The 57671-nt window shown below is 47.2% G+C and carries 69 protein-coding genes and 1 other annotated feature (1 of these 70 running past the window's edge); all 69 genes read left to right on the top strand.

Annotated features, from left to right (window positions below; genetic code table 11):
• A protein-coding gene (locus IEX62_RS21010) for a hypothetical protein (RefSeq protein WP_188777973.1) crosses the window boundary here: on the top strand, positions 1–86 show its final stretch. Its footprint begins 322 nt before the window's first position; only the last 86 of its 408 coding nucleotides appear in the window; its start codon lies off the left edge, out of view; it ends in the stop codon at positions 84–86.
• Positions 87–559: 473 nt separating this feature from the next.
• Positions 560–1018 (top strand): CtsR family transcriptional regulator, encoded by a 459-nt coding sequence (locus tag IEX62_RS21005; RefSeq protein WP_188777971.1) that lies wholly within the window; start codon positions 560–562, stop codon positions 1016–1018.
• Positions 1019–1044: 26 nt separating this feature from the next.
• The gene (gene mcsA, locus IEX62_RS21000; protein ID WP_188777969.1) at positions 1045–1569 is read left to right on the top strand and encodes a protein-arginine kinase activator protein McsA; all 525 of its coding nucleotides are present in this window, start codon (positions 1045–1047) and stop codon (positions 1567–1569) included.
• A 13-nt stretch (positions 1570–1582) separates the two neighbouring features.
• The gene (gene mcsB, locus IEX62_RS20995) at positions 1583–2656 is read left to right on the top strand and encodes a protein arginine kinase (protein WP_188777967.1); all 1074 of its coding nucleotides are present in this window, start codon (positions 1583–1585) and stop codon (positions 2654–2656) included.
• A gap of 19 nt (positions 2657–2675) precedes the next feature.
• Positions 2676–5147 carry an ATP-dependent protease ATP-binding subunit ClpC gene (gene clpC / locus IEX62_RS20990; RefSeq protein WP_188777965.1) on the top strand — a complete coding sequence of 824 codons (2472 nt, stop codon included), beginning with the start codon at positions 2676–2678 and terminating at the stop codon, positions 5145–5147.
• 212 nt (positions 5148–5359) lie between these two features.
• Positions 5360–6736, top strand: coding sequence for a DNA repair protein RadA (radA, locus tag IEX62_RS20985; protein ID WP_188777963.1), 1377 nt, complete (start codon positions 5360–5362; stop codon positions 6734–6736).
• Positions 6737–6748: 12 nt separating this feature from the next.
• Complete coding sequence (disA, locus tag IEX62_RS20980; protein WP_188777961.1) at positions 6749–7825, top strand: DNA integrity scanning diadenylate cyclase DisA; 1077 nt, start codon at positions 6749–6751, stop codon at positions 7823–7825.
• A 55-nt stretch (positions 7826–7880) separates the two neighbouring features.
• The gene (pssA, locus tag IEX62_RS20975; RefSeq protein ID WP_188777959.1) at positions 7881–8612 is read left to right on the top strand and encodes a CDP-diacylglycerol--serine O-phosphatidyltransferase; all 732 of its coding nucleotides are present in this window, start codon (positions 7881–7883) and stop codon (positions 8610–8612) included.
• Positions 8613–8726: 114 nt separating this feature from the next.
• Positions 8727–9797, top strand: coding sequence for a PIN/TRAM domain-containing protein (locus IEX62_RS20970; RefSeq protein ID WP_188777957.1), 1071 nt, complete (start codon positions 8727–8729; stop codon positions 9795–9797).
• A gap of 161 nt (positions 9798–9958) precedes the next feature.
• The gene (ispD, locus tag IEX62_RS20965) at positions 9959–10657 is read left to right on the top strand and encodes a 2-C-methyl-D-erythritol 4-phosphate cytidylyltransferase (protein ID WP_188777955.1); all 699 of its coding nucleotides are present in this window, start codon (positions 9959–9961) and stop codon (positions 10655–10657) included.
• Positions 10654–11136: a 2-C-methyl-D-erythritol 2,4-cyclodiphosphate synthase gene (gene ispF, locus IEX62_RS20960; RefSeq protein ID WP_188777953.1), complete on the top strand. Its 483-nt coding sequence runs from the start codon at positions 10654–10656 to the stop codon at positions 11134–11136. Before ispD ends, ispF begins: the two co-directional genes overlap by 4 nt.
• 50 nt (positions 11137–11186) lie before the next feature.
• Positions 11187–12650: a glutamate--tRNA ligase gene (gene gltX, locus IEX62_RS20955; RefSeq protein ID WP_188777951.1), complete on the top strand. Its 1464-nt coding sequence runs from the start codon at positions 11187–11189 to the stop codon at positions 12648–12650.
• Between the two features lie 488 nt (positions 12651–13138).
• Entirely contained in the window at positions 13139–13819 is a 681-nt protein-coding gene (gene cysE / locus IEX62_RS20950; protein ID WP_188777948.1) for a serine O-acetyltransferase, read from the top strand.
• Positions 13820–13949: 130 nt separating this feature from the next.
• Positions 13950–15347: a cysteine--tRNA ligase gene (gene cysS / locus IEX62_RS20945; protein WP_188777946.1), complete on the top strand. Its 1398-nt coding sequence runs from the start codon at positions 13950–13952 to the stop codon at positions 15345–15347.
• Between the two features lie 16 nt (positions 15348–15363).
• The gene (locus IEX62_RS20940) at positions 15364–15807 is read left to right on the top strand and encodes a Mini-ribonuclease 3 (protein ID WP_188777944.1); all 444 of its coding nucleotides are present in this window, start codon (positions 15364–15366) and stop codon (positions 15805–15807) included.
• A gap of 141 nt (positions 15808–15948) precedes the next feature.
• Complete coding sequence (gene rlmB, locus IEX62_RS20935; protein WP_188777942.1) at positions 15949–16695, top strand: 23S rRNA (guanosine(2251)-2'-O)-methyltransferase RlmB; 747 nt, start codon at positions 15949–15951, stop codon at positions 16693–16695.
• 5 nt (positions 16696–16700) lie between these two features.
• Positions 16701–17225 carry an NYN domain-containing protein gene (locus IEX62_RS20930; RefSeq protein WP_188777940.1) on the top strand — a complete coding sequence of 175 codons (525 nt, stop codon included), beginning with the start codon at positions 16701–16703 and terminating at the stop codon, positions 17223–17225.
• Between the two features lie 186 nt (positions 17226–17411).
• A complete protein-coding gene (sigH, locus tag IEX62_RS20925) occupies positions 17412–18059 on the top strand; it encodes an RNA polymerase sporulation sigma factor SigH (protein WP_188777938.1) in 648 nt (215 codons plus the stop codon).
• A 350-nt stretch (positions 18060–18409) separates the two neighbouring features.
• Positions 18410–18601, top strand: a complete 192-nt coding sequence (secE, locus tag IEX62_RS20920) for a preprotein translocase subunit SecE (protein WP_188777936.1) — start codon at positions 18410–18412, stop codon at positions 18599–18601.
• 22 nt (positions 18602–18623) lie between these two features.
• Complete coding sequence (nusG, locus tag IEX62_RS20915) at positions 18624–19157, top strand: transcription termination/antitermination protein NusG (protein ID WP_188777934.1); 534 nt, start codon at positions 18624–18626, stop codon at positions 19155–19157.
• Between the two features lie 167 nt (positions 19158–19324).
• Positions 19325–19750: a 50S ribosomal protein L11 gene (rplK, locus tag IEX62_RS20910; protein ID WP_188777932.1), complete on the top strand. Its 426-nt coding sequence runs from the start codon at positions 19325–19327 to the stop codon at positions 19748–19750.
• Between the two features lie 103 nt (positions 19751–19853).
• Entirely contained in the window at positions 19854–20546 is a 693-nt protein-coding gene (gene rplA, locus IEX62_RS20905) for a 50S ribosomal protein L1 (protein ID WP_188777930.1), read from the top strand.
• Positions 20547–20621: 75 nt separating this feature from the next.
• Positions 20622–20788: a sequence feature (ribosomal protein L10 leader region), on the top strand.
• Between the two features lie 65 nt (positions 20789–20853).
• Positions 20854–21357: a 50S ribosomal protein L10 gene (rplJ, locus tag IEX62_RS20900; RefSeq protein ID WP_188777928.1), complete on the top strand. Its 504-nt coding sequence runs from the start codon at positions 20854–20856 to the stop codon at positions 21355–21357.
• 87 nt (positions 21358–21444) lie between these two features.
• Complete coding sequence (gene rplL, locus IEX62_RS20895) at positions 21445–21804, top strand: 50S ribosomal protein L7/L12 (RefSeq protein ID WP_188777926.1); 360 nt, start codon at positions 21445–21447, stop codon at positions 21802–21804.
• Positions 21805–21892: 88 nt separating this feature from the next.
• Positions 21893–22489 (top strand): class I SAM-dependent methyltransferase, encoded by a 597-nt coding sequence (locus IEX62_RS20890; RefSeq protein WP_188777924.1) that lies wholly within the window; start codon positions 21893–21895, stop codon positions 22487–22489.
• Positions 22490–22918: 429 nt separating this feature from the next.
• The gene (gene rpoB / locus IEX62_RS20885; RefSeq protein ID WP_188777922.1) at positions 22919–26467 is read left to right on the top strand and encodes a DNA-directed RNA polymerase subunit beta; all 3549 of its coding nucleotides are present in this window, start codon (positions 22919–22921) and stop codon (positions 26465–26467) included.
• A gap of 146 nt (positions 26468–26613) precedes the next feature.
• Positions 26614–30228, top strand: coding sequence for a DNA-directed RNA polymerase subunit beta' (gene rpoC / locus IEX62_RS20880; protein ID WP_188777920.1), 3615 nt, complete (start codon positions 26614–26616; stop codon positions 30226–30228).
• Positions 30229–30499: 271 nt separating this feature from the next.
• Positions 30500–30748 carry a ribosomal L7Ae/L30e/S12e/Gadd45 family protein gene (locus IEX62_RS20875; RefSeq protein WP_188777918.1) on the top strand — a complete coding sequence of 83 codons (249 nt, stop codon included), beginning with the start codon at positions 30500–30502 and terminating at the stop codon, positions 30746–30748.
• A 137-nt stretch (positions 30749–30885) separates the two neighbouring features.
• On the top strand, positions 30886–31305 hold the full coding sequence (gene rpsL, locus IEX62_RS20870) for a 30S ribosomal protein S12 (protein ID WP_188777916.1): 420 nt from the start codon (positions 30886–30888) through the stop codon (positions 31303–31305).
• A 52-nt stretch (positions 31306–31357) separates the two neighbouring features.
• Positions 31358–31828, top strand: coding sequence for a 30S ribosomal protein S7 (gene rpsG / locus IEX62_RS20865; protein ID WP_017815359.1), 471 nt, complete (start codon positions 31358–31360; stop codon positions 31826–31828).
• 50 nt (positions 31829–31878) lie between these two features.
• Positions 31879–33951, top strand: a complete 2073-nt coding sequence (fusA, locus tag IEX62_RS20860; protein ID WP_188777914.1) for an elongation factor G — start codon at positions 31879–31881, stop codon at positions 33949–33951.
• A gap of 121 nt (positions 33952–34072) precedes the next feature.
• The gene (gene tuf, locus IEX62_RS20855; protein WP_188777913.1) at positions 34073–35263 is read left to right on the top strand and encodes an elongation factor Tu; all 1191 of its coding nucleotides are present in this window, start codon (positions 34073–34075) and stop codon (positions 35261–35263) included.
• Positions 35264–35593: 330 nt separating this feature from the next.
• The gene (rpsJ, locus tag IEX62_RS20850) at positions 35594–35902 is read left to right on the top strand and encodes a 30S ribosomal protein S10 (RefSeq protein ID WP_009226637.1); all 309 of its coding nucleotides are present in this window, start codon (positions 35594–35596) and stop codon (positions 35900–35902) included.
• A 45-nt stretch (positions 35903–35947) separates the two neighbouring features.
• On the top strand, positions 35948–36571 hold the full coding sequence (gene rplC, locus IEX62_RS20845; protein WP_188777911.1) for a 50S ribosomal protein L3: 624 nt from the start codon (positions 35948–35950) through the stop codon (positions 36569–36571).
• A 25-nt stretch (positions 36572–36596) separates the two neighbouring features.
• The gene (rplD, locus tag IEX62_RS20840) at positions 36597–37220 is read left to right on the top strand and encodes a 50S ribosomal protein L4 (RefSeq protein ID WP_188777909.1); all 624 of its coding nucleotides are present in this window, start codon (positions 36597–36599) and stop codon (positions 37218–37220) included.
• A complete protein-coding gene (rplW, locus tag IEX62_RS20835; RefSeq protein WP_188777907.1) occupies positions 37220–37513 on the top strand; it encodes a 50S ribosomal protein L23 in 294 nt (97 codons plus the stop codon). Before rplD ends, rplW begins: the two co-directional genes overlap by 1 nt.
• A 13-nt stretch (positions 37514–37526) precedes the next feature.
• Positions 37527–38357, top strand: coding sequence for a 50S ribosomal protein L2 (rplB, locus tag IEX62_RS20830; RefSeq protein ID WP_188777904.1), 831 nt, complete (start codon positions 37527–37529; stop codon positions 38355–38357).
• A 63-nt stretch (positions 38358–38420) separates the two neighbouring features.
• Positions 38421–38699 (top strand): 30S ribosomal protein S19, encoded by a 279-nt coding sequence (rpsS, locus tag IEX62_RS20825; protein WP_188777901.1) that lies wholly within the window; start codon positions 38421–38423, stop codon positions 38697–38699.
• A 35-nt stretch (positions 38700–38734) separates the two neighbouring features.
• Positions 38735–39082 (top strand): 50S ribosomal protein L22, encoded by a 348-nt coding sequence (rplV, locus tag IEX62_RS20820; RefSeq protein WP_188777899.1) that lies wholly within the window; start codon positions 38735–38737, stop codon positions 39080–39082.
• Positions 39083–39097: 15 nt separating this feature from the next.
• Complete coding sequence (gene rpsC, locus IEX62_RS20815; RefSeq protein WP_188777897.1) at positions 39098–39763, top strand: 30S ribosomal protein S3; 666 nt, start codon at positions 39098–39100, stop codon at positions 39761–39763.
• Positions 39764–39765: 2 nt separating this feature from the next.
• Positions 39766–40200, top strand: coding sequence for a 50S ribosomal protein L16 (gene rplP / locus IEX62_RS20810; RefSeq protein ID WP_188777895.1), 435 nt, complete (start codon positions 39766–39768; stop codon positions 40198–40200).
• Positions 40190–40390, top strand: a complete 201-nt coding sequence (gene rpmC, locus IEX62_RS20805) for a 50S ribosomal protein L29 (protein ID WP_017815370.1) — start codon at positions 40190–40192, stop codon at positions 40388–40390. The genes rplP and rpmC overlap by 11 nt, the downstream gene beginning before the upstream one ends.
• Before the next feature lie 51 nt (positions 40391–40441).
• A complete protein-coding gene (gene rpsQ, locus IEX62_RS20800; protein ID WP_188777893.1) occupies positions 40442–40705 on the top strand; it encodes a 30S ribosomal protein S17 in 264 nt (87 codons plus the stop codon).
• Positions 40706–40742: 37 nt separating this feature from the next.
• A complete protein-coding gene (gene rplN, locus IEX62_RS20795; protein WP_017815372.1) occupies positions 40743–41111 on the top strand; it encodes a 50S ribosomal protein L14 in 369 nt (122 codons plus the stop codon).
• Between the two features lie 53 nt (positions 41112–41164).
• The gene (rplX, locus tag IEX62_RS20790; protein ID WP_229685996.1) at positions 41165–41521 is read left to right on the top strand and encodes a 50S ribosomal protein L24; all 357 of its coding nucleotides are present in this window, start codon (positions 41165–41167) and stop codon (positions 41519–41521) included.
• A 33-nt stretch (positions 41522–41554) separates the two neighbouring features.
• Positions 41555–42097 carry a 50S ribosomal protein L5 gene (rplE, locus tag IEX62_RS20785; protein WP_188777891.1) on the top strand — a complete coding sequence of 181 codons (543 nt, stop codon included), beginning with the start codon at positions 41555–41557 and terminating at the stop codon, positions 42095–42097.
• Positions 42098–42167: 70 nt separating this feature from the next.
• A complete protein-coding gene (locus tag IEX62_RS20780; RefSeq protein WP_013312154.1) occupies positions 42168–42353 on the top strand; it encodes a type Z 30S ribosomal protein S14 in 186 nt (61 codons plus the stop codon).
• Positions 42354–42385: 32 nt separating this feature from the next.
• Positions 42386–42784, top strand: a complete 399-nt coding sequence (rpsH, locus tag IEX62_RS20775; protein ID WP_188777889.1) for a 30S ribosomal protein S8 — start codon at positions 42386–42388, stop codon at positions 42782–42784.
• A gap of 31 nt (positions 42785–42815) precedes the next feature.
• A complete protein-coding gene (gene rplF, locus IEX62_RS20770) occupies positions 42816–43358 on the top strand; it encodes a 50S ribosomal protein L6 (protein ID WP_188777887.1) in 543 nt (180 codons plus the stop codon).
• Between the two features lie 81 nt (positions 43359–43439).
• Complete coding sequence (gene rplR, locus IEX62_RS20765) at positions 43440–43805, top strand: 50S ribosomal protein L18 (protein WP_188777885.1); 366 nt, start codon at positions 43440–43442, stop codon at positions 43803–43805.
• Positions 43806–43831: 26 nt separating this feature from the next.
• A complete protein-coding gene (gene rpsE / locus IEX62_RS20760) occupies positions 43832–44329 on the top strand; it encodes a 30S ribosomal protein S5 (RefSeq protein ID WP_188777883.1) in 498 nt (165 codons plus the stop codon).
• Between the two features lie 12 nt (positions 44330–44341).
• Positions 44342–44527, top strand: a complete 186-nt coding sequence (gene rpmD / locus IEX62_RS20755) for a 50S ribosomal protein L30 (RefSeq protein ID WP_188777881.1) — start codon at positions 44342–44344, stop codon at positions 44525–44527.
• Positions 44528–44573: 46 nt separating this feature from the next.
• The gene (gene rplO, locus IEX62_RS20750; RefSeq protein ID WP_188777879.1) at positions 44574–45014 is read left to right on the top strand and encodes a 50S ribosomal protein L15; all 441 of its coding nucleotides are present in this window, start codon (positions 44574–44576) and stop codon (positions 45012–45014) included.
• Positions 45014–46312, top strand: coding sequence for a preprotein translocase subunit SecY (gene secY, locus IEX62_RS20745; RefSeq protein WP_188777877.1), 1299 nt, complete (start codon positions 45014–45016; stop codon positions 46310–46312). Before rplO ends, secY begins: the two co-directional genes overlap by 1 nt.
• A gap of 91 nt (positions 46313–46403) precedes the next feature.
• On the top strand, positions 46404–47048 hold the full coding sequence (locus IEX62_RS20740) for an adenylate kinase (RefSeq protein WP_188777875.1): 645 nt from the start codon (positions 46404–46406) through the stop codon (positions 47046–47048).
• Positions 47049–47053: 5 nt separating this feature from the next.
• Complete coding sequence (gene map, locus IEX62_RS20735; RefSeq protein WP_188777873.1) at positions 47054–47806, top strand: type I methionyl aminopeptidase; 753 nt, start codon at positions 47054–47056, stop codon at positions 47804–47806.
• A gap of 9 nt (positions 47807–47815) precedes the next feature.
• Entirely contained in the window at positions 47816–48112 is a 297-nt protein-coding gene (locus tag IEX62_RS20730) for a KOW domain-containing RNA-binding protein (protein ID WP_373289174.1), read from the top strand.
• A 13-nt stretch (positions 48113–48125) separates the two neighbouring features.
• Positions 48126–48341, top strand: coding sequence for a translation initiation factor IF-1 (infA, locus tag IEX62_RS20725; protein WP_017815385.1), 216 nt, complete (start codon positions 48126–48128; stop codon positions 48339–48341).
• A gap of 115 nt (positions 48342–48456) precedes the next feature.
• Positions 48457–48570, top strand: coding sequence for a 50S ribosomal protein L36 (gene rpmJ, locus IEX62_RS20720; RefSeq protein WP_003333770.1), 114 nt, complete (start codon positions 48457–48459; stop codon positions 48568–48570).
• A 22-nt stretch (positions 48571–48592) separates the two neighbouring features.
• Positions 48593–48958: a 30S ribosomal protein S13 gene (gene rpsM / locus IEX62_RS20715; RefSeq protein WP_188777868.1), complete on the top strand. Its 366-nt coding sequence runs from the start codon at positions 48593–48595 to the stop codon at positions 48956–48958.
• 16 nt (positions 48959–48974) lie between these two features.
• On the top strand, positions 48975–49370 hold the full coding sequence (gene rpsK / locus IEX62_RS20710; RefSeq protein WP_017815387.1) for a 30S ribosomal protein S11: 396 nt from the start codon (positions 48975–48977) through the stop codon (positions 49368–49370).
• Between the two features lie 133 nt (positions 49371–49503).
• Positions 49504–50448, top strand: coding sequence for a DNA-directed RNA polymerase subunit alpha (locus IEX62_RS20705; protein ID WP_188777866.1), 945 nt, complete (start codon positions 49504–49506; stop codon positions 50446–50448).
• 33 nt (positions 50449–50481) lie between these two features.
• Positions 50482–50847 (top strand): 50S ribosomal protein L17, encoded by a 366-nt coding sequence (gene rplQ / locus IEX62_RS20700; protein ID WP_188777864.1) that lies wholly within the window; start codon positions 50482–50484, stop codon positions 50845–50847.
• Positions 50848–50996: 149 nt separating this feature from the next.
• Positions 50997–51776: a tRNA pseudouridine(38-40) synthase TruA gene (gene truA, locus IEX62_RS20695; RefSeq protein ID WP_188777862.1), complete on the top strand. Its 780-nt coding sequence runs from the start codon at positions 50997–50999 to the stop codon at positions 51774–51776.
• Positions 51777–52099: 323 nt separating this feature from the next.
• Positions 52100–52537, top strand: a complete 438-nt coding sequence (gene rplM / locus IEX62_RS20690) for a 50S ribosomal protein L13 (protein WP_188777860.1) — start codon at positions 52100–52102, stop codon at positions 52535–52537.
• A gap of 19 nt (positions 52538–52556) precedes the next feature.
• The gene (gene rpsI, locus IEX62_RS20685) at positions 52557–52949 is read left to right on the top strand and encodes a 30S ribosomal protein S9 (RefSeq protein ID WP_017815392.1); all 393 of its coding nucleotides are present in this window, start codon (positions 52557–52559) and stop codon (positions 52947–52949) included.
• A 1178-nt stretch (positions 52950–54127) separates the two neighbouring features.
• On the top strand, positions 54128–54820 hold the full coding sequence (locus IEX62_RS20680; RefSeq protein ID WP_188777858.1) for a phosphoadenylyl-sulfate reductase: 693 nt from the start codon (positions 54128–54130) through the stop codon (positions 54818–54820).
• Positions 54821–54922: 102 nt separating this feature from the next.
• Entirely contained in the window at positions 54923–56098 is a 1176-nt protein-coding gene (gene sat / locus IEX62_RS20675) for a sulfate adenylyltransferase (protein WP_188777855.1), read from the top strand.
• 401 nt (positions 56099–56499) lie between these two features.
• Complete coding sequence (gene salA / locus IEX62_RS20670; RefSeq protein ID WP_188777853.1) at positions 56500–57609, top strand: iron-sulfur carrier protein/transcriptional regulator SalA; 1110 nt, start codon at positions 56500–56502, stop codon at positions 57607–57609.
• Positions 57610–57671 lie beyond the last annotated feature (62 nt).

Genomic DNA, 57671 nt, shown 5'->3' with positions numbered 1-57671 from the left:
AGCGGCAGTTTATTCTTCAATTTACAACATGGATTAGAACAAAGCTGGAGAATGCAGATATGATTATTATTGAAGGTACACTGTAATGGCGAGACATAAAATGTAAGCTGCGTTCTTAACATGGAGCATGGTAATGCATCGAAATACAGATCGTATGGAAATGAATGACCATGATATTAAAAGTAGATTATCTGGGGATATATCAAATAGCGTAGTGTTAGAACTATTCATAGATATGCAGTATTGGCAAACCGGAATTTTATGGTATAATATTATAAAGTCAAAGAAAGTCAAAGTCAGCGAGCAAACCTGTTCATTTACTGTGCTATCAGGGAATTATGTTTTGCTACGCGAATTCATTTTCATTGCACCTCGTGTTTGAAAATCATCAACACTTGAAATGGATGTGATGATGCCTGGAAATGGCGACCTAAATGTCACAATAACTGTGTTATGCATTCGTTTCTGACCATGAATGATATGGTTAAGTGTTATTTATGTAGACTTTGATATTATCATTGACGAATTCATGTTTTAACTATACATGGAGGAGGATACGATGCGTAATATCTCCGACATTATCGAACAATATTTGAAACGCATGCTTCAGGAGAGCGAAGGCGCGCTGGAAATTCAGCGTAACGATCTGGCTGACCAGTTTTCCTGTGTACCGTCGCAGATCAATTATGTGATCAGTACGAGATTCACATTGGAAAAAGGCTATCTGGTGGAAAGTAAGCGTGGGGGTGGCGGGTATATCCGCATTCGTCGTATTGAGCTACCTGCACAATCGACGATTCACACGCATATCCACGAAAGTATCGGTCAGAGTATGAGTCAGAGTGCTGCGGAGGGGCTGATCTATCAGCTTCTGGAGGCACGGCTGATCTCGAAGCGTGAGTCTGAGCTGATGCGTGCGGTTGTATGTAGAGATGTCATTTCAATCAATCTTCCCTACAGAGATGAAGTCCGTGCAAGAATGATGAAAGCGATGCTGATCGCCTTGCTCGGCTCTTGATCACTCGGGAGAAGGGGGTTATTTGAATGATTTGTCAGGAATGCCAGCAGCGGCCGGCTACCCTGCATTTCACCAAAATCGTAAATGGCGAAAAGACTGAATTTCACATTTGCGAGCATTGTGCGCGTGAAAAGGGGGAGCTGATCCCGGGCACTTCCGGAGGCTTTTCCATCCATAATCTATTGTCTGGATTGATGGATTTTGATGCAGGGAACAAGGCGAAGGTCGCTGGAACGCCAGCGCAGCAGCTGCAATGTCCAGAATGCGGAATGACCTATGTGCAATTCCGTAAGCTGGGACGATTTGGCTGTAGCTCCTGTTACCAGACCTTCGATCGCCAGCTTGATCCGATGCTCAAGCGTGTACATGGTAGCACTGCCCATTCGGGTAAGCTGCCAGCACGTGCAGGTGAGCAGATCAAGGTGAGACGACAGGTTAACGAGCTGCGCCAGCAGATGCAGCAGCGTATTGCCGAAGAGGAATTTGAACAGGCAGCGCAGCTGAGAGATCAGATTCGCGAGCTGGACAAGCAAATTTCACAGGAGTCGTAAGGAGGAATGACGTATGCCGAATCTCCGTTTTACCGAAAAGCCTTTGAGTGAATGGATGCAAAAGGGCGGAGATTACTCGGATGTTGTAATCAGCAGCAGGGTACGTATTGCCCGCAATCTGGTGCATCAGCCATTCCCGATTATCGCTTCCACCGAGCAAGCCCAGCAGGTACGCGAACGATTGACCGCTGCCTTGCAGGATGAAGGTGTGCAGGCGCAGGGACCATTTGAGCCGCTTGTGCTGGATGAGCTGGATGATGTCGATAAAGAAGTATTGATGGAGAAGCACCTGATCAGTCCGAATCTGATCAATGACTCACGCGCTGGAGCGGTATTACTGGCGGAAAATGAATCGGTGAGCATTATGATCAATGAGGAGGATCATCTGCGTATTCAGTGTCTGTATCCGGGCTTTCAGCTGGAAGAGGCATGGCAGCGCGCAACCGCGATTGATGATGCGTTTGAGCGTGTGGTCGATTATGCTTTTGATGATCGGCGTGGATATTTGACAAGCTGCCCGACTAATCTCGGTACAGGGCTGCGCGCTTCGGTTATGCTGCATCTACCAGCGCTTGCGATCATGAATCAGATTGGTCGTATTTTATCAGCGGTATCGCAGGTTGGTCTGGCAGTACGCGGATTGTACGGTGAGGGCAGTGAAGCACTCGGGAATATTTTTCAAATCTCCAATCAGATCACACTGGGTCTGTCTGAACAAGAGATTATTGATAATCTGCACAGTGTAGTCATGCAGATTATCGAATATGAACAGCATGCGCGCAGTCGGCTGCTGGACGAATCTCGTCTACGCATTACCGACCGTATTATGCGCTCGTATGGGATTTTGTCCTATGCGACCATGATGGATGCGAAGGAAGCCTTTCAACGTATCTCTGATGTACGACTCGGTGTGGATCTCGGTTTGATTGACCGAGCATCAGCAGGTCAAATGAACGAATTGCTGATTATGACACAACCGGGTTTCCTTCAGAAAACGTTCGGTGTTAAAATGGGATCAGGAGAACGCGATAAGTACAGGGCGCAGATGATCCGCGATACACTAAGTGATGTACACGTAGCAGACTAAACCGTGGAGGTGCTTGAATATGATGTTTGGCAGATTTACGGAGCGGGCGCAAAAAGTCCTGGCCCTGGCACAGGAAGAAGCGGTTCGTCTCGGTCATAATAACATCGGTACAGAGCATATTTTGCTTGGATTAATTCGTGAGGGCGAAGGCATTGCTGCCAAAGCGCTGATTGGTCTTGGTCTTGGACTTGAAAAAATTCAGGACGAGGTAGAATCGCTGATTGGCCGCGGTCAAGAGCAGCCTACCAACATTGCTTATACTCCGCGTGCGAAAAAGGTCATCGAGCTTTCGATGGACGAAGCGCGTAAGCTTGGTCATACGTATGTGGGCACAGAGCATATCCTGCTCGGTCTGATCCGCGAGGGTGAAGGCGTAGCAGCCCGTGTACTGAACAATCTGGGCATTAGCCTGAATAAGGCACGTCAGCAAGTATTGCAGCTGCTGGGTAGCAATGAGGCTGTATCCAGTCATCATGGTACACCTGCTAACGTAAGCACGCCAACACTGGATAGCCTGGCACGCGATCTGACAGCGATCGCTAAGGATAGCAACCTCGACCCAGTTATCGGACGTAGTAAAGAAATCGAGCGCGTGATTCAGGTACTGAGCCGTCGTACGAAAAACAATCCGGTATTGATCGGTGAGCCGGGCGTTGGTAAAACTGCCATCGCCGAAGGTCTTGCACAAAAGATCATCAACAACGAAATTCCAGAAACGCTGCGTGACAAACGTGTCATGACGCTGGATATGGGTTCGGTTGTTGCCGGTACGAAATACCGCGGTGAGTTTGAAGACCGCCTCAAAAAAATCATGGACGAAATTCGCCAGGCTGGCAACATCGTACTGTTCATTGATGAGCTACACACCTTGATCGGCGCAGGTGGAGCGGAAGGTGCGATTGACGCATCTAACATTCTGAAGCCTGCACTGGCACGTGGTGAGCTGCAATGTATCGGTGCCACTACACTGGACGAATATCGCAAATATATCGAAAAAGACGCAGCGCTGGAGCGTCGTTTCCAACCAATCACGGTGGATCAGCCATCTCCAGAAGAAGCGATTCAGATTCTGATGGGACTGCGCGATCGTTACGAAGCCCATCACCGTGTGAAAATTACCGATGAAGCGATCGAGCAGGCAGTCAAGCTGTCGGATCGTTACATCACAGACCGCTTCTTGCCGGATAAAGCGATCGACCTGATCGATGAAGCGGGCTCCAAAGTAAGGCTGAACTCGTACACTGTACCGCCAAATCTCAAGCAGCTGGAAAGCCGTCTCGAAGATATCCGTAAGGAAAAAGACGCGGCTGTACAAAGCCAGGAGTTTGAAAAAGCGGCAGCACTGCGTGATACCGAGCAAAAAATCCGTGAAGAGCTGGATACTACTCGTAATCAGTGGAAAGAAAAACAAGGTCGTACCGATTCCGAGGTAACACCTGAGGATATCGCGGATATCGTAGCTAACTGGACGGGTATCCCGGTAACGAAGCTGAAGGAAGAGGAAACCGATCGTTTACTCAACATGGAAAGCCTGCTGCATGAGCGTGTCATCGGACAGGAAGAAGCAGTTGTTGCTGTCAGCCGTGCGATCCGCCGTGCACGTGCAGGTCTGAAAGATCCGAAGCGTCCAATGGGTTCATTTATCTTCCTCGGTCCTACGGGTGTTGGTAAAACCGAGCTGGCTCGTGCGCTGGCCGAATCGATGTTCGGTGATGAAAATGCAATCATCCGTATCGATATGTCTGAGTACATGGAGAAGCATTCGACTTCCCGTCTCGTAGGTGCGCCTCCAGGATATGTAGGCTATGAAGAAGGCGGACAGCTGACAGAGAAAGTACGTCGTAAGCCATATTCTGTAGTCCTGCTGGATGAGATCGAGAAGGCTCACCCGGAAGTATTCAACATCCTGCTGCAAGTACTGGAAGACGGTCGTCTGACGGATTCCAAAGGCCGCGTTGTTGACTTCCGTAATACGCTGATCATTCTGACCTCCAACGTAGGTGCAGAAGCGATTCGCCGGAACACAACGCTCGGCTTCACTGCCACGATTGATTCCGGTGCAGAGTACAACAACATGAAGGGTAAAGTAACGGATGAGCTGAAACGCCACTTCCGTCCGGAGTTCCTGAACCGGATCGATGATGTGATCGTATTCCACTCGCTGGAAGAGAAGCATATCGCCGAGATCGTTACCCTCATGTCCGAAGAACTGCGTAAGCGTCTGCGTGAATACGCGGTCGACTTTACACTGACAGATACAGCCAAAGCATTCCTTGCGAAGGAAGGCTTCGATCCTGCCTATGGTGCGCGTCCACTGCGTCGTGCAATCCAGAAGCATATTGAAGATCGTCTGTCCGAAGAACTGTTGACCGGAAATGTCACCAAAGGTGATCACCTGATCATCAATGAGAAGGACGGCGCACTGACTGTAGAGAAGGCAGCGCCTTCCGAGCAGACAGATGAAGTATCTGCCAACCAGACGAAGTCCTAATCCACAGATTAGAATCACTTCGCTTTAACGAAAGCATCGTAAAAATAAAGGTTGGTTCCAAAGGCAAATCTGCCCGCGGAACCAACCTTTTTAATGTTATAATAGAATAGACTGCAAAATATTGTCTGCTATTGCCGGATAGTCTCCGGAATTAGCACTAAAATAAATGAAGTGTTAACATCAAGTTAACGTATAAATAGAAAGGGACGTCCATGGCAAAAGTAAAAACAAAATTTTTCTGTACCGATTGTGGATATGAATCACCGAAGTGGTATGGCAAATGCCCCGGTTGTCAGGCATGGAACACGATGGTCGAGGAAAAGGAAACCACTGCGGTTAAAACGCAGGGAATGAACTCCAGTCTGTTCCAGACCCAAACCACGCAAAAAGCACAGGCGATTACCGAGGTAGAAGCAGGTCAGGAACCGCGCATTCAAACCGGTATTCAAGAGCTAAATCGTGTGCTTGGCGGTGGTGTTGTGCCCGGCTCGCTCGTGCTGGTCGGTGGTGATCCAGGGATCGGGAAATCTACACTGTTGCTGCAAACTTCTCATGCGCTCACACAGGCAGGCTTGCGTGTGTTATATATTTCAGGCGAGGAATCGGTTCGTCAAACGAAGCTGCGTGCTGAGCGTCTAGGCGCATTGTCCAATGAGCTATTCGTACTGTGTGAAAGTAATATGGATCTGATCGAGGAAGCGATCGATAGCATCAATCCGGGCTTTCTCGTCATTGACTCGATCCAGACGGTATATCAGCCTGAGGTGACGAGTGCGCCAGGTAGTGTGTCACAGGTGCGTGAATGTACGTCACGCTTTATGCGTGTTGCCAAAATTCGCGGCATCGCGACCGTGCTCGTTGGGCATGTGACCAAGGAAGGTGCGATTGCTGGTCCACGGATGCTGGAGCATATGGTAGACTGCGTGCTGTACTTTGAAGGAGAGCGTCATCATACGTATCGATTGCTGCGTGCGGTCAAGAACCGTTTTGGCTCGACGAATGAAATGGGTATTTTCGAGATGCATGAAGAAGGCTTGACCGAGGTGTCGAATCCATCTGAGCTCTTCCTGTCGGAGCGTGCAATGGGAGCGGCAGGCTCGACGGTTATTGCCAGCATGGAAGGAACACGTCCGATGTTGGTAGAATTGCAGGCACTGGTTGCGGCAACGCATTTCCCATCACCACGGCGTATGGGGACAGGCATCGATAACAATCGCCTTGCGCTTATCATTGCGGTACTGGAGAAACGGATGGGCATGTTCCTGCAAAATCAGGATGCTTACCTGAACGTAGCTGGCGGTGTGCGACTGGATGAGCCGGCGGTCGATCTGGCAATTGCAGTCAGTCTCGCTTCCAGCTTCCGCGATGCACCAACCAAGCCAGATGATGTCGTATTTGGTGAGATCGGCTTGACCGGTGAAGTACGTGCTGTATCGAGAGCAGAGCAGCGTGTGAAGGAAGCTGCCAAGCTGGGCTTTAAACGGGTGATCATGCCGGAGAAGAGCATGAAGGGCTGGAAGCATCCTAAGGATATTCAATTAATAGGTGTAAATACGATAGCGGAAGCATTAAAGGCTGCGTTGGACTAGGGGGAACAGGGTATGAAGGAGCTCAGCCAGGCTGAGAAAATCAATCGTTTATTGAAAATGGTAGCGCCAGGCACTGCTTTTCGCGATGGACTGGAGAACGTGCTGCGCGCCAAAACGGGCGGACTGATCGTCGTCGGCTCCACCCCTCAGGTGATGGAGGTCGTAGATGGCGGCTTTTCGATCGATTGCGAGTTTTCGCCAAACTATTTGTATGAGCTGGCGAAGATGGATGGTGCGATTATTTTGAGTGATGATCTGAAACGAATTCTGTATGCTAATACACAGCTGATTCCAGATTCCTCGATCTCGTCGATCGAGACCGGGATTCGTCACCGTACAGCAGAACGCGTCGCCAAGCAGACGGGTGAGCTGGTGATCTCCATTTCGCAGCGTCGTAATATTATTACACTGTATAAAGGGAATTTGCGTTATGCGCTCAAGGAAATCGGTGTTATTTTGACCAAAGCGAATCAGGCGATTCAGACGCTGGAGCGTTATCAGGTTGTACTGGGTCAGGCACTGACGAACCTGACCGCATCCGAGTTTGAGCAAATGGTAACGATTGCTGAGGTCGCAGGCGTGATCCAGCGCGTCGAGATGGTGCTGCGTATTCAGACGGAGATTGATCGTTATATTACCGAGCTGGGTGCGGAAGGTCGTCTGATCTCGATGCAGATGGAGGAGCTGATTGGTACGATCGAAGAAGAGTTCCGTCTGCTGCTCAAGGATTACGGACGCGATATTAGCGAGGAACGTTTGAATGAGATCATTAATGGATTGAAGCGAATTACCGATAATGAGCTTATGGATGCGAATCAGATTGTCAAAATGCTCGGCTATCCGATGGCGGCAGCGCAATCCGAGGAAATCGTACCAACACGCGGCTATCGTGTGCTGAACAAAATTCCACGATTGCCTAATGTGATCATTCATAATTTGGTCGAGCGCTTCGGCGCATTGCATCATGTGATCAACGCCACTATCGATGAATTAGACGAGGTAGACGGCATTGGCGAGGTTCGTGCACGCACTATTCGTTCCGGTCTGGAGCGAATTCAAGAGCAAGTATTTATTGACAGACAAATCTAAAAGCGTTAGAATCGTAAAGTTAATTGGTTAATATATCCATCTTTGAGGTGACAAAATGATAACGAAATCAATTCCAAACCTGTGTACGCTGTTTAACCTGGGACTTGGAATGTTGGCTATTTTACTGGCGCTCAATGAAAATTATAGTCTGGCGGCTATTATGGTCATTGTAGCGATGTTAATGGATGGTCTGGACGGACGTATGGCGCGTGCGCTCAATGCGCAAAGCGAATTTGGGAAAGAGCTGGACTCCCTGTCTGACCTGGTTTCTTTTGGTGTAGCACCGATTGTCATTATGTATGCTATGGTATTCAAAGACATTAACCCTGTTCTTGCGATTACTGCGTCATTGATTTTTCCGATGTGCGGAGCGATGCGTTTGGCCAGATTTAATGTCAAAGCTGGAGTACCGGGCTATTTTACCGGGTTGCCGATTCCGGCAGCTGGTGGCGTACTGGCAACGTTGTCGCTTTTCCATAATGAAGTATCTACACCCTATATGGTCATCAGTACATTTATCGTATCGTATCTGATGGTCAGTCAGGTAAAATATCCGAATTTCAAAAAAGTCGGCATTCCGAAAAAAGCATTGTGGCTCGCACCGGTCGTGATTATCGCAGCGGTTGTGATTGCAATCATGTTCCCGGATCAAGTATCCAAGCTTATTTTCGTACCCCTTGCTGCTTATGCCCTTTACGGGTTCAAACAGAATATTCGCAAATTGATGCGCCGTCATCGGCAAACTCGTCAGGATGATGATAATCCATCCAAAGAGTCCCTTCGTTAAATCAAGCGAAGGCGGACGTATTAAAGCACACGATAAAAAGCATTTATTTCTCGACTTCACTTGGGGAATGAATGCTTTTTTTATTGGGAAAATGACAACAAAGGAGATAAACAGATGCTCGATCAACTCATTCAATGGAATATGGTGCTATGGCAAGGGGAGGGAAGTCCGCTACGCACATTTTTTGAAATTGCACTTATTTTAATGGCTGCACTGCTACTGTCGCTGATCATTCGGCGATTGCTGGTCGTCTTGGAAAAGCGCCGCTTGCAGGTGCTGGCGATGCCGATCGATAAGGTCATTTCTGCTTCCTGTGGGCTGCTGCTCGGACTGGTGCTCGGCTGGCTGGGGGCTTCGATCGTTGGCTGGTGGGAGCCTATGTATGAGATCGTGCGTACATTTCTCATGCTGACGCTCGGGTATCTCGGCATGCGTACCGGTTATGAGCGTGCAGGCGAGCTATTATTTCGAAAGCAAAAGATAACTGTAGCAGAGCAGCCTGATCAGGATACACCGCAGCCTGACGCGCCACAGATGCCATCCAAGATGGTAGAAGAAGCCTTGCCCACTACGATGCCTATGATCAGTGTGATCGATGCCAATATTGCGATTGATGGACGAATTGAAGGTGTGATTGAATGTGGCTTTATGAATGGGATTGTGATCGTGCCAGATTTCATTGTACAGGAGCTGCAATGGATTGCGGATTCCTCCGATACACTGCGTCGTCAGCGCGGGAAAAAGGGACTGGATACCCTCACCCGTTTACACACATTGCCTGGTATTGAATTAGAGGTGGCGACGACGCATTATTCGGAGACGTTGAGCGCAGATGAGCGACTGGTACAGCTGGCAGCAGCACGTAAAGCTGTTCTCGTTACCCATGATCGTAACTTGGAGCAGATTGCCGGGCTACATGGGATTCGAGTGCTGTCGATCAATCGTCTGGCAGCATTGCTAAAGCCGCAGCTGCTTGCTGGAGAGCTATTACAGGTACAGGTGACGAGAGCAGGAAAGGAAGCAGGACAGGGCATCGCACATCTGGAGGATGGTACGATGATCGTGATCGAGCAGGGACGCGAGTATATGGGGCGTGAGGTAGATGTCGTGATCACCAGTGTACTACAGACCGCTAACGGTAAAATGATCTTCGCCCGTCCGCATGATCCACAGATCGAGCAGTAAGGATAAGCGAAACAGCGACCGAGCCCCAAAACCACCAGCAAATCAACGAGTGTGCGGCGACGGACGCGGTGTCTACTCCTATTCGCTGTTGTGCTGTAGGTGCAGACGGGTATATTATTAAGGAATGGAATTCACACGCTTTATCGCTAAGGATGGGGATTATGGCACAAAAAGCCGGAATCATCGTGGTCGCAGCCGGTAAAGGCTCGCGTATGGGCACGGTGGAAAGCAAGCAGTATCTTAGGCTCCAAAACAAGCCGATCATTATACATACACTGGAAGTGTTTGAACGTTCAGAGCTTGTAGACGAGATCGTTGTCGTCACAGGAGCGGATGATCTGGAACGCTGTAAGGACTGGATCAAGGAATATGGATTGCTCAAGGTGACAGAGGTTGTCGCTGGCGGCTATGATCGTCAGGAGTCCGTGTACCTTGGACTTCAGCAGCTACAATCCGACTGGGTGATGGTGCATGATGGTGTGCGTCCGTTTGTCACGGAGCAGCAGCTTCATCACTGTCTGGAGGCTGCACAGCAGGTAGGTGCTTCCGTGCTGGCTGTACCGGTTAAGGATACGATCAAGCAAGTGGATCGTAATCTGCACATCGCGGATACGCCTGACCGTAGTACATTATGGGCCATTCAAACACCGCAGACCTTTCGCTATACCGATCTGCTTGCTGCACACCAGCAGGCAGAGGCAACCGGATTTCGTGGCACGGATGATGCGATGCTGGTTGAACGTTTGGGTACACCGATTACAGTCGTTGAGGGCAGCTATACGAATATTAAGCTGACCACACCCGACGATCTGGATTACGCTGCATATTTACTTGCTCGCAAGGGAGAGAATAGATCATGATTCGTGTAGGACAGGGATTTGATGTGCATCAGCTGGTCGAGGGCCGCCCGTGTATTATTGGCGGAGTGACCATTCCATATGAAAAAGGATTGCTCGGACATTCCGATGCCGATGTGCTGCTGCATACGATTGCAGATGCGGCACTTGGCGCACTTGGACTGGGTGATATCGGCAAGCATTTTCCAGATACCGACCCGGCATTCAAGGATGCGGACAGCGTAAAGCTGCTTCAGCATGTATGGGGTCTGATTCGAGAGCGTGGCTATCGTCTTGGCAATGTAGACGCGACCATTATCGCGCAAAAGCCGAAGATGGCACCCTATATTCCACAAATGGTGGAAGTAATCGCTTCTATACTGGAAGCGGAAGCAGCAGATCAGGTGAATGTAAAAGCGACTACAACCGAGTGGCTTGGCTTTACCGGACGTGGTGAGGGCATTGCAGCACAGGCAGTGATTTGTCTGGTGAAAGACGTCTAAATTGGAGTCCAGCAGGTAACTATTTTGTTGAATCAGGAGGAACTAATATTATGTCTAATGAAATTCGTGTACGTTATGCACCAAGTCCAACCGGACACCTGCATATCGGTAATGCGCGTACCGCATTGTTTAACTATCTATTTGCCCGCAGTCAGGGTGGCAAGTTTATCATTCGTATCGAGGATACGGACGTAAAACGTAATGTGGAGGGCGGTGAGGAAAACCAGCTGTCCTATCTGAAATGGCTCGGTATCGAGTGGGATGAGAGTATTGACGTAGGTGGCGAATATGGCCCTTATCGCCAAACCGAGCGTCTGGACATCTATCGTCAATACTGGCAAGACCTGCTTGATCGTGGACTGGCTTACAAATGCTATTGCACAGAGGCAGAGCTGGAGCAGGAGCGCGAAGAGCAGATCGCTCGCGGCGAAACTCCTCGTTACTCCGGTAAGCACCGTGATCTGACTCCAGAGCAATGTGCTGCCTATGAAGCAGAAGGTCGCGTACCAAGCATACGTTTCCGTGTACCAGAGAACAAAACGTATACGTTTAACGATATCGTCAAAGGCGAGATTTCGTTTACGACGGAAGATACAGGTGACTTCGTTATCGTGAAAAAGGACGGCATCCCAACGTACAACTTTGCGGTTGCACTGGATGACCACCTGATGAAGATTTCCCATGTACTGCGTGGGGAAGACCATGTATCCAATACACCGCGTCAGCTGATGATCTATGAAGCGCTCGGCTGGGAGCCACCGCAATTCGGTCATATGACGCTGATCGTCAACGAAAACCACAAAAAGCTGAGCAAGCGCGATGAATCGATCATTCAATTTATCGAGCAATATGATCAGCTGGGCTACCTGCCAGAAGCGTTGTTCAACTTTATCGTGCTGCTGGGCTGGTCACCAGAAGGAGAAGAAGAGATCTTCTCCCGTGAAGAGCTGATCAACATCTTTGATGCGAAGCGTCTGTCCCGTAGCCCGGCTGTATTCGATACGAACAAGCTGGCTCACCTGAACAACACGTATATCAAAAAAGCCGATACGGATCGTATCGCAGCGATGGCGATTCCGCATCTGCAAAAAGCAGGTCGTCTGCCAGCGGAGCTAAGCGAAGAGCAGCAAGCATGGGCACATGATCTGGTCGCTCTCTATCAGGAGCAAATGGTATCGGCATCCGATATCGTTGATCTGTCCGCGATGTTCTTCCGCTCGCATCTGGAGCTGGATACCGAAGCACAGCAGCTGCTCGGTGAAGAGCATGTGAAGACCGTTCTGCAAGCTTTGCTAGATAAAATCAAAGCTTCGGATGAATTCAGTCCAACCGTTGCAGCAACGCTGATCAAGGAAGTGCAAAAGGAAACAGGCTACAAGGGCAAACAGCTATTTATGCCGATCCGCGTTGCACTGACAGGCGAAATGCACGGACGCGACCTGAACCATACGATCTACCTGCTCGGTCGTGACCGCGTCATTGCCCGTCTGGAAGCACAGATCAAAGGCGCTTAACGAAAAGTATATTGTTTATTAGCGTATAGTCCGTTATAATGATCACCTGAACAGTGATTCATTTTTTCTATACGTTTAACTCGATAACAATTCGTTTTAACCCCCATATATAATGGCAATGATCAGGAAAAGTACATCTGTGTATGAAGTCTCAGAGAGGATGACTCTGCTGTATAACAGCGGATAGCTGCGAATCATCTACTTCATCCAGTTGGAAAATGCACCTGTGAGCTGCGGAGCCGAACCTTCCCGTCCGCTTTCACCCATTTTGAGTGAAAGCGGATGGCGAGCAAGTAGGCTCTGCCGTCTGGTCCTTCGTTACGGACTGTACAAGTTGGGCAAAGGCTGTCATCCATAGCGGTGCAGTCAGGCGAGCAGAATTCGCCAGTTTGTCCAAGCAGAGTGGAACCGCGTAAACCGACGCCTCTGCAGCCGTAACTGGCTGCGGGGGCGTTTTTTAATGAGCGCAAGCAAAGAGAGGTAATCCAATGCTGACCAATTTGAAATCCGATGTCCGCGCTGTGTTCGATAATGATCCGGCCGCGCGGGGCTGGTTTGAAGTCATCTTTACCTATTCAGGGCTGCATGCAATCTGGGCGCACCGGCTTGCTCACTGGTTTTACAACAAACAATTTTTTACGATTGCACGCGTGATTTCGCAGATGAGCCGTTTTATGACGGGTATCGAGATTCACCCCGGTGCTACGATCGGCAGACGGCTGTTTATCGATCATGGGATGGGTGTAGTCATCGGAGAAACCTGCGAGATTGGCGACGACGTGGTGATCTATCAGGGGGTCACACTGGGCGGTACAGGTAAAGAGAAGGGCAAGCGTCACCCAACGATTGGCAATAACGTCGTTGTTGGCTCCGGCGCGAAGATTCTTGGTTCCTTTTCTGTCGGCTCGAATTCCAATATTGGCTCCAATTCAGTCGTGCTGCGCGAGGTGCCACCTAACAGTACCGTAGTCGGTATTCCCGGCAAAATTGTCATTCAGGATGGGAAGCGCGCTGATCGTCTTAGTCACCAAATGCCCGATCCGGTGGCATCCCGATTGGCTGAGCTGCAAGCCGAGATTGATCGACTCAAGCAGGAGCTGGAGCAGCAGCAACGCCAGCTTGATCATCGCATGATGAGCGGGCGCGAGCATAATCGTCATTCCTGCTGAATCGAAGCTGTCTCGCTTGATTCACACCTGAGCTCGCACTCTACGATGTAGCAGGTATAGCACGAAGCATAGCAGCATAATCTAGCCGAATCCGAGTGATTCGACGTTGAACAGAGAGAGGGATAAACGTATGGCATTGCAAATTTACAATACAATGAGCCGCAAAAAAGAAGATTTCGTCAGCCAGGTGCCAGGCGAAGTGAAAATGTACGTTTGCGGACCCACCGTTTACGATTACATTCATATCGGTAATGCACGTCCGATGATCTTCTTTGATGTAGTACGTAGCTATCTGGAAAATCAAAAATATAAAGTCGACTATGCAGTAAACTTTACCGATGTGGATGATAAGCTGATCCGTAAGGCGGAGGAGCTGAACACGACGGTTATCGAAGTGGCTGAGCGTTTTATCGAGGCTTATTTTGCTGATCTGGAAGGGCTCGGTATTCGCCGTGCGACGATGCATCCGCGTGTAACGGAAAATATGGACGTTATTCTTGATTTCATTAGCGCTTTGATTGATAAAGGTGTTGCTTACGCGAAGGAAGGCGATGTGTACTTCCGTACACGCAAATTCGCTGACTATGGCAAGCTGTCCCATCAGAAGCTGGATGAGCTGCAATTCGGTATCCGCATCGAGGTGGATAAGCGTAAAGAGAATCCAGAGGACTTCGTGCTATGGAAGGCAGCGAAGCCGGGTGAGATTTTCTGGGAAAGTCCATGGGGCAATGGTCGCCCGGGCTGGCACATCGAGTGCTCGGCGATGGTACGCCATTATCTTGGCGATACGCTGGATATTCACGGTGGGGGTCAGGATCTACAGTTCCCACACCATGAGTGCGAATGCGCTCAATCCGAATCGGTAACTGGCAAGCCGCTGTCTAACTACTGGATGCATAACGGCTTTATCCGTATCGATGATGAGAAAATGTCCAAGTCGCTGGGTAACGGTATTCTGGTTAAAGACCTGCGTGCCGCACATAAGCCAGCAGCGATTCGTTATCTGATGCTGTCTACCCATTATCGTAACCCGCTCAATTACACAGACGATACGATGACACAGGCGGAAAATAGCATCGAGCGTATTGCTAATGCAGTCGGCAATGTGAAGCACCGTCTGTCCGCTTCCGATGCATCTTCCCCTGTAGATACAGAGCTGGAAGCACGTCTGCAAGCGATTCGTGCGCTGTTCCATGAGAAAATGCAGGATGACTTCAATACACCGGATGCGATTACCGCTGTATTCGAATGGGTCAACGAAGCCAATCAGCTGCTGCAACGTGAAGTCGTGCAAAAAGCATCGCTTGAAGCGCTGCTGTCCCTGTTCGATGAGATGAACGAAGTGCTGCGTCTATACTGGGAAGATGAGCAGCTGCTCGACGAGGATGTAGAGAAGCTAATCGCTGAACGTGTTGAAGCGCGTAGCAACAAAAACTGGGCACGCTCGGATGAAATTCGTGATCAATTGTCCGCACAGGGCATTTTGCTTGAAGATACACCACAGGGTATGAGATGGCGCCGCAAATGAACGGAGGGGGCAGCTTATGACATCTTCCGATCAGGAACAACCACGCTTATGGTTTCCATTTGAGCTATCTCGTCCACTGGATCAGATGCCGCCGCTCGCACTTGCATATATCGGTGATGCAATCCATGAGGTAGCAATTCGTCAGTATCTCATATCCGGTAAAAATCTGCGTCCGAATCATCTGCATCGTCTGTCGACCAGCTTTGTGTCGGCAGGCGCGCAGGCTAAAATGCTACAGCATCTGGAGCCGCAGCTTACCGATGAAGAAGCAAGCATCGTTAGACAGGGACGTAACGCCAAGTCGGGTACCGTTCCCAAAAATGCCAGCGTACTCGATTATCGCTACGCGACCGCATGGGAGTGTCTGCTTGGTTACTTGTACTATAAAGGCAATCAGTCACGTATTTTGGAGCTGATTACCGCAGGAATACAGCATCTGGAGCAGCCGTCCAAGCCTTGAGCAGGTGCGGCTGCTTCCATTTTCAATATACGGTTTCCGTTCCAGTGGAATGGACTGAAAAATAAAGGATTGTGCACTCGCTAGCAAAGCGGGTAATGAATGAACAGTAGACATGGGATCTACAATACAGGAGGAACACATATGGAAGAGGAATATATCGCCGGTAAGCACTCCGTTACGGAAGCGCTACGTGCCGGAAGAAGTATCAATAAAATTTGGATTGCCGACGGTGCGCAAAAGAATCTTGTGCAGCCTGTCGTAACAGAAGCACGCGAAAAAGGCATCGTGATCCAGTATGTAGACAAGCGTAAGCTGGATAGCTTTGTACCGGGTGTACAGCATCAGGGCATTATCGCCCAGGCGGCTCCGTATGCGTATGCCGAAGTGGAGGATATTCTGGCAGCAGCGGAAGCGAAGGGTGAAGCGCCATTTATTTTGCTGCTGGATGAGATTGAAGATCCACACAATCTGGGCTCGATTTTGCGTACCGCGGATTGCACGGGTGTACATGGCGTCGTGATTCCAAAGCGTCGTTCTGCATCCATCACAGCAACCGTATCGAAAACGTCTGCGGGTGCTGTTGAATATGTACCTGTTGCGCGTGTAACGAATCTCGGTCAGACGATCGATCGTCTCAAAGAGCAAGGCGTATGGGTTGTCGGTACAGATGTGAACACAGACAGTAATCTGTATCAGGCAGACGTATTTACCGGCCCGGTAGCGATTGTCATCGGTAATGAAGGTAAAGGCATGGGCAGACTCATTCGCGAGAAATGCGATGTGCTAGTTAAGTTGCCGATGCAAGGTCAGATCAATTCCCTGAATGCTTCTGTAGCGGCTGGCGTAATCATGTACGAAGTGCTACGCCGCCGACAGTCGCTAGGTTAGAGACTATGGCTGATCTCCGTGATGTGCTGCTGGTAGATGGCTACAATATGATCGGAGCCTGGCCCGAGCTCGCCAAGCTGTCGGAGATTAATCTACAGGAGGCACGCGACCGCCTGCTAGAACGATTGGCGAATTACCAGGCGTTTTCTGGACGTCGGGTTATTGCCGTATTCGATGCCTATCGAGTACCCGGACTGGGCAAGGTATATGAGCAGGGCAAGGTCGAGCTGTATTTTACAAAGGAAAAAGAAACGGCAGATGAAGCGATTGAGCGCTTTGTTGGACAATTGCGGCATCGGCGCAGAGAGATTTATGTAGCGACCAGCGATATGACTGAGCAGCACGTCATTTTCGGTCAGGGTGCACTGCGTGTATCTGCACGCGAGCTACTGGTTGAGGTGCAGATTAGCGAAAAGCAAATTCAAGAGCGTCTGCGTGAGCAGAAGCTGGATAGCAATCGCAATACACTGGATGGGAAGCTTAATGCTCATCAACGAATCATGTTTGAAAAATGGCGCAGGGGAGAGTAGGCTGTTAGCAATATGACAGCTTATCTACGAACCCCTGTTCTTGTTTAGGGTGATACGAACAGATATGTGTGCAATCCCGTGTTAAATGGCGTAAATTCGGTTGACGATGTGAGGTTACATAATATATACTGATGCTATATTTTATAGGGTAACGGAGACCTTGCGTTGCAACCGGAGGGATTGTTTGTGAGTGTCGACCTCAAAGATATCATGGTATCACCATATGATTACCAGAGTGATGAAGATCTTGTAGAAGCCGTCCGCCATGGCGATTCCGAAGCGCTAGAATACTTGATTACCAAGTATAAAAACTTCGTGCGCGCAAAAGCCCGGTCTTATTTCCTTATCGGTGCCGATCGCGAGGATATCGTACAGGAAGGTATGATTGGCCTGTACAAATCAATTCGCGATTTTAAAAACGATAAGCTGTCTTCGTTTAAAGTGTTTGCCGAGCTGTGCATCACTCGCCAGATTATTACGGCGATCAAAACAGCAACCCGGCAAAAGCACATTCCACTCAATTCGTATGTGTCGCTGGATAAGCCGATCTATGACGAAGATTCCGACCGTACCTTGCTCGATGTGATCTGTGGCTCGCCGATGTCTGATCCAGAGGAACTGGTGATCAACAAGGAAGAGTTTACCGGCCTTGAGGATAAAATGTCCGAGATTCTTAGCGATCTAGAGCGTAAAGTTCTGATGCTGTATCTGGATGGACGCTCCTACCAGGAAATCGCGGTGGATCTGTGTCGCCATGTGAAGTCGATCGATAATGCGCTACAGCGTGTCAAACGCAAGCTGGAGCGATATTTGGAAGTACGGGACGACAACTGAACTCCGAAGTGAAAGCAACCAAGTGAAGACTCTGTCATAGAGTCTTTTTTATTTTGCCGATGCCACTATAAGATACGGCCGTTTGCGCGGGAAATGACCATGTTACAAAACGGAAAATTTTTGTAAAACAAACGCTAATATTCGTTGACAGTGTAAGGGTGCTATGCTAAAGTGTTTTAGGTAGGCCAAAAATCGCCTGTTTTTAAGTGTGCCAATCTTTAAAGCTTTGAAGAATGGCGTGCCTGAGAACTTGCGTAACCACCCTGACCACATGGGGATGAAGAGCAAAACAGACTCTTGGGTCTGGATGCGGTCTTCGTTTAACCAGATCGTCTTTTGGAGGTGTAATCGTGGCACGAAGCTTCAAGTCTGTGTTTTCCTTTTTCTCCGAAAGCTGGGCTGAACTTAAAAAGGTTCGCTGGCCTAATCGTAAAGAGCTGACCAACTACACGCTTATCGTTATTGGTACGATTCTGTTTGTCGGCATTTATTTTTGGGTTTTGGACATCGGCATTTCCGCTGTGATCGAAGCGATAATTTAAGAAGGGTTCCAGGTGGCTTGATATGGAAAAAAGATGGTACGTCGTTCATACCTATTCCGGGTATGAAAACAAGGTCAAGGCCAATTTGGAAAAACGCGTTGAGTCGATGGGCATGGAAGACAAGATTTTCCGAGTTCTTGTTCCTATGGAAGAAGAGCTGGTAAACAAGGACGGTAAGAAAAAGACCGTTATGCGTAAAGTTTACCCAGGTTATGTACTTGTTGAAATGATCCAGACTGACGACTCCTGGTATGTAGTACGCAATACACCTGGCGTAACCGGCTTTGTCGGTTCAACAGGTTCAGGCTCCAAGCCGACTGCGCTGCTGCCAGAAGAAGTAGAACAAATTCTCAAACATATGGGTATGGTTGAACCGAAGGAGAACATCGACTTCGAGGTCAAGGAATCCGTACGCATCAAAGTTGGACCGTTTGCGAACTTTGTTGGCTCCGTGGAAGAAATTTTGGTAGACAAGAGCAAGCTCAGAGTGCATGTTAACATGTTCGGACGGGAAACCCCGCTTGAGCTGGATTACACTCAAGTGGAAAAGATATAAGCAGGTTTCTAGGATGACACAGGGGATTGATGCAGAGCAATCTGTAGCGATTCTGACCGGTGTTTCCGGTTTAACCGCAGGTTGTGTAGCTTAGGCTTGCAACGGCGGCGTTTTACGTGGGAGGGCAGCGATGTCCGTCTACCACTATTCGCAAGGAGGTGTTTTACATGGCTAAAAAGGTAATCAAAATGGTAAAACTGCAAATCCCAGCTGGTAAAGCGAATCCGGCTCCTCCAGTAGGTCCGGCTTTGGGTCAAGCAGGTGTCAACATCATGGCATTCTGTAAAGAGTTCAACGCTCGTACAGCAGATCAAGCAGGTTTGATCATTCCGGTTGAGATCACTGTGTTTGAAGATCGTTCTTTCACTTTCATCACAAAAACTCCACCGGCTGCAGTTCTTCTGAAAGTTGCTGCTAAGATCGAAAAAGGATCTGGCGAACCGAACAAGAAGAAAGTTGCAGTTGTTAAACGTTCCGCAGTTCGTGAAATTGCTGAACAAAAAATGCCTGACCTGAATGCAGCGTCCGTTGAGACTGCAATGCTGATGGTTGAAGGTACAGCACGTAGCATGGGTATCACAATCGAAGACTAAGATTAGTCTTTACTGCTTTCGTAAGAATGCAGTCTGTGCGGAATCATCTGGTTCCGCATATGTGGGAGGAATATCCGCTAATACCACAAAGGAGGAATAATAAATGGCTAAACATGGTAAAAAGTATCTGGAAGCTGTTAAGCTGATTGACAGCGAAGCTAGTTACGAGCCAGCCGAGGCAGTTGCCCTGGTTAAAAAGGCAGCTACTGCAAAATTCGACGAAACTGTTGAAGCAGCAGTACGTCTGGGTGTTGACCCTCGTAAACAAGATCAGGCTGTTCGTGGCGTAGTTGTACTGCCACACGGTACTGGTAAAACTCAACGTGTTCTCGTATTCGCGAAAGGCGAAAAAGCAAAAGAAGCGGAAGCTGCTGGTGCTGACTTCGTTGGCGATCAGGACATGATCAACAAAATTCAACAAGGATGGTTCGACTTCGATGTCTGCGTAGCTACACCGGACATGATGAGTGAAGTTGGTAAACTGGGCCGTCTGCTTGGTGGTAAAGGTCTGATGCCTAACCCTAAAGCAGGTACAGTTACATTCGATGTTTCCAAAGCTGTTCAAGAAATCAAAGCTGGTAAAATCGAATACCGTCTGGACAAAGCAGGACAAATTCACGCGCCAATCGGTAAAGTATCCTTCACTGAAGAGCAACTGAACGAGAACCTTAAGGCTCTTATCGAAGCTCTGAACCGCGCTAAACCAGCTGCGGCAAAAGGTGTTTACCTGAAAAACATTGCGGTATCTTCCACAATGGGACCAAGCGCTCGCGTAAACGCTGCGAACTACAGATAATTTAGTGTTGACATCTGTCAACACATTTGATAATCTGTAAAAGTTGTGATGATGCACGAACTTGTTCTTGCAATTACACTTGAATATGTTTAACCGTAGACAGTAGGTGCCGCTTGCAGCTTAATTTCCTACCGAGGTGTTCTGATAGAATAAAGGATACCAGGTTTACTGCTCCGGCAGTCTCCCTGGTATTCCAACTTATCAAGCCTTCGTGATTCTACGGGGGCTTTTTTAATGCCCGTAGAACTTTTTGGTTGCTCCTTCGGAATGATCAAAAGGCCAAAAAACAATCAGGAGGTGTCCAAACTTGGCAAACGCAAAAGTTATCCAATCCAAACAGGAAGCGGTAGAAGTAGTTGCAGCTAAGCTGCGCGAGAGCGTATCTACAGTTGTTGCTGACTATCGTGGTCTGAACGTTGCTCAAGTTACAGAATTGCGCAAACAACTGCGTGAAGCTGGCGTTGAGTTCCAGGTATTGAAAAATACACTGGTTCGCCGCGCAACTGAGTCTGCTGAATTGACTGAACTGAACGAAGTGCTGGTAGGTCCTACCGCAATCGCGTTCAGCAAAGACGATGCAGTAATCGCAGCTAAAATTCTGAACGATTTTGCTAAAACCAACGATGCTCTCGAACTGAAGGGCGGCGTTGTAGAAGGTCGCGTAGTAAGCGCGGACGAAATCAAAGCGCTGGCAGCTCTGCCATCCCGCGAAGGTTTGCTGTCCATGCTGCTTAGCGTACTTCAAGCTCCAGTTCGTAACTTCGCACTGGCAGTTAAAGCAGTATCCGAGAAAGAAGAGCAAAGCGCGTAAGCACATTGTTCATCTGCCTCACGCCCATGTGGCGTAAAGCCGGCTAATAGCCAAACAAAAAATACAACCAATATGGAGGGTTTATAAATGAGTCAGGAACAAATCCTTGAAGCAATCAAAGGCATGACTGTACTGGAACTTAATGATCTGGTAAAAGCAATCGAAGAAGAATTCGGCGTAACTGCAGCAGCTCCAGTAGCAGCAGCAGCAACAGGTGGCGCAGCAGAAGCTGAGCAAACTGAATTCGACGTAGTACTGGCTTCCGCTGGTGCTTCCAAAATCAACGTAATCAAAGCAGTTCGCGAAGTAACTGGTCTGGGTCTGAAAGAAGCAAAAGAACTGGTTGACAACGCTCCTAAAGCAATCAAAGAAGGTATTGCTAAAGAAGAAGCTGAATCCATCAAAGCAAAATTGGAAGAAGCTGGCGCATCTGTAGAATTGAAATAAGAGACTCTCTTGTTTCTTACAAACCCCTTGAATTCGTTCAAGGGGTTTGTTTTATAAAGAGGTTTTGAAGAAAGGGTGAGGGAATGATATGGGAGATCATTATTATTCCAGTCAGCCAGGAGCTGCACATGAACGTCGCAAGCTAGAAACCGAGCTGCGTGGACGTCCATTTACATTTATTAGTGATGCCGGTGTCTTTTCCAAGACTGGAATTGATTATGGTAGCCGAGTTTTGATCGAGGCGCTCGATATTCCGCAAGATGCACGTGTACTTGATGTAGGCTGTGGCTACGGTCCAATGGGCTTGTCTGCTGCTGTGCTTGCGCCACAGGGACATGTAACGATGGTCGACGTGAATGAACGAGCAGTTGAGCTAGCACGAGAAAATGCGAAGCTAAATGACATTCATAACGTTGATATCCGGGTGAGCGATCTATTCGAGGCTGTACAGGGCGAAACCTTTACCGTGGTCATCACCAATCCACCGATTCGAGCGGGCAAGGAAACCGTGCATACGATTTTCGAGCAAGCTGCGGCGCATTTGGAGCCAGGCGGTTCGCTATGGATTGTAATTCAGAAGAAACAGGGTGCGCCTTCAGCGAAAGCAAAGCTGGAGCAGCTATTTGATGAGGTAGAGGAAGTCACTAAGGACAAGGGCTACCGCATTTTCAAAGCAACCAAATGAAAAAAGCCGCCTACCGGCCAGGGTAAGCAGCTTCCTATCGAAACATCGATGAATAGACACTATAGAATAAGCGATAGAGGTTGACTCTGATTGCTTAATATGATATTATTACAAAATGTCAGTATTAAGATGCCCTTTTTGGCTTTAGTTTTCTGAAAGTTACGAAAATTATGCATACTAAAGGGTGTTTAATATTGCCCATAAACGTATAATAATCGGTATTTCGGTTATTTTCAACCTTAATCCGGGTTTCAGATACTGGATCACATCCGTTGATAGCTGATGGTGCTCTTTTTTCGAAACAATTCGATAAGAGCTTTTCTCTATTTATGGGTGTGAACTTCTGTGTTATGGACTTATTATACGTGATCCAAACAGCAGTTCGCAATGAAATTTTTAAGTGAGTAGACATTAAGGGGTGAGTATAAGTTGGCAGGACATCTTGTTCAATATGGTCGACGCACTCGGCGAAGTTATGCACGAATTAACGAAGTTCTTGAAGTACCAAACCTGATCGAAATCCAACAAAAATCTTATCAGTGGTTTTTGGATGAAGGATTGCGTGAAATGTTCCAGGATATCTCGCCAATTCAGGATTTCACTGGTAACCTGGTGCTTGAGTTCATCGACTACAGCCTGGGTGAGCCTAAGTATACAGTAGACGACGCGAAAGAGCGCGACGTTACGTATTCCGCTCCACTGCGGGTTAAAGTCCGTCTCATCAATAAAGAAACGGGTGAAGTCAAAGAGCAGGAAGTATTCATGGGTGATTTCCCGCTGATGACGGAAACCGGCACTTTTATTATCAATGGTGCAGAACGGGTTATTGTCAGCCAGTTGGTTCGCTCTCCCAGCGTCTATTTCAGCACTAAAGTCGATAAAAATGGTAAAACATCATATACAGCTACCGTCATTCCTAACCGTGGAGCATGGCTGGAACTGGAAATGGATGCGAAGGACATTATCTATGTTCGTATTGACCGCACCCGTAAGATTCCAGTAACTGTCTTGCTGCGGGCGCTTGGATTCGGCAGCGATGCTGAAATTCTGGACCTGCTCGGTAATGACGAATACATTCGTAATACCCTGGATAAGGACAATACCGACTCGACTGAAAAAGCGCTGATCGAGATCTATGAGCGCCTTCGTCCGGGCGAGCCACCAACTTTGGATAACGCGAAAAGCCTGCTCGTAGCACGCTTCTTCGATCCAAAGCGCTACGACCTGGCGAATGTTGGTCGCTACAAAATCAACAAAAAGCTGCACATTAAAAACCGTCTGTTCAACCAGCGTCTGGCTGAAACACTGATCGACTCTACTACAGGAGAGATCGTGGCTGAAGCAGGTGAAATGGTCGATCGTCGTCTGCTGGACGAGATCATGCCATACCTTGAAGGCGAACTGAACTTCAAAACGTATCACGTTGCTGGTGGTGTATTGGATGCAAACGACATTCCACTGCAAACCATTAACGTATTTTCTCCGCTTGAAGATGGTAAAGTCGTTTCCGTAATCGCGAACGGCAACATCGAAAAAGTGACGAAGCACATTACTCCTGCAGATATCATCGCTTCCATCAGCTACTTCTTGAACCTGCTGCATGGTATCGGCGATACAGACGATATTGACCATCTGGGTAACCGTCGTCTGCGTTCCGTAGGTGAACTGCTGCAAAACCAATTCCGTATCGGTTTGTCCCGTATGGAACGTGTTGTTCGCGAAAGAATGTCCATTCAGGACGCTAACGTGATCACACCACAGGCACTCATCAACATCCGTCCTGTTATTGCATCGATCAAGGAGTTCTTTGGTAGCTCCCAGCTGTCGCAGTTTATGGATCAAACGAACCCACTGGGCGAACTGACGCACAAACGTCGTCTGTCTGCACTCGGACCGGGTGGTTTGACTCGTGAGCGCGCAGGCTTTGAAGTTCGAGACGTCCATCCGAGTCATTATGGCCGTATGTGTCCGATCGAGACTCCAGAGGGACCGAACATCGGTTTGATCAACTCCCTGTCTACCTTTGCTCGTATTAACGAATACGGCTTTATCGAAGCTCCGTATCGTCGTGTTGATCCGAAAACACACCGTGTAACGGAACATATCGACTATATGACAGCTGATGAGGAAGACAACTATGTAATCGCTCAGGCGAATGCACAGCTGACGGAAGATGGCTCGTTTGCGGACGAGATGGTTATCGTTCGTTACAATAAGCAGGCTGACAACATCCTGCCTATGCCAAGTGAACGTGTTGACTACATGGACGTATCGCCTAAACAGGTTGTATCCGTAGCAACAGCGCTCATTCCGTTCTTAGAAAACGATGACTCCAACCGTGCGCTCATGGGTTCCAACATGCAGCGTCAGGCGGTGCCACTGCTTATTCCTAAGGCGCCACTGGTCGGTACAGGCATGGAGCACAAAGCTGCAAAAGATTCCGGCGTATGTATCGTAAGTAAGTTTGATGGTGTAATTGAGCGCTCCACTGCGAGTGAGATTACACTGCGCCGTATCGAACATGTAGATGGCAAGGAAGTCAAAGGCGACCTTGTTAGATATAAATTACACAAATTTATGCGTTCGAACCAAGGGACATCGATTAACCAGCGTCCGATCGTGAAAACTGGCGATATTGTCAAAAAAGGCGATATCCTGGCAGACGGTCCTTCCACTGAGATGGGCGAAATCGCACTGGGACGTAACGTTGTCGTAGCCTTTATGACCTGGGAAGGTTATAACTACGAGGATGCGATCCTGCTGAGCGAGAAGCTAGTGAAGGAAGATGTATACACTTCGATTCACATCGAGGAATACGAATCCGAAGCTCGCGACACCAAGCTTGGACCGGAAGAAATTACGCGCGATATCCCGAACGTTGGGGAAGACGCACTGAAAAATCTCGACGAGCGCGGTATCATCCGTATCGGTGCTGAGATTGCTGCTGGCGACATTCTCGTTGGTAAAGTTACGCCTAAGGGTGTAACCGAGCTGACAGCAGAAGAACGCCTCCTGCATGCGATCTTCGGTGAGAAAGCTCGTGAAGTCCGCGATACGAGCCTGAGAGTACCTCACGGTACAGACGGTATCGTCGTAGACGTTAAAGTGTTCACCAGAGAGAACGGCGATGAGTTGCCACCAGGCGTTAACCATCTGGTACGTGTATACATCGCGCAAAAACGTAAAATCTCCGAAGGTGACAAAATGGCGGGACGTCACGGTAACAAAGGGGTCGTAGCCCGTATTCTGCCGGAAGAAGATATGCCATTTATGCCGGACGGTACACCTGTACAGGTCGTACTGAACCCACTGGGCGTACCTTCCCGTATGAACATCGGTCAGATTCTTGAAGTTCACCTTGGTATGGCTGCTATGAAACTTGGTATCCACGTATCCACACCGGTATTTGATGGTGCGAACGAGTACGACGTATTCGATACGATGGAAGAAGCCGGTATGCAACGTAACGGTAAAACCATCCTGTACGATGGTAGAACCGGTGACGAGTTCGAGCGTGAAGTTACGGTCGGCGTTATGCATATGATCAAACTGGCGCACATGGTTGACGATAAAATCCACGCCCGTTCCACTGGTCCTTACTCGCTCGTTACGCAACAGCCGCTGGGTGGTAAAGCTCAGTTCGGTGGTCAGCGTTTCGGGGAGATGGAGGTTTGGGCACTGGAAGCTTACGGCGCCGCCTACACTCTGCAAGAGATCCTTACCGTCAAATCCGATGATGTCGTTGGTCGTGTGAAAACGTACGAGTCCATCGTTAAAGGCGAGAACGTTCCAGAACCAGGTGTTCCTGAATCGTTCAAAGTTTTGATCAAAGAGCTTCAAAGTTTAGGTATGGATGTGAAGATCCTGAACGAAGAAGAAAACGAGATCGAAATGAAAGAGCTGGATGACGAAGACGAAGGTACGACTAATGATAAACTGAGCCTCAACCTTGAAGGCTCCGAAGTTGGCGTAGATTAATAACACTTGTCATATTCCCAAGCATTGTCCTATGAAGGTAGACCGGAGCTTTTCCGGTCTATCCTATTCATGGGACAGAGCATTGGGTTTTGTGCGGAATACAGAGTTTTACAATAAATAGGATTTGGCCTTAGGAGGGGTGTCTCTTGATAGACGTTAACAATTTCGAATTTATGAAAATTGGGCTTGCTTCCCCAGACAAAATTCGTTCTTGGTCCCGCGGAGAAGTTAAAAAACCGGAGACAATCAACTACCGTACGCTCAAGCCAGAAAAGGATGGTCTGTTCTGCGAACGCATTTTCGGACCAACCAAGGACTGGGAGTGTCATTGCGGTAAATACAAGCGTGTACGTTACAAAGGGGTCGTTTGTGACCGTTGTGGCGTTGAAGTAACTCGTGCAAAAGTACGCCGTGAGCGTATGGGACACATCGAACTGGCAGCACCTGTATCGCATATCTGGTATTTCAAAGGTATCCCGAGCCGTATGGGTCTGGCACTGGACATGTCCCCACGTTCCCTTGAGGAAGTTATCTACTTTGCATCTTATGTTGTTACGGATCCAGGCGAGACACCACTGGAGAAGAAACAACTGCTATCTGAAAAAGAATACCGTAGCTACCGTGAAAAATACGGCTATGGCTTCCAAGCAGGTATGGGTGCAGAAGCAATTAAAAAATTGCTGCAAGACCTCGATTTAGACAAAGAACTGGAATTCCTGCGTGAAGAGCTGCGTACTGCACAGGGTCAACGTCGTAACCGTGCGATCAAACGCCTTGAAGTTATCGAAGCATTCCGTAATTCCGGCAACTCTCCAGATTGGATGATTATGGACGTACTGCCGGTTATTCCACCGGAAATTCGTCCAATGGTACAGTTGGATGGCGGACGTTTTGCAACATCTGACCTGAACGATCTGTATCGTCGTGTAATCAACCGTAACAACCGTCTGAAACGCCTGCTTGATCTGGGCGCGCCTGACATTATCGTACAAAATGAGAAACGTATGCTGCAAGAAGCGGTAGATGCTCTGATCGATAACGGTCGTCGTGGACGTCCGGTAACAGGTCCGGGTAACCGCCCATTGAAATCTCTCAGCCACATGCTGAAAGGTAAACAGGGTCGTTTCCGTCAGAACTTGCTCGGTAAACGTGTCGACTATTCCGGTCGTTCCGTTATCGTTGTAGGTCCTTACCTGAAAATGTACCAGTGCGGTCTGCCAAAAGAAATGGCACTGGAACTGTTCAAGCCTTTCGTTATGAAAGAGCTAGTAAACAAAGGTCTGGCACACAACATCAAGAGTGCGAAGCGCAAGGTTGAACGCGTAAGCCCTGAAGTGTGGGATGTGCTGGAAGAAGTAATCAAGGAGCACCCGGTTCTATTGAACCGTGCACCGACGCTGCACAGACTCGGTATCCAGGCATTTGAACCAATTCTGGTTGAAGGCCGCGCGATCCGTCTGCACCCACTCGTATGTACAGCGTACAACGCTGACTTTGACGGTGACCAAATGGCGGTTCACGTACCATTGTCCGCTGAAGCACAAGCTGAAGCACGCCTGCTGATGCTGGCATCCGGTAACATCCTTAACCCTAAGGACGGCAAGCCGGTTGTTACACCATCCCAGGATATGGTGCTTGGTTCGTACTACCTGACAATGGACAACATGGAAGCCAAAGGCTCCGGTATGATTCTGCGTACCGTAAACGAAGCGGTATCTGCATATCAGCGTGGAACAGCTTCTCTGCATGCTCGTGTTGCAATTCCAGCAAAAGCTCTGGGTAAAACAAGCTTTACCGAGAAGCAACAAACAGGTCTGCTCGTAACGACGGTTGGACGGATTATCTTCAACGAGATTTTCCCTGAATCCTTCCCTTATATCAATGAGCCGACTCGTGCGAACCTGTATCAAGGTATTCCGGATCACTACTTCATCTATGAAAAAGGTACAGACGTACTGGAATTCATGAAGGCTGTTCCACAAACCGGCGCGATCGGTAAAGAATATCTCGGTACCATCATTGCGCGTTGTTTCGAAATTTACCATACAACATTGACTTCGGTCATTTTGGATAAAATCAAGCAGCTTGGTTTCACATACTCTACACGTGCGGGTATTACCGTTGCCGTGTCAGACGTTGTGGTTCCACCGGAAAAAACCGAACTCTTGGCTGAATCCGATAAAAAGGTTGCGGTTATTACGAACCAATACCGTCGTGGTCTGATCACAAATGAAGAGCGTTATGACCGTGTTATCGAAATCTGGTCTCGTACTAAGGACGAGCTGACGGATATCCTTATGAAATCGATGGATCGTTACAACTCCATCATGCTCATGGTTGATTCCAAAGCCCGTGGTAACAAATCGCAGATCACCCAGCTGGGCGGTATGCGTGGTCTGATGGCCAACCCATCCGGTCGCATCATCGAGCTCCCAATCAAATCGAACTTCCGTGAAGGTCTGACAGTCCTTGAGTACTTCCTGTCCACTCACGGTGCGCGTAAAGGTCTGGCGGATACGGCGCTTCGTACGGCTGACTCCGGTTACCTGACTCGCCGCCTTGTAGACGTAGCACAGGACGTAATCGTTCGCGAAGACGATTGTGGTACAGATAAAGGCTTCATCGTTGGTCGTATCCAGGATGGTAAAGAGGTTATCGAGGATCTGTACGATCGTCTGGAAGGACGCTACTGCTTCGAAACTGTTCGTCATCCAGAAACTGGCGAAATTATCGTTGGTCGCAACGAGCTGATCGATTCTGATAAAGCAGAAGCAATCGTTGCTGCTGGCATCAACAAAGTACAGATTCGCTCCGTACTGAGCTGCCGTACGCGTCATGGCGTATGTAAAAAATGTTACGGTCGTAACCTGGCAACTGGTAACCATGTGGAGATCGGTGAAGCGGTTGGTATTATCGCTGCCCAATCCATCGGTGAGCCAGGAACACAGTTGACGATGCGTACGTTCCACACCGGTGGTGTAGCCGGAGACGATATCACACAAGGTTTGCCGCGTATCCAGGAGCTGTTTGAAGCCCGTAACCCTAAAGGTCAGGCTACAATCAGCGAGATTGATGGTATCGTGAAAGAAATTCGCGAAGCGAAAGACCGTCGTGAAATCGAGATCGAAGGCGAAGCAGAAACGAAAGTCTACTCTGTACCTTACGGTTCCCGTCTGCGTGTACGCGAAGGCGCTGAGATCGAAGCAGGGGACGAGTTGACTGAAGGTTCGATCGACCCGAAAGAAATGCTACGTATCAAAGGTATCCGCGGTGTGCAGAACTACATTCTGCAAGAAGTACAACGCGTATATCGTAACCAGGGCGTAGAAATCAACGATAAACACGTTGAGGTTATGATCCGTCAAATGCTGCGCAAAATCCGTATCGTGGATAACGGCGAAACGACACTGCTGCCAGGCTCCTTTGTTGACATGTATGAGTATGAAGATGCAAACAAAGTGGCAATCATTGCAGATCGTGAACCTGCTGTTGCGAAACCGGTATTGCTCGGTATTACGAAGGCTTCCCTGGAGACTGACTCCTTCCTGTCCGCTGCATCCTTCCAGGAGACGACTCGTGTCCTGACTGATGCTGCAATCAAAGGTAAAGTCGACAAGCTGCTCGGCCTCAAAGAGAACGTTATTATCGGTAAACTGATTCCTGCCGGAACAGGTATGAACCGTTACCGTAGCGTTAAGTTCGAAGAGCCAGAGCAACTGGAAGGCAACGAAGAAAACCTGGAAACTGTAACGGTCGAGTAGTTGATCGGAGCTTAGCTTCAGGTGTTGAAATACAGTAGCTACAGTTAGATAATAATTGTAGTTACTGCAAAATAGAATCCGGACGGGAGAAGGGTTTTCCTTTTTCCGGACGGGTTTCCATTTTGTGTTTGGTGTACGTTGGCGTTTAATATTGTCATAATCTTTTAGAATCAAATTCATTTATGTATTGACACCTGGCCTATGGTAATGCTACTATAGCAAAGGTGCGTGAATAGAACGTTATCCCTGATCTTTTGGAGGGAATCGTAAGATGACTAATGATAAAGGATTACAGGATGCCCGGATCAAGATCGGCACGAAGCAGACCATGCGGAATGTTGAGCAAGGCCAGGCTGAAGAAGTCTATATTGCGCAGGATGCAGAACAGCATCTAATTACCAAGATCGTACAGCTATGTGAGAAGCATAACGTCAAAGTCACCTATGTGGAGACGATGAAGGAGCTCGGCAAAGCTTGCGGGATTGAAGTTGGAAGTGCGATGGCTGTCGTCCTTAAATAAAGGAAGTCAGGAACGTTTTTGCAGGTCGAGGGACAGGCAAAAACTTTTCATTTGTCCTTTTATGAACCGCCTGGGTCTGTGGGCTTAACAGACGGTTTACAAAAGGCTCAAACATATTGGAAGGAGGTGGCAATACAATGCCAACTATTAATCAATTGGTCCGTAAAGGACGCCAAGCGAAAATCGAGAAATCGAAGTCTCCTGCACTGCAAAAAGGGTTTAACGCTCTGAAACGTCAAGAGACAAACCTGAGTGCTCCACAAAAACGTGGTGTTTGTACTCGTGTAGGTACGATGACTCCGAAAAAACCTAACTCCGCGCTTCGTAAGTATGCCCGTGTACGTTTGACTAACCGTATCGAGGTTACTGCTTACATTCCAGGTATCGGTCACAACTTGCAAGAGCACAGCGTAGTACTCGTACGCGGTGGTCGTGTAAAAGACTTACCAGGGGTTCGTTACCATATCGTTCGTGGTGCTCTGGATACAGCGGGTGTTAACAACCGCATGCAGGCTCGCTCCAAATATGGTACAAAACGTCCGAAAGAAAAGAAATAATTTAGTGATCGTGCAGACAATAGCACTGCATATTTAAGAAAGGGGGATAAACATGCCAAGAAAAGGCCCAGTTACCAAAAGAGACGTGCTGCCGGATCCGGTGTATAACAGCAAGCTTGTTACTCGCCTGATTAACCGCATCATGATCGACGGAAAACGTGGAGTTGCTCAAAGCATTCTTTATAATGCGTTCAACCTGATTCAAGAACGTACAGGAAATGATCCTATGGAAGTATTCGAGGCGGCAATCAAAAACATCATGCCAGTTCTCGAAGTTAAAGCTCGCCGTGTCGGTGGTGCTAACTATCAAGTACCTATCGAAGTTAAGCCGGAGAGACGTACTTCCCTTGGTCTGCGTTGGCTCGTAAACTACTCCCGCAACCGCGGCGAGAAGACTATGGAAGAGCGTTTGGCTGCTGAGATCATCGATGCATCCAACAACACTGGCGCATCCGTGAAGAAACGCGAAGACACACACAAAATGGCTGAAGCGAACAAAGCATTCGCACACTACCGCTGGTAGGATTCAAGCCTGTTTTCAAAAATTCATATTTTTGAAGGGAGTACCTATTCATGGCAAGAGAGTTCTCCTTGAAAAATACACGTAATATCGGTATCATGGCACACATTGACGCTGGTAAAACAACCACTACAGAACGTATCCTGTTCTACACAGGCCGTACGCACAAAATCGGTGAAGTTCACGAGGGTGCTGCGACTATGGACTGGATGGAGCAAGAGCAAGAGCGTGGTATCACTATCACGTCCGCTGCTACAACTGCTCAGTGGAAGGGCCACCGCGTTAATATCATTGATACTCCAGGTCACGTTGACTTCACCGTTGAAGTAGAACGTTCCCTGCGTGTATTGGACGGGGCCGTAGGCGTATTTAGTGCGAAAGAGGGCGTTGAGCCACAATCCGAGACTGTTTGGAGACAAGCAGACCGTTATGGTGTACCTCGTATCGCTTATGTTAACAAGATGGATATCATTGGTGCAGACTACCTGAATGTTGTTAAAGACATGCGTGAGCGTCTGCAAGCTAATGCAGTTGCAATTCAGCTGCCAATCGGTGCTGAAAACGACTTCGTTGGTATCATTGATATCGTTGAAATGAAAGCTATCCAGTATAAAGACGATCTGGGTAAAGATCCGGTAGATATCGAGATCCCAGCCGATCTGAAAGATACTGTTGAAGAGCTTCGTATGGAACTGGTAGAGAAAGTTGCAGAACTGGACGAAGACCTGATGATGAAATACCTCGAAGGTGAAGAGCTGACAATCGACGAGATCAAAGCTGCTCTCCGTAAAGGTGTTTGTGACGTTAAGATCTTCCCAGTAATCTGTGGTTCCTCTTACCGCAACAAAGGTGTTCAGCCGATGTTGGATGCTGTAATCGACTACCTGCCGTCTCCTCTGGATGTACCGGCGATCAAAGGTGAGCTCGAAGATGGTACAGAAGAAGTTCGTCATTCCTCGGATGAAGAGCCTTTCTCTGCACTGGCATTCAAAATCATGACTGACCCTTATGTTGGTAAACTGACATTCTTCCGTGTATACTCTGGTGTACTGCAATCCGGTTCTTACGTTGTGAATGCTACTAAAGGCAAACGCGAACGTATCGGTCGTATCCTGCAGATGCACGCCAACAGCCGTGAAGAAATCAGCGTAGTATACGCTGGTGACATCGCTGCCGCTGTAGGTTTGAAAGATACAGGAACAGGTGATACACTGTGTGATGAGAAACACCCGATCATTCTGGAGTCCATGAACTTCCCTGATCCAGTTATCGAAATCGCTGTAGAACCTAAAACCAAAGCAGACCAAGACAAAATGGCTACTGCTCTGGGCAAACTGACAGAAGAAGATCCTACTCTGCGCGCTTCGACTAACGAAGAAACAGGTCAAACGATCCTGGCAGGTATGGGTGAGCTTCACCTTGATATCATCATCGACCGTATGCGTCGTGAGTTCAAGGTTGAAACTAACGTAGGTCAACCTCAGGTTGCTTATCGTGAAACATTCCGTCAGCCAGCTCGCGTCGAAGGTAAATTCGTACGTCAATCCGGTGGTCGTGGTCAATACGGTCACGTATGGGTTGAATTCGAACCTCTCGAAGCAGGTACTGGTAACCAATTCGAAAGCAAAATCGTCGGTGGTTCCGTACCAAGAGAATACGTTGGTCCTGCACTCGCAGGTATCGAGGAGCAAATGAAGAACGGTGTTCTTGCAGGCTTCCCGGTTGTAGACGTTAAAGCTACAATTGTAGACGGATCTTATCATGATGTCGATTCCAACGAGATGGCATTTAAAATTGCCGGTTCGATGGCATTGAAATCCGCAAAAGACAAGTGTAAACCTGTCCTGCTGGAGCCAATCATGAAAGTTGAAGTTACAGTACCAGAAGAGTACATGGGTGACGTAATGGGTATGCTGAACTCCCGTCGCGGCCGTATCGAAGGTATGGATTCCCGTAACGGTACTCAAATTATCCGTGCTAAAGTACCTCTGTCCGAAATGTTTGGTTATTCCACAACACTTCGTTCCGGTACACAGGGACGCGGCGTGTTCTCCATGGAACTTTCTCATTACGAAGAAGTGCCTAAGAGCATTGCTGAAGCAGTTAGCGCAAAAGCTAACGGCTAATACGCCCAATCTTCGTTTTTACCTATGGGATGTGCAGAGAGCGGGTTGACCGCTTTCTGAATTACATTCCGTACTTATTTCAATACACTACAACACTACCTTTAAGGAGGAAATGTTTAAAATGGCAAAGGCTAAATTTGAACGTAATAAACCGCACGTTAACATCGGTACTATCGGTCACGTCGACCATGGTAAAACAACTCTGACAGCTGCAATCACAACTGTACTGTCCAAAACTTACGGCGGTGCTGCTGTAGCATTCGACCAAATCGATAAAGCTCCAGAAGAGCGCGAGCGCGGTATCACTATCTCTACTGCACACGTAGAGTACGAAACTCCTAACCGTCACTACGCACACGTTGACTGCCCAGGTCACGCCGACTATGTTAAAAACATGATCACTGGTGCTGCACAAATGGACGGAGCGATCCTGGTTGTATCCGCAGCTGACGGCCCAATGCCACAGACTCGTGAACACATCCTGCTGTCCCGCCAAGTAGGCGTTCCTTACATCGTAGTATTCCTGAACAAATGTGATATGGTTGAAGACGAAGAGCTGCTGGAACTGGTTGAAATGGAAGTTCGCGACCTGCTGAGCGAGTACGAATTCCCAGGCGACGACACTCCAATCACTCGTGGTTCTGCTCGTGAAGCTCTGCAAAACCCTGATGGTGAGTGGGCTAAGAAGATTGTTGAAATGTTCGAAACAATCGATACTTACATCCCAACTCCAGAACGCGAAACTGACAAGCCTTTCCTGATGCCTGTCGAGGACGTATTCTCCATCACTGGTCGCGGTACAGTTGCTACTGGTCGCGTAGAGCGTGGTGTGGTTAAAGTCGGCGATGAAATCGAAATCGTTGGTATCCACGAAGAAACTAAAAAATCCGTTGTTACGGGCGTAGAAATGTTCCGTAAATTGCTGGATTCCGCTCAAGCGGGTGACAACATCGGCGCACTGCTGCGTGGTGTTGATCGTACTCAAATCGAGCGTGGACAAGTACTGTCCAAACCGGGTTCCGTTAACCCACACACTGAGTTCTCCGCTCAGGTTTACGTTCTGACAAAAGAAGAAGGTGGCCGTCACAAGCCTTTCTTCAGTGGTTACCGTCCACAGTTCTACTTCCGTACAACTGACGTAACGGGTATCATCACTTTGCCAGAAGGTACTGAAATGGTTATGCCTGGTGATAACATCACTGTTAGCGTATCCCTGATCAACCCAATCGCTATCGAAGAAGGTACTCGCTTCGCGATTCGCGAAGGCGGACGTACTGTAGGCGCTGGCGCGGTTGCTAGCATCTCCAAATAATAAATCTTTCCTTGTAGTCTCGTAAGAGATCAGGAAGATTCCTATAAGCAACATTGTATTGTAACGAAGCAACATTGTATCCTAATCGAACGTGTAGATAAGGCCTGCTTCCTTCATTGTGAAGCAGGTCTTATTTTTTTATGGAAAAGTTTCAAAAAAGGCTTGCGTCAATGCTAACTCATCATATATAATAGTTAATGTTGTGCTGAGACGTTGCGATGATGTGAGAGGTTACTGACACACCCGGCTCCTTTGCCATGAGCGGTGCGGTCGGAAAATTTTCACGGAGTATGTCCGATAATAAATTGGGCGATAGAAGGAGGGACTAAAATGGCAAAGCAGAAAATTCGTATTCGCTTGAAAGCTTACGATCACAGAATTCTTGATCAATCCGCAGAGAAAATCGTTGAAACGGCTAAACGTTCCGGCGCAGGAGTATCCGGACCGATCCCGCTGCCAACTGAGAAGCAAGTAATCACTATTCTCCGTGCAGTGCATAAATACAAAGATTCTCGTGAACAATTCGAACAACGTACACATAAACGTTTGATCGATATTGTAAACCCAACTCCACAAACTGTGGATGCTCTGATGCGTCTGGACTTACCGTCTGGCGTAGATATCGAAATTAAATTGTAATCCACATAGATTGTGGTACTACGGAAAGTAGAAAGAGGTGTCAACATGAAAGGTATCTTAGGAAGAAAACTGGGTATGACTCAAGTCTTTACCGCGGAAGGTAACGTTATTCCTGTAACGGTTATCGAAGCTGGACCATGTGTGGTTCTGCAGAAGAAAGACCTGGAAAATGACGGATACGAAGCGGTACAAATCGGTTTTGCCGACAAGAAAGCTAATCGCGCAAACAAACCGGAAGCAGGACATGCTACTAAAGCAAACACTGTGCCTAAGCGCTACGTTCGCGAAATTCGCAATGTTGATCTCGCTAGTGTCGAGGTTGGACAGGAACTGAAAGCAGATTTGTTTGCTGAAGGTGAATTCGTTGATGTAACGGGTATTTCCAAAGGTAAAGGTTTTGCCGGCGTAATTAAACGTTGGGGTCAAAGCCGCGGACCAATGTCTCACGGTTCCCGTTACCATCGTAGACCAGGTTCCATGGGTTCCATCCAGGCTAACCGTGTACCAAAAGGTAAACGTCTGCCAGGACATATGGGTCATGATACAGTAACGATCCAACGTCTTGAAGTTATTCGCGTCGATGCTGAGCGTAACGTAATCCTCGTTAAAGGCTCCATCCCAGGCCCGAAAAACAGCTTCGTTAAAGTAAAAGAAACGGTGAAGAAATAAGTAAAAAAGAAAGGAGGAACATGAAATGCCAAAAGTAGCACTTTACAGCATTGATGGCAAACAAGTAGGCGAGATCGAATTGAGCGATTCCGTATTCGGTATCGAGCCTAATGCCAGCGTGCTCCACGATGCAGTAGTTATGCAACGCGCTTCCCTTCGTCTGGGTACTCACAAAGTTAAAGGACGTTCTGAAGTACGCGGTGGTGGACGCAAACCTTGGAAACAAAAAGGAACTGGACGTGCCCGTCAGGGTTCTATCCGCTCCCCACAATGGAAAGGCGGCGGCGTAGTATTCGGACCAACTCCGCGTAGCTATGCTTTCAAACTGCCTAAAAAAGTTCGTCGTCTGGCGATCAAATCGGCTCTGTCTTCTAAAGTAATTGCTAACGAAATCATCGTTCTGGATGCTCTGACTCTTAACACTCCAAAAACAAAAGAATTCGTAGCGATTCTGAACAACCTGAACGTAGACCGCAAAGCACTGGTAGTTGCTTCGGAATACGACAATAACGTTGCTCTGTCCGCTCGTAACATCCCAGGCGTTAAATTTGTTGCAGCTGATGGTGTGAATGTTCTCGACGTGCTCGTGCACGACAAACTGATTCTGACTAAGGATGCAGTTCAGAAGGTACAGGAGGTGTTCGCGTAATGAAGGATCCTCGTGATATCATTAAGCGTCCGGTAATTACTGAGCGCACTGCTGAGTATATGAGCGAATTGAAATATGCTTTCGAAGTAGACATTCGTTCTAACAAAACCGAAATCAAAAAGGCAATTGAAGAAATCTTCAAAGTGAAAGTGTCGAAAGTTAACACTCTTCGCATGCCTGCTAAACCAAAACGCTATGGTCGTTACAATGGTTATACTTCCGAATGGAAAAAAGCTATCGTAACTTTGACTTCTGATAGCAAACCGCTAGAGTTTTTTGAATCTGTAGAGTAAGGAGGGACAACCTGTGCCTATTAAAAAGTACAAACCGACATCGCCGGCTCGTCGTAATATGAGTGTTTCTACATTCGAAGAGATTACAACGAATCAACCGGAGAAAACGTTGCTGGCTCCACTTTTCAAAAAAGCTGGACGCAACAACCAAGGTAAAATCACTGTTCGTCACCACGGCGGCGGACACAAACGTAAATACCGTATCATCGACTTCAAACGCAACAAGGATGGAATACCAGGTCGCGTTGCTACAATCGAGTACGATCCAAACCGTACTTCCAACATCGCACTGCTGCACTATGCAGATGGTGAGAAGCGTTACATCATTGCTCCAAAAGGACTGAAAGTTGGAGATCAAGTATTCTCCGGTCCGGACTCTGATATCAAAATCGGTAACTCCCTTCCACTGGAAAATATTCCGGTTGGTACAGTTATCCACAACATCGAATTGAAACCAGGTAAAGGTGGTCAGCTCGTTCGCGCAGCTGGTACGGAAGCCCAATTGCTTGGTAAAGAAGAAAAATACGTATCTATCCGCCTGTCTTCCGGTGAAGTACGTCGCGTACTGAAAGTATGCCGCGCTACAATCGGTTCCGTAGGTAACGAAGATCACGAATTGGTTAAAATCGGTAAAGCTGGTCGTAACCGCTGGTTGGGCAAACGTCCACAAGTTCGAGGCGTAGTTATGAACCCTAACGATCACCCACACGGTGGTGGTGAAGGTAAAGCTCCTATCGGTCGTAAATCTCCAATGTCGCCATGGGGTAAACCAACTCTTGGCTACAAAACTCGTAAAAAAGGTAAAGCTTCCGATCAATACATCATTCGTCGCCGCACGAAGTAATCTTTGTGCGTGACTGATGTACCCGGTTAAAGAAGCATGAACAGTGAAGGGAGGATTTCAACGATGAGCCGTAGTCTTAAAAAAGGTCCTTTCGTGGATGGATACTTGCTGAAAAAAGTAGAAGTGCTGGATGCTGATAGCAAAAAAGCAGTGATCAAAACTTGGTCCCGTCGCTCTACAATTTTCCCACAATTCATCGGACACACATTTGCAGTCTATGATGGACGCAAGCACGTGCCTGTATACGTAACTGAGGATATGGTAGGTCACAAACTCGGTGAGTTTGCTCCAACTCGTACGTACAAAGGTCACACTGATGACGACAGAAAAACAAGACGTTAATATAGAGTGGTAACAGTAAGAGAGGAGGTCACGCAATGCAAGCGAAAGCACATGCAAAGTTTGTACGCATCGCTCCGCGCAAAGTTCAACTCGTTGTTGATCTGATCCGCGGTAAGCAAGTTGGTGAAGCGATCGCAATTCTGCGTCACACACCAAAATCTGCGTCTCCGGTAGTTGAGAAGTTGCTCAATTCCGCAATCGCAAACGCTGAGTTCATCAGCTCCGAGAAAAACGAATCCGTGGACGTGAACAGCCTGTTCATTTCTGAGGTTTACGTAAACCAAGGTCCTACTTTGAAACGTTTCCGCCCTCGTGCAATGGGACGCGCAAGTAAGATCAACAAACGTACTAGCCACATTTCTTTGGTGGTAACTGAAAAATAAAAGGAGGGAAAACGTGTGGGCCAAAAGGTAAATCCCATCGGATTGCGTGTAGGTATTATCCGTGACTGGGAATCTAAATGGTATGCTGGTAAAGATTTTGGCGATCTTCTTCTGGAAGACGTTAAGATTCGTGAATACCTGAAGAAGAAACTGAAGGAGTCCGCTGTCTCCCGTATCGAAATCGAGAGAGCGGCTAATCGTGTGAACGTAACAATCCACACCGCAAAACCAGGTATGGTTATCGGACGCGGTGGTTCCGAAGTTGAAGTTCTTCGTAACGAAGTAACTAAAATTGCGGGCGGTAAAAAAGTTCACATCAACATTTCCGAAATCAAGAACCAAGATCTGGATGCAACTCTCGTTGCTGAAAGCATTGCACAACAACTGGAACGTCGCGTTTCTTTCCGTCGTGCTCTGAAACAATCGATTCAAAGAACTATGCGCTCTGGCGCTAAAGGTATTAAAACAGCCGTTAGCGGACGTCTTGGCGGTGCTGAAATCGCCCGTTCCGAAGGTTATAGCGAAGGAACTGTTCCACTGCATACACTTCGTGCTGATATCGACTACGGTACAGCTGAAGCTCATACTACTTACGGTCGTATCGGCGTAAAAGTATGGATCTATCGTGGCGAGGTTCTTCCTACGGCTAAGAAACAAGCTGCTCAGGAAGGAGGCAACTAATCATGTTGGTACCTAAACGTGTAAAACACCGTAAACAGCATCGTCCAGGTATGAAAGGACGCGCTAAAGGCGGTACTGAACTGAACTTTGGTGAATTTGGTCTGCAGTCCCTGGAACCTGCTTGGGTAACAAACCGTCAGATCGAAGCTGCCCGTATTGCTATGACTCGTTATATCAAACGTGGTGGTAAAGTATGGATCAAAATTTTCCCGGATAAGCCAATCACTCAAAAACCTCTTGAGGTTCGTATGGGTAGCGGTAAAGGTAACGTAGAGAAATGGGTTGCCATCGTAAAACCAGGAAAAATCATGTTTGAACTTGCCGGCGTATCTGAGGAAATCGCGCGTGAAGCAATGCGTCTGGCTTCCCATAAGCTGCCTGTTAAAACTAAGTTTGTGAAACGTGAAGAATTGGGTGGTGAAGCAAATGAAGGCTAATGAATTGCGCAACCTTACCACTGCTGAAATCGAGCAAAAGATTGCTGGTTTTAAAGAGGAACTCTTTAACCTGCGCTTTCAACTTGCTACCGGTCAATTGGATAATCCTACTCGCATTAGCGCTGTCCGCAAGCAAATTGCACGTGCTAAAACAGTAGTTCGTGAAAGAGAACTCGGAATTACTTCATAATATCCAATATTTGACGGACTGTGAGCCCGTCAGCAAGGGAGGAGGCCCACTATGAGCGAACGTAATGCCCGTAAAGTGCAGGTAGGTAAAGTTGTCAGCGACAAGATGGACAAAACAATCGTTGTAGCTGTAGAAACTTACAAAAAGCATGACCTGTACCACAAACGCATTAAGTACACTAAAAAATTCAAAGCTCATGATGAAAACAACACTGCGAAAATCGGTGACACTGTTAAAATCATGGAAACTCGTCCACTGTCGAAAGACAAAAACTGGAGACTCGTGGAGATCGTAGAAGAAGCAGTCATCATTTGATGATTAACGATAAGCTGCCCGGAAGGAGGAACTAGAAATGATTCAACCATTTACACGTTTGGCTGTAGCCGATAACTCCGGCGCAAAAGAACTGATGTGTATCCGCGTATTGGGTGGTACTGGACGTCGTACAGCTGCAATCGGTGACACTATCGTATGTTCTGTAAAACAAGCAACACCAGGCGGCGTTGTCAAAAAAGGTGATGTTGTTAAAGCAGTAGTTGTTCGTACGAAGAGCTCTGTACGTCGTAAAGACGGTTCTTACATCGCATTTGACGAAAACGCAGCAGTGGTAATCAAAGACGATAAAGGCCCTCGTGGTACTCGTATCTTTGGACCAGTTGCTCGTGAACTGCGCGATCGCGATTACATGAAAATCGTTTCCCTGGCTCCAGAAGTCATCTAAACGATTCCGATATAGGGCCCTGTGCCTGAGTGAGTTATAGGAGGTGTACAGAAATGGCTAAAGTGAAAAAGGTTTTGGAATCCCACAACAACAAGCTGCACGTTAAAAAGGACGACACGGTTATCGTAATCAGCGGTAAAGACAAAGGTAAAAAAGGTCGCATCATCGCTGCTTATCCTCGTGAAAACCGCGTGCTGGTTGAAGGTGTGAACATGATTACGAAGCACCAAAAACCGTCTCAGCTGAACCCGCAAGGTGGACGCATTGAGCAAGAAGCACCTATCCACGTGTCTAACGTAATGCACGTTGATCCAAAGGACGGAAAGAAAGTAACCCGCGTTGGTTACAAAACACTGGACAACGGCAAGAAAGTTCGTGTGGCTAAGCGCTCCGGCGATACAATCGATTAATAACTACTGTTAAAGAAAGGAGGACCTTCCCCAATGGCTTCAAGAATGAAAGATATGTACCTGAACGAAATCGTTCCTGCTCTGACTACGAAGTTTCAATACAAAACGGTAATGCAAGTACCTAAAGTTGAGAAAATCGTTATCAACATGGGTGTGGGCGAAGCGGTATCGAACTCCAAAGTTTTGGATTCTGCTGTAAACGATCTTCAACTGATCGCTGGTCAAAAGCCAGTTATCACTCGCGCTAAAAAATCCATCGCTGGATTTAAGCTGCGTGAAGGTATGCCAATCGGTGTTAAAGTAACACTGCGCGGTGACCGCATGTACTACTTCCTGGACAAACTGGTTAACGTTACACTGCCTCGCGTACGTGACTTCCGCGGTGTTTCTTCCAAAGCGTTCGACGGTCGTGGTAACTACACACTGGGTCTGAAAGAACAACTGATCTTCCCAGAGATCGAGTACGATAAAGTCGATAAAGTACGTGGTATGGATATCGTTATCGTAACAACTGCGAAAACAGACGAAGAGTCCCGTGAGCTTCTGACTCAATTGGGAATGCCTTTCGTAAAATAAGATGGTCTAAGTACGGGGTTCTAATATAAGCCCCTTTTTCTCCGAAAATCTTTAGGAGGTGTCAGGCGAAGTGGCTAAAACTTCAATGAAAGTAAAACAACAGCGTACTCCGAAGTTCAAAGTGCGTGCTTACACTCGTTGCGAACGTTGTGGTCGTCCACATTCCGTTTTGCAAAAGTTTAAAATCTGCCGTATTTGCTTCCGCGAATTGGCGTATAAAGGCCAGATTCCTGGCGTGAAAAAAGCAAGCTGGTAAATCATTGATTAACAGGAAGGAGGTTCACACACATGTCTATGTCAGATCCAATTGCTGATATGCTTACACGTATTCGTAACGCCAACACAGTGCGTCACGAAACAGTAGAAGTTCCAGCTTCCAAAATGAAAAAGCAAATCGCTGATATTCTGAAGCGCGAAGGCTTCATCCGTGATGCTGAATTCGTTGAGGACAACAAACAAGGAATTATCCGTATCTTCCTGAAGTACGGTCAAAATAACGAGCGCGTAATTACTGGCCTGAAACGTATCAGTAAACCAGGACTTCGTGTTTACACAAAGAGCAACGAGGTTCCTCGCGTTCTTGGTGGACTCGGAATCGCGATCATCTCTACTTCCGGTGGAGTAGTAACTGATAAAGAGGCTCGTCAAGCAAAAAGCGGCGGCGAAGTTATTTGCTACGTTTGGTAATTGACGTCATAAAATAAGGAGGTGCAATGCAATGTCCCGTATTGGTCGTAAACCAATTGAAGTACCAAGTGGTGTAGAGGTGACTCTGAACAACACTACTCTTACGGTGAAAGGTCCGAAAGGAAGCCTGTCCCGTGAACTTCACCAAGATATGAAAGTAGTCATCGAAGGTAACGTGATCACGATTGAGCGTCCTTCTGACAACAAACTGCATCGTTCCCTGCACGGAACTACACGCAGCGTAGTAAGCAACATGGTAAGCGGAGTAACTACTGGTTTCTCCAAAGCCCTGGAACTGGTTGGTGTCGGATACCGCGCAAGCAAATCTGGCGATAAAATCGTTCTGAACGTTGGTTACTCTCACCCGGTAGAAATCACTCCAGAAGCTGGCATCGAATTCGATGTTCCTTCGAACACACGTATCGTCGTTAACGGTATCGATAAAGAGCGCGTAGGTGCTTATGCTGCGAAAATCCGTTCCGTTCGTGAACCAGAGCCGTATAAAGGTAAAGGTATCAAGTACGAAGGCGAACGCATTCTGCGTAAAGAAGGTAAAGCTGGTAAGAAGAAGTAAGCTAGGGGATAATTTTGAATTACCCCAAGCTGCTTAGCTTGAAGCTAGCTCATGTATAATGAAAGGAGTGAAAGATAAGTCATGATTACTAAAGCGGATAAAAACAAAGCTCGTCTGAAAAGACACCTGCGTGTTCGTAAGAACATCACTGGTACAGCTGCACGTCCACGTCTGAACGTGTTCCGTTCTTCCAAACACATTTATGCTCAATTGATCGATGACGTGGCTGGCGTAACTCTCGTTTCTGCTTCCACTCTGGATAAAGAGATCGGCGAAATCAAAAACGGCGGTAGCGTAGAAGCAGCTGCTCAAGTTGGCGAACTGATCGCAAAACGTGCGAAAGACAAAGGACACGAGGTTGTAGTATTCGATCGCGGTGGCTATTTGTATCACGGACGGATTAAAGCCCTGGCAGATGCAGCTCGTGAAGCGGGTCTTCAATTCTAATCTATTGCAAAAAGGAGGTAAACGACTTGCGTATTGATCCAAATACTTTGGAACTGACTGAAAGAGTAGTTCACATCAACCGTGTTGCTAAAGTAGTAAAGGGCGGACGTCGCTTTAGCTTTAGCGCATTGGTAGTAGTAGGCGATGGTAAAGGCTGGGTTGGTGCTGGTTTGGGTAAAGCTGGCGAGGTACCTGACGCGATCCGTAAAGGTATCGAAGATGCTAAGAAAAACCTGATCCACGTTCCACTCGTAGGAACAACAATTCCTCACCTGGTAAACGGTAAATTCGGCGCAGGCCGCGTTATGCTGAAACCAGCATCGGAAGGTACTGGCGTTATCGCTGGTGGTCCAGTTCGTGCTGTTCTGGAACTCGCTGGCGTAGGCGACATCTTGACAAAATCCCTGGGTTCTTCGAATTCCATGAACATGGTTAATGCTACACTGGAAGGCTTGTCTCGCCTGAAACGTGCTGAAGACGTAGCTAAACTGCGTGGAAAAACAATCGAAGAGCTGCTCGGTTAAGGAGGGAATCACATGGCTAAATTGGAAATTACCCTCGTCCGTAGCGTGATCGGCCGTCCAGAAACACAACGTGTTACTGTGAAAACTTTGGGTCTGCGTAAGCTGAACCATTCGGTCATTCAAGAAGACAATGCTGCAATCCGCGGCATGGTTAACCAAGTAAAACACTTGGTATCTGTAAAAGAAATTCAAGGCTAATTGATCGAAAGATTAGCCTATTATCAATAAGGAGGTGCAACGAACGATGAAATTGCATGAGCTTTCTCCAGCTCCTGGTTCCCGCAAAGAACGCAAACGCGTAGGTCGTGGTACTAGTAGCGGTACAGGTAAAACATCGGGTCGTGGTCACAAAGGACAAAACTCCCGCTCTGGCGGTGGCGTTCGTCCAGGATTTGAAGGCGGTCAAAACCCATTGTATCGTCGTTTGCCAAAACGTGGATTTGTTAACCCTACCCGTAAAGAGTACGCTCTGGTAAATGTAGCTGAACTGAACAGTCTGGCTGCTGACACAGAAGTAACTCCGGAGTTCTTGATGGAACAAGGTATGGTCAAAAACGCGAAGAGCGGCATTAAGATCCTCGGTAACGGTGATCTGACTGTAAAACTGACTGTAAAAGCGAATAAGTTCTCTCAATCTGCGGTAGAGAAGATCGAGGCTGCCGGCGGTAAAACCGAGGTGATCTAATGTTCAAGACCCTGAAGAATATATGGCGGGTGGAAGACCTTAGAAATCGGATACTTTTTACTTTGCTGGTGCTGATTGTCTACCGTATCGGTTCGTTCGTACCAGTACCTGGAGTAAACACGGAAGTTTTCACTGCTGTAAATAACCAGGGGCAAGAATTGTTCGGTCTTCTAAACACTTTCTCCGGTGGTGCATTGTCTCGTTTCTCGATCTTTGCCCTCGGAATTATGCCGTATATCACCGCATCCATCATCGTACAGTTACTGTCGATGGATGTTATTCCGAAATTTGCGGAATGGGCTAAACAAGGGGAACACGGTAAAAAGAAACTGGCGCAGGTCACCCGTTATGGTACAATCATTTTGGGTCTGATCCAGGCTTTTGGTACGTCTATCGGTTTTAACCGTTTATACAATACAGAGATGATTCCAGGCGCTACGTTCTGGAGTTACGCTCTTATTGCTATCGTATTGACTGCCGGTACATCTTTCCTGATGTGGCTAGGTGAGCAAATCACCGAAAAAGGAATTGGTAACGGGATTTCGATTATTATCTTTGCAGGTATCGTTGCGGCAATCCCGCAGCACATCCGCGATATGATTCAATCAGATTTCCTAGCTCAGGGCCAGACGTTCATGAACGTGATCAAGCTGGTTGTTGTTGTTCTCGTCGTAATTTTGATTGTAGTCGGTGTTATCTTTATCCAACAGGGTATTCGTAAAATTCCGGTACAATATGCAAAACGCGTAGTAGGCAACAAAATGTATGGCGGTCAGAATACACATATCCCGCTGAAGATCAATTCAGCTGGTGTTATCCCTGTAATCTTCGCTGTATCCCTGCTTCAATTTCCTATCATTATTGCAAGCTTCTGGTCCACACACGGTTGGGCAAAATGGATTACCGCAAATCTGTGGTATGACAAACCGCTGGGTATGGTCTTGTATGTAGTAATGATTATCGGATTTACGTTTTTCTATACATTTGTACAAATGAACCCTACGCAAATGGCAGATAATATGAAGAAGAACGGTGGTTACATTCCGGGTGTTCGTCCAGGCAAGCCAACGGCAACGTATCTGACGAAAGTTATGACACGTTTGACGATGACAGGCTCTCTGTTCCTGGCCATCATTTCGGTACTACCGGTATTCCTCGGGGCTATTTCCGGTTTGCCAAAATCGGTTCAAATCGGGGGTACATCGCTTCTCATCGTAATCGGTGTTGCACTGGATACGATGAAAACGATCGAAAGCCAACTTATCAAACGCCATTACAAAGGTTTTATCAATAAATAGACGGCAGGTTCCGGTGAATGGTTAATTCCGTTCTAACCGGCACCTTTCCGTGCTGTTCTTGCAATAGTCGTTTTGGGGGGAGTGAAGTAGCGTGAACATCATATTCATGGGACCTCCGGGAGCTGGTAAAGGAACTCAAGCTGCTGTTATCGTTAAGGAGCTTGGTATCCCTCACATCTCGACAGGCGATGCATTTCGTCTGGCGATCAAGCAGGAGACACCTATTGGTGTAAAGGCGAAGTCCTACATCGATCAAGGTCTGCTTGTACCGGATGACGTAACCAACGGAATTGTGGAAGAGCGACTCGCTCAACCTGATTGTGAGAAAGGTTTTTTGCTTGACGGTTATCCAAGAACGCTGGCTCAGGCTGAAGCGCTCGACAACATGCTGGCAGCAATGGACCGTAAGCTGGACCACGTAATCAATCTGAAGGTAGACCGCGATAAGCTGCTCGTTCGCATTACCGGACGACGCATTTGCAGAACATGCGGCGCTACGTATCACATTGTTTTCAATCCACCAAAACAAGAGGGCATTTGCGATCTTGATGGTGGTGAGCTCTACCAGAGACCTGATGATAACGAAGAAAGCGTAGCGACTCGTCTTGACGAGTACGGCAACAAAACTGCCCCGCTGCTGACTTACTACGGTGATCAAGGCCTGCTGAGAGACATTGATGGCGAACAGGGCATTGACAAAGTATCCTCTGATATTGTGTCACTGCTTCGGGGTTAAGTCGAATGATCATTTGCAAATCCGAAACAGAACTTGGCTTTATGAGAGAAGCAGGGCGAATTGTTGCTGAAACTCATGCTCTGATCAAGCAATACATCGAGCCAGGGATTACAACGGAAGAGCTTGATGTCATTGCGGATCGTTACATTCGCAGCCAGAATGCCTTGCCGTCATTCAAAGGATACAATGGTTTTCCTGCCAGTATTTGTGCTTCGGTGAACGAAGAACTCGTTCATGGATTCCCAAGCAAACGCAAACTGCAAGAGGGCGACATCGTGACTTTCGATATTGGAGCCCAATATCAGGGATATCACGGTGATTCGGCGTGGACATATCCGGTCGGCACCATTTCCGACGAAGCGAAGCGCCTTCTGGACGTTACGGAGGGAGCTTTATTTGCGGGTCTGGAGCTAGTGAAGCCGGATGTGCGTCTGTTTACTATATCGCATGCAATACAGCGTTTTATCGAGAATGCCGGCATGTCTGTCGTACGCGAGTACGTAGGTCACGGCATTGGAACCAAGCTGCACGAAGATCCAAAGATTCCGAATTACGGAATTGCGGATCGGGGACCACGCCTCAAGCCAGGCATGGTGCTTGCAATTGAACCGATGGTGAACGCTGGCGGACGGCATGTTAAAACGTTGGAAGACAAATGGACAGTAGTTACGGTAGACGGCTCACTGTGTGCCCATTTTGAACATACGGTTGCGGTAACACCGGACGGTATGGAGATTTTCACAACACTGAATGCGTAGGTGATTTTGTTGAAAGCAGGAACATCCCCGCAGGTTGGTCAAATTGTGAAGGTTTCAAAAGGCAAGGGAGCTGGCCAGCCTGCTGTAATCATTGCAATACCGGATGAGAAATTTGTTTATATCGCCGATGGCAACAAACGCAAGTTTGATCAGCCGAAGAAGAAGAATGTTCTTCATCTGGAGCTGACAGCGGTGATCAGCAGCGAAGTTGTAAACAGTTTGCAAGAAAGCGGACGGGTCACAAATGGAAAGCTGCGTCATGCAGTAGCCAAGTTTGTCGAATCTGCCGAAAACAATACGGTCTAAGGAGGAACTCATTGTGGCTAAAGAAGATGTTATTGAGGTAGAAGGCGTGGTTCTTGAACCATTGCCGAATGCAACGTTCAAGGTTGAGCTGGAGAATGGTCACCAAATTCTCGCTCATGTTTCCGGTAAGCTGCGGATGCACTTCATTCGTATTCTGACTGGAGATAAGGTGGTTGTTCAACTTTCACCTTATGATTTGACAAAAGGTCGTATAACTTATCGTAAATAAAACACAAATGCAAAAAAGTATGCTATAATAGATACTTATGTGGACTAATTTGTGCTGCAGATAAAATGCTGACGAAATAAGTTTTACAACCGTAAAGCTTAAGGAGGTAATTAACATGAAGGTAAGACCTTCTGTAAAGCCCATCTGCGAAAAATGCAAAGTCATTCGCCGCAAAGGGAATGTAATGGTTATTTGTGAAAACCCGAAACACAAACAAAAGCAAGGTTAATTAATCGAGGAGGTGTAGCGTAATGGCACGTATATCTGGTGTGGATTTACCACGTGATAAGCGCGTTGAGATCGCCTTGACATATATTTTCGGAATCGGTAAAACGACTTCTCAGAAAATTCTGAGTGAAACAGGTATTGACCTGAACACTCGTGTCCGCGATCTGACTGAAGATGAAGTAGGAAAACTGCGTGAAGCAATTGAAGGTAAAAAAGTAGAAGGTGATCTTCGTCGTGAGATCTCTTTGAACATTAAACGTCTGATCGAAATCGGATGCTACCGTGGTGTTCGTCACCGTCGTGGTCTACCGGTTCGTGGTCAACGTACCAAAACAAATGCTCGTACACGTAAAGGTCCTCGTCGCACAGTAGCGAACAAGAAGAAGTAAGGGAGGTTAATGATCAATGGCTAAAGCGAAAAAAGTCGTACGTACTAAACGTCGCGACCGTAAAAATATCGAATCTGGCGTGGCTCACATTCGTTCCACGTTTAACAATACAATCGTTACGATTACGGATCCTCACGGCAACGCTATTTCCTGGGCAAGCTCCGGCGGTCTTGGATTCAGAGGTTCCCGTAAATCCACTCCTTTCGCAGCACAGCTTGCAGCAGAAACTGCAGCTAAAGCAGCTATGGAGCACGGCATGAAAGCCGTTGAAGTTATGGTTAAAGGTCCTGGCGCAGGCCGTGAAGCAGCGATTCGTTCCCTGCAAGCAGCTGGTCTGGAAGTTAACCTGATTAAGGATGTAACTCCGATCCCGCATAACGGATGCCGTCCACCAAAACGTCGTCGCGTATAATCGAGGCATGTCTCTACAAATGTAGTCAAACTCCGGTGCAGGCGTACCGCTTGCCTGGGATTGCTGCATGTCTATTGTATAAAGTTTTAGCGACAGTTTCATCGAAGCGACGTTTTGAAGGAGGGATATTGCAGTGATAGAAATCGAAAAGCCGAAAATTGAGACCGTAGATGTAAATGATGAAGGAACCTATGGCAAGTTCATCGTAGAACCTCTCGAACGTGGTTACGGCACAACACTTGGCAATTCACTTCGTCGGATTTTGTTGTCCTCCCTTCCGGGTGCGGCAGTAACATCTGTACAGATCGATGGTGTATTGCACGAGTTCTCAACGGTTCAAGGCGTAATGGAAGACGTTACCGAGATCATTTTGAACCTCAAGGCCCTCTCGCTGAAAATCCACTCCGATGAAGAAAAAGTGTTGGAGATTGACGCGGAAGGAGAAGGCGTGGTCACTGCTGGCGATATCCGTGCAGATAGTGATGTGGAAATCCTTAACCCGGATCTTCATATTGCCACCCTTGCTCCAGGTTCCAGACTCCACATGCGTATTTTTGCAAACCGTGGTCGCGGTTATGTATCGGCAGACAAGAACAAACGTGCGGATCAGCCAATTGGCGTGATTCCAATCGATTCGATCTATACTCCGATTTCCCGTGTTAACTATGGCATCGAGAATACTCGTGTTGGTCAAGTTACGAACTATGACAAGCTGACGATCGAAATCTGGACAGATGGTAGCATCCGTCCTGAAGAAGCCGTTAGCCTGGGCGCCAAAATTTTGACCGAGCACCTGATGCTGTTCGTTGGTCTGACTGACGAAGCAAAAGATGCAGAAATTATGGTTGAAAAAGAGGAAGATAAGAAAGAGAAAGTGCTTGAGATGACGATCGAAGAACTCGATCTCTCCGTACGTTCTTACAACTGCTTGAAACGTGCCGGCATCAACACGGTGCAGGAACTGACTACTAAATCCGAAGACGACATGATGAAGGTCCGTAACCTGGGACGCAAATCTCTTGAAGAAGTTCAAGAGAAGTTACAGGAACTTGGTCTTGGTCTGCGTCAGGAAGAATAGTCATCTAATCATTGATGAAGGAGGGAATACAAAATGGCATACCAAAAATTGGGTCGTAACTCCAGCGCTCGTAAAGCTCTGTTCCGCGATCTGGTAACTGACCTGTTCTTATATGAGCGTATTCAAACGACTGAAGCAAAAGCGAAAGAACTTCGTTCTATCGCAGAAAAGCTGATCACTCTGTCCAAACGTGGAGATCTGCATGCTCGTCGTCAGGTAGCTTCTTTCGTTCGCCGCGAGACTCTCGATGGCAACCAGGATGCAATCCAAAAATTGTTCTCTGAACTGGCACCTCGTTATGCAGAGCGTCCAGGTGGATACACTCGTATCCTGAAACTGGGACCTCGTCGTGGTGACGCAGCTCCTATGGTTTATCTGGAACTGGTAGACCGCGCGTAACATGCAGATAAAGAAGGGTGGACAGGGTCTTGTGATTCTGGCAAAGCCCTTTTTTTCTCTGTCTGGGTAAGGTTGTGTTTAACAACATGAAGGAGGGGGCTCCATCTGGAGCTCCCTCACTTTGTATGTGGATATAAAGGTGATAACCCATGCGTAATCTATGTATGACCGTCAATTATGACGGAACCCGGTATAACGGCTTTCAGACGCAGCCTGACGGAAATACCGTGCAGGATCATCTGGAAAAAGCGATCGCCTCTATGATTGGAGAACGTCCCAAAATTCATGGCTCCGGACGTACAGATGCTGGTGTGCATGCTGTAGGGCAAGTGTTCAACTTTTGTACGGAGTCACCGATTCCGGTAGATCGTTGGCCACTGGCGCTGAATGGTCGTTTACCACGTGATATTATTGTCACCGGTGCCTATGAAGTTCCACTTGAATTTCATTCACGTCGTTCAGCTAAACGTAAAACGTATCGGTATACGATCAATGCGAATCAGTATCCAGATGTGTTTTTGCGTCATATGCAGCTGCATCATCCAGGTAAACTGAACATCGAAGCAATGAATGTGGCGTTTCAGCATTTTGTAGGCACGTATGACTTTACCAGCTTTGCGTCTCGTTATTCGCAAAAGCAAAGTCATGTGCGTACAGTGCTGGAAACCAGGCTGGAGATCGATCTGTCGCAAACCAGGCAGAATACAAGGGACCAGGGCATTCTTCACTTTTACATCACAGGCAATGGTTTTTTGCAGCATATGGTGCGGATCATTATGGGAACGCTCATTCAGGTTGGGGAAGGCAAATATACACCGGATGATATTCCAGGTATGATTGCTGCCTGTGATCGGAGTGCAGCTGGGCCTACAGCGGTCAGCAAAGCGTTAACGATGTGGGGCGTGCATTATGATGAATTGGAATTTTAGGCTTATCGTATTGAGAAACCTTTCAATAAAAAAGTCTGAAAAAACCATAAATAATGCTTGATTAACGTTGAACCATCCTGTAAAATAAAAGTTGTGTTTTCTTGATGGCTCTCCCACAGCCCCCAATCAAGATAACCATTAAAAGGCTTTATCCATTGACTAACAACAATGTAACATCGTGTATAAACAACACAACCAATTAAAGAACGATCATATATACAGATGCAGCTTATGCACTGTGAACATTACATTTATTGAATATCTTCTTGAGCGTCAGAGCACGAGAACAACAGATGTTCAAAAAGACTAAGGAGGAACTTCTCATGCGTACAACTTATATCGCGAAGCCAAGTGAAGTAGAACGCCAGTGGTATATTATTGATGCTGAAGGCAAAACGCTGGGCCGTCTGGCAAGCGAAGTTGCAGCACTGATCCGTGGTAAACACAAACCATCTTTCACACCTCATGTGGACGGCGGCGATTTCGTAATCGTAATCAACTCCGAAAAAATCCGCTTGACTGGTAAAAAAATGCAAGACAAGAAATACTATCGTCACTCCATGCACCCAGGTGGTCTGAAAGTGACTACTGCTCAACAGATGATCGACAGTAAACCTGAGCGTGTAATCGAAGCTGCTGTTCACGGCATGCTGCCAAAAACTCGTCAAGGTAATGCAATGAAGTTGCGCCTGAAAGCTTATGCTGGCGTAGAACATCCACATGCAGCACAAAAACCAGAAGTTTACGAACTTCGCGGATAATTAAAAGGAGGACAGTTTCATGGCACAAGTACAATACTATGGGACAGGTCGTCGTAAACATTCGGTAGCACGTGTTCGCCTTGTACCGGGTGAAGGACGCATTGTCATTAACAAACGCGACATCAATGAATATTTCGGTTTGGAAACACTCAAGCTGATCGTTAAGCAACCACTGAACCTGACTGAAACTCTGGGTAGCTACGATGTAATCGTACTGGCTCACGGTGGCGGTATCTCTGGTCAAGCTGGCGCAATTCGTCACGGTATCTCCCGTGCTCTGCTGAAAGCAGATCCTGAACTGCGCGGTTCCCTGAAAAAAGCAGGATTCCTGACTCGTGACCCACGTATGAAAGAGCGTAAAAAATACGGTCTTAAAGCGGCTCGTCGCGCACCTCAGTTCTCCAAACGTTAATATTCCTTGTATATTACAAGGTGTACCGAAACCTCTGGCCTTTTCAGGTCAGGGGTTTTGTTTTGCTTGTGAACATTGGCTAAGCATGATTCGTTACCAGCTGGATACTCGCTACATTTCGTTATAAGTGAACATACATATGAACCCCACCTCATAAGTATCACTTCGTTATATCCTCATTCATACCCAATATAAACTATAGCTATGCAGCTTATATTGGAACATATACGATATACTCATCCACGATGCAGCATCACCAGAATACCGATCATTCAATCCCATACGAGTTGTAAAATATCTAGGATGTAAAAGTCCATAGCTACAATCCTATTGATTCCTTGCTGCATACTGCTTTACTGCCATACGCTTCATTTCATCAACATGGATCCGTATGCTGGCGCTAGCTCTATGACAGGGTAAGCCAGTCCGTATTGTATGCGTCTGAGCTGGATTTACTATCCTGCATAGCAAGCAATACTATCGTATGAAATATTGCTTGAATCTAATTAAAGCCAGATTACTTATCCCCAATCTTCGCTTAACAAAAGCATATAAAGCTTCTCATCCACAGCTAAAATTCATTTTTAATCCCCAATAGAGTCAATATTCAACAACAACCTGGGTATAAAGGGGATAACTTTGTGAGTATGTGAATGAATCCTGAAAAAATCATGATTATTTCAAAAGTTATCAACAGCTATCTGTAAACTGCTCATAGAAATCAACATAAGCTTGTAAATCAAGCTGGTGATGGGTATAAGAAGCTATTTCCACTTATAAATAACAATTGATATCAAAAATATTGAATTTCCTCTTGTATTGCAGATCAACGACTTTTATAATATACATATAATTCTTAGTGTTTTAGTTGGTTTTAATGTTTTTAAACACTATAAAGTCGATCAAGCGATGGAGACAATCACTGTATTCCATAACAAGCTCACAACAAGTGGATCATCAGCAAGTGAATGACTGGTTTAGAAGGTAATAAACATGACAATCGTAAGGCGGTCATCCTGTAAGCTAATCTATGCAGTTATTGTATATATCCAGCTATAGGCTGCAAACAGGCAGGTCCAACATCGTGCTGAATTGCAGATATGACTACTTTCTTTTTATTTACCTACTTAAAACCAGTTTGGAAAAAAGAATCTAAATTCTATGATGGGGGAAATCACATGAATCTGTTGGAAAAAGAAGAGCTGGCTAGAGTAAAGGCAGAAGAGCTGGAGCACGCATCAGCAGAGCAGGTCATTCGTTGGGCGGTAGATAATTTTGAAAGCTTGACCTTTGCATGCAGCTTTGGCGCGGAGGATGTTGTCATTGTAGATATGTTGCAAACGATCAGTCCATCGACTGATATCTTTTACCTCGATACTGATTTTCATTTTAAAGAAACGTACGAGACACGGGATCGCATGGTTGAACGTTATGGAATGAACTTTGTGCGTGTAGCTCCGAAGCTGACACCGGAAGAACAAGCTGCTGCTCATGGAGAGTCACTATGGACCGTAGACCCGAACGCTTGCTGCAATATTCGTAAAGTGGAGCCGCTGACGCGTATTCTTTCCCAATATGATGCATGGATTACAGGTATTCGTCGTGATCAAGCGCCTACACGTGCGAATGCGAAAAAGGTAGAATATGATACGAAGTTTGGTCTGATGAAGTTTAATCCGATTGCAGATTGGACATCCGAAGACGTTTGGAACTATATTCGAGATAACGATATTATCTATAACCCGCTGCATGATCGTAATTACCCGAGTATCGGCTGCGAGTATTGCACACGTCAGGTCATGCCAGGTGAAGATCCACGAGCAGGACGCTGGGCAGGGAATGATAAGACAGAATGCGGATTGCATAAATAAGATAGCGCACATAATCATCAATATAAATGTCCTCGCATATACAAATACCCTATATGCAGGCGATCCAGCGTCAACTATATCGAAAATAAGGGAGAGACTTCAATGACGTCCATAGCACCGCACGGAGGCAAGCTAGTTCAACGTATTGTAGAAGGCGAAGCACGTACTCAATTACTGGAGCAAGCCAAAGGATGGAAGCAGATTCCGATCAATAGCTGGACAGTTTCTGATCTTGATCTGATTGGTGTCGGTGCTTTTTCTCCATTAGAAGGCTTTCTAGAAGAAGCGGATTATCAGTCGGTAGTGGAGCGTATGCGTTTAGCGAATGGTACGGTCTGGAGTATTCCGATCACGCTGGCGCTACAAGAACAGCTAGCCGCTACGCTGCAAACAGGAGAACAGGTAGCGCTCGTTGGCGAAGAAGATGGTGTGATCTATGGCGTGCTGGAAGTACGCAGTATCTACACAGTAGATCAGCAGCGTGAAGCGGTGAATGTATTCAAAACCGATGATCCTGAGCATCCAGGTGTGCAGAAGCTGCTAGCTCGTCCAACGACTTATGTAGGTGGTCCGATTCAAGTTTTAAACCGTCCGGTTCCTGCGAAGTTCGGCGAGTTTTATTTTGATCCTTCAGAGACACGTCGTTTATTCGCAGAAAAGGGCTGGAAAACCGTAGTTGGCTTCCAAACGCGTAATCCAGTTCACCGCGCACATGAATATATCCAGAAAAGCGCAATGGAGATTGTAGACGCTCTTTTCCTAAATCCATTGGTAGGTGAGACGAAATCAGATGACGTACCAGCTGATGTGCGGATGCGCAGCTATCTTGTACTGCTGGAAAACTACTATCCAAAAGATCGTACATTCCTCGGTGTGTTCCCAGCGGCTATGCGTTATGCCGGCCCTAGAGAGGCTATCTTCCATGCGATAGTGCGTAAAAACTATGGCTGCACCCATTTTATCGTAGGACGAGATCATGCTGGTGTCGGCGATTATTATGGTACGTATGAAGCGCAGGAGATTTTCTCTAACTTTACGCCAGAGGAGCTAGATATTACACCACTCTTTTTTGAGCATAGCTTCTTCTGCACCAAGTGCGGTAATATGGCATCCAGTAAAACATGCCCACATTCCAAAGAACAGCACCTTACGCTGTCCGGTACCAAGGTTCGTGCGCTGCTGCGTGATGGTCAATGTCCACCACCGGAGTTTACACGTCCAGAGGTAGCGGAAGTGTTGATTGAAGGTATGGCGGAGCATGTAGCGAGCCGAGCATAGTTAAACTACTCGTGATCTGAAAGTATTAATTGCAAAAGTATAATGTAACGTCATACGGAATAGTAGATTCAATAATAATGGATTCCATAACGTAGCTCTATTTTCTGGAGCGCGTCGATAGTTAGCCCTTGTCATATACACGATGTAAAACAGGAATGAGCCGAAAGGCAGCTTCCAGTAGCGCATAGTGTTATATCGTACAAGGGCTTTTTGTTTGAAGCCAAAATGTATGTGTACTTTGTACAATGTGTTTATTACGTTTATATAGTACATATGAAGTGCGAGCATGATCGATTTATAGTTCATTGCCTACGGAACCGTATACAATGCTATAATGGCAATATTATGGGTTGGCGATGAAAGAGGATCCATGAAATTCATCATAACAAGGAGTGCGCATCATGTTATCAAGAGACTATGTATTGGAGCTATTAAGCAAGGTAAAAGATCCACAATATGAATTCCCACTCCTGGAGATGCAATTTATTCGTGATGTCATGGTCAAAGATACGCGTATTTCTTTGACTGTGGTATGTATAGAGCTGGGACAGGAATATAAAGAAGCGGTAGAGCAGTCTGTACGCGCTGCCTTCAAAATCGTGGAGCCGATCGATCTGCATATTCGTTTCAGAGAGCCTTCTGAGCGTGAGATGGCAACGGTAAGACAACTATTATCTCCAGATGAGCAAAGAGAGCCTACAGCCGAAGAGATCGAGCAGAAGGGGCATGCTGCCGGGCTGGAGAACCTGTCGATTATTCATCCTGAGTCAGGTGTACGCTTTATCGCGGTTGCAAGTGGTAAAGGTGGTGTAGGTAAATCTACCGTTACCGTCAATCTGGCAACTTCGCTAGCTCGCCTTGGTAAACGAGTTGGCATTATTGATGCGGACATTTATGGCTTTAGCGTACCGGATATGATGGGAATTGAAGAATACCCTGAAGTGGAAGAAGGTCGCATTCAGCCAGTCGAGCGCTTTGGCGTTAAAGTCATGTCGATGGGCTTCTTTATTCGTGAAAATAATCCGGTCATTTGGCGTGGGCCGATGCTAGGGCGGATGCTGCGTCAATTTTTCGCAGATGTAGAGTGGGGCGAACTGGACTATATGCTGCTTGACCTACCTCCAGGTACGGGCGATGTTGCGCTTGATGTGCATCAGATGCTGCCGCAAAGTAAAGAAGTTCTGGTCACTACTCCGCATGCGACAGCATCGTTCGTGGCAGCTCGTGCCGGTGCAATGGCTATTCAGACTAATCACGATATTCTCGGTGTAGTTGAAAATATGGCGTACTATCAAACGCGAGACGGACAAAAAGACTATGTGTTTGGCCGTGGTGGCGGCGGTATGCTGGCGGAAAATCTACATACCGAGCTGCTAGCACAAATTCCACTCGGTGCCCCGGATAATCTAGCAACCGATCCTGATTTCTCACCTTCCGTATATGCCGAAGACACAGAAATCGGACAAATGTATCTGGAGCTTGCGCAGCGAGTACTGGAAAAATACAATTAATCAGCATGGAGCATGGAGCATGGAGCATGGAGCATGGAGCATGGAGCATGGAGCATGGAGCA

It is taken from the genome of Paenibacillus hunanensis (genome assembly GCF_014645615.1).
In the GTDB taxonomy this organism is placed as follows: domain Bacteria; phylum Bacillota; class Bacilli; order Paenibacillales; family Paenibacillaceae; genus Saccharibacillus; species Saccharibacillus hunanensis.
This window is presented reverse-complemented; position numbering and strand designations above follow the sequence as displayed.

Coding starts and splice junctions, on each gene's coding strand:
- gltX (WP_188777951.1), top strand. CDS start 11,187: ATGTCTAATGAAATTCGTGTACGTTATGCACCAAGTCCAACCGGACAC.
- sat (WP_188777855.1), top strand. CDS start 54,923: ATGACGTCCATAGCACCGCACGGAGGCAAGCTAGTTCAACGTATTGTA.
- cysS (WP_188777946.1), top strand. CDS start 13,950: ATGGCATTGCAAATTTACAATACAATGAGCCGCAAAAAAGAAGATTTC.
- rplN (WP_017815372.1), top strand. CDS start 40,743: ATGATTCAACCATTTACACGTTTGGCTGTAGCCGATAACTCCGGCGCA.
- IEX62_RS21005 (WP_188777971.1), top strand. CDS start 560: ATGCGTAATATCTCCGACATTATCGAACAATATTTGAAACGCATGCTT.
- rplF (WP_188777887.1), top strand. CDS start 42,816: ATGTCCCGTATTGGTCGTAAACCAATTGAAGTACCAAGTGGTGTAGAG.
- rpsK (WP_017815387.1), top strand. CDS start 48,975: ATGGCTAAAGCGAAAAAAGTCGTACGTACTAAACGTCGCGACCGTAAA.
- map (WP_188777873.1), top strand. CDS start 47,054: ATGATCATTTGCAAATCCGAAACAGAACTTGGCTTTATGAGAGAAGCA.
- fusA (WP_188777914.1), top strand. CDS start 31,879: ATGGCAAGAGAGTTCTCCTTGAAAAATACACGTAATATCGGTATCATG.
- rplC (WP_188777911.1), top strand. CDS start 35,948: ATGAAAGGTATCTTAGGAAGAAAACTGGGTATGACTCAAGTCTTTACC.
- rplM (WP_188777860.1), top strand. CDS start 52,100: ATGCGTACAACTTATATCGCGAAGCCAAGTGAAGTAGAACGCCAGTGG.
- IEX62_RS20890 (WP_188777924.1), top strand. CDS start 21,893: ATGGGAGATCATTATTATTCCAGTCAGCCAGGAGCTGCACATGAACGT.
- rplX (WP_229685996.1), top strand. CDS start 41,165: ATGGCTAAAGTGAAAAAGGTTTTGGAATCCCACAACAACAAGCTGCAC.
- nusG (WP_188777934.1), top strand. CDS start 18,624: ATGGAAAAAAGATGGTACGTCGTTCATACCTATTCCGGGTATGAAAAC.
- secY (WP_188777877.1), top strand. CDS start 45,014: ATGTTCAAGACCCTGAAGAATATATGGCGGGTGGAAGACCTTAGAAAT.
- rplR (WP_188777885.1), top strand. CDS start 43,440: ATGATTACTAAAGCGGATAAAAACAAAGCTCGTCTGAAAAGACACCTG.
- rplA (WP_188777930.1), top strand. CDS start 19,854: ATGGCTAAACATGGTAAAAAGTATCTGGAAGCTGTTAAGCTGATTGAC.
- rplD (WP_188777909.1), top strand. CDS start 36,597: ATGCCAAAAGTAGCACTTTACAGCATTGATGGCAAACAAGTAGGCGAG.
- cysE (WP_188777948.1), top strand. CDS start 13,139: ATGCTGACCAATTTGAAATCCGATGTCCGCGCTGTGTTCGATAATGAT.
- salA (WP_188777853.1), top strand. CDS start 56,500: ATGTTATCAAGAGACTATGTATTGGAGCTATTAAGCAAGGTAAAAGAT.
- disA (WP_188777961.1), top strand. CDS start 6,749: ATGAAGGAGCTCAGCCAGGCTGAGAAAATCAATCGTTTATTGAAAATG.
- ispF (WP_188777953.1), top strand. CDS start 10,654: ATGATTCGTGTAGGACAGGGATTTGATGTGCATCAGCTGGTCGAGGGC.
- radA (WP_188777963.1), top strand. CDS start 5,360: ATGGCAAAAGTAAAAACAAAATTTTTCTGTACCGATTGTGGATATGAA.
- rplW (WP_188777907.1), top strand. CDS start 37,220: ATGAAGGATCCTCGTGATATCATTAAGCGTCCGGTAATTACTGAGCGC.
- rplV (WP_188777899.1), top strand. CDS start 38,735: ATGCAAGCGAAAGCACATGCAAAGTTTGTACGCATCGCTCCGCGCAAA.
- rpsJ (WP_009226637.1), top strand. CDS start 35,594: ATGGCAAAGCAGAAAATTCGTATTCGCTTGAAAGCTTACGATCACAGA.
- tuf (WP_188777913.1), top strand. CDS start 34,073: ATGGCAAAGGCTAAATTTGAACGTAATAAACCGCACGTTAACATCGGT.
- pssA (WP_188777959.1), top strand. CDS start 7,881: ATGATAACGAAATCAATTCCAAACCTGTGTACGCTGTTTAACCTGGGA.
- rpsS (WP_188777901.1), top strand. CDS start 38,421: ATGAGCCGTAGTCTTAAAAAAGGTCCTTTCGTGGATGGATACTTGCTG.
- clpC (WP_188777965.1), top strand. CDS start 2,676: ATGATGTTTGGCAGATTTACGGAGCGGGCGCAAAAAGTCCTGGCCCTG.
- rplQ (WP_188777864.1), top strand. CDS start 50,482: ATGGCATACCAAAAATTGGGTCGTAACTCCAGCGCTCGTAAAGCTCTG.
- ispD (WP_188777955.1), top strand. CDS start 9,959: ATGGCACAAAAAGCCGGAATCATCGTGGTCGCAGCCGGTAAAGGCTCG.
- rpmC (WP_017815370.1), top strand. CDS start 40,190: ATGAAGGCTAATGAATTGCGCAACCTTACCACTGCTGAAATCGAGCAA.
- rpsL (WP_188777916.1), top strand. CDS start 30,886: ATGCCAACTATTAATCAATTGGTCCGTAAAGGACGCCAAGCGAAAATC.
- rlmB (WP_188777942.1), top strand. CDS start 15,949: ATGGAAGAGGAATATATCGCCGGTAAGCACTCCGTTACGGAAGCGCTA.
- rpmJ (WP_003333770.1), top strand. CDS start 48,457: ATGAAGGTAAGACCTTCTGTAAAGCCCATCTGCGAAAAATGCAAAGTC.
- rpsG (WP_017815359.1), top strand. CDS start 31,358: ATGCCAAGAAAAGGCCCAGTTACCAAAAGAGACGTGCTGCCGGATCCG.
- rpsH (WP_188777889.1), top strand. CDS start 42,386: ATGTCTATGTCAGATCCAATTGCTGATATGCTTACACGTATTCGTAAC.
- rplP (WP_188777895.1), top strand. CDS start 39,766: ATGTTGGTACCTAAACGTGTAAAACACCGTAAACAGCATCGTCCAGGT.
- IEX62_RS20940 (WP_188777944.1), top strand. CDS start 15,364: ATGACATCTTCCGATCAGGAACAACCACGCTTATGGTTTCCATTTGAG.
- rplO (WP_188777879.1), top strand. CDS start 44,574: ATGAAATTGCATGAGCTTTCTCCAGCTCCTGGTTCCCGCAAAGAACGC.
- rpsQ (WP_188777893.1), top strand. CDS start 40,442: ATGAGCGAACGTAATGCCCGTAAAGTGCAGGTAGGTAAAGTTGTCAGC.
- rpsI (WP_017815392.1), top strand. CDS start 52,557: ATGGCACAAGTACAATACTATGGGACAGGTCGTCGTAAACATTCGGTA.
- rpsM (WP_188777868.1), top strand. CDS start 48,593: ATGGCACGTATATCTGGTGTGGATTTACCACGTGATAAGCGCGTTGAG.
- rplE (WP_188777891.1), top strand. CDS start 41,555: ATGGCTTCAAGAATGAAAGATATGTACCTGAACGAAATCGTTCCTGCT.
- IEX62_RS20970 (WP_188777957.1), top strand. CDS start 8,727: ATGCTCGATCAACTCATTCAATGGAATATGGTGCTATGGCAAGGGGAG.
- mcsA (WP_188777969.1), top strand. CDS start 1,045: ATGATTTGTCAGGAATGCCAGCAGCGGCCGGCTACCCTGCATTTCACC.
- rpmD (WP_188777881.1), top strand. CDS start 44,342: ATGGCTAAATTGGAAATTACCCTCGTCCGTAGCGTGATCGGCCGTCCA.
- truA (WP_188777862.1), top strand. CDS start 50,997: ATGCGTAATCTATGTATGACCGTCAATTATGACGGAACCCGGTATAAC.
- IEX62_RS20875 (WP_188777918.1), top strand. CDS start 30,500: ATGACTAATGATAAAGGATTACAGGATGCCCGGATCAAGATCGGCACG.
- IEX62_RS20680 (WP_188777858.1), top strand. CDS start 54,128: ATGAATCTGTTGGAAAAAGAAGAGCTGGCTAGAGTAAAGGCAGAAGAG.
- IEX62_RS20930 (WP_188777940.1), top strand. CDS start 16,701: ATGGCTGATCTCCGTGATGTGCTGCTGGTAGATGGCTACAATATGATC.
- rplL (WP_188777926.1), top strand. CDS start 21,445: ATGAGTCAGGAACAAATCCTTGAAGCAATCAAAGGCATGACTGTACTG.
- mcsB (WP_188777967.1), top strand. CDS start 1,583: ATGCCGAATCTCCGTTTTACCGAAAAGCCTTTGAGTGAATGGATGCAA.
- rplK (WP_188777932.1), top strand. CDS start 19,325: ATGGCTAAAAAGGTAATCAAAATGGTAAAACTGCAAATCCCAGCTGGT.